Annotated in this window: 53 protein-coding genes and 1 tRNA gene (1 of these 54 running past the window's edge); 31 read left to right on the top strand and 23 right to left on the bottom strand. The window is 71.5% G+C overall.

All coding sequences use genetic code 11. The annotated features are described in order from the left end of the window. Positions 1–730 carry the 5' end (the start) of a DUF2126 domain-containing protein gene (locus tag MKK53_RS15430; protein ID WP_243929589.1) on the bottom strand. The gene continues 2,540 nt to the left of window position 1, outside the view, so the window shows 730 of its 3,270 coding nt (coding positions 1–730); it begins with the start codon at positions 728–730; the stop codon falls past the left edge of the window. A gap of 193 nt (positions 731–923) precedes the next feature. Between MKK53_RS15430 and MKK53_RS15425 the strand changes: the two genes are divergently transcribed. Then, positions 924–2,108, top strand: a complete 1,185-nt coding sequence (locus MKK53_RS15425; RefSeq protein ID WP_243929588.1) for a putative zinc-binding metallopeptidase — start codon at positions 924–926, stop codon at positions 2,106–2,108. A gap of 31 nt (positions 2,109–2,139) precedes the next feature. On the opposite strand, the gene mntR is transcribed toward MKK53_RS15425, so the two are convergent. Further along, positions 2,140–2,598: a manganese-binding transcriptional regulator MntR gene (mntR, locus tag MKK53_RS15420; RefSeq protein ID WP_243929587.1), complete on the bottom strand. Its 459-nt coding sequence runs from the start codon at positions 2,596–2,598 to the stop codon at positions 2,140–2,142. Positions 2,599–2,762: 164 nt separating this feature from the next. Here mntR and MKK53_RS15415 point away from each other — a divergent pair, with 164 nt between their 5' ends. Continuing rightward, positions 2,763–4,088, top strand: a complete 1,326-nt coding sequence (locus MKK53_RS15415; RefSeq protein ID WP_243929586.1) for an Nramp family divalent metal transporter — start codon at positions 2,763–2,765, stop codon at positions 4,086–4,088. Positions 4,089–4,169: 81 nt separating this feature from the next. Here the strand turns inward: MKK53_RS15415 and MKK53_RS15410 are convergent, their stop codons facing one another. Continuing rightward, on the bottom strand, positions 4,170–5,573 hold the full coding sequence (locus MKK53_RS15410; protein ID WP_243929585.1) for an AbfB domain-containing protein: 1,404 nt from the start codon (positions 5,571–5,573) through the stop codon (positions 4,170–4,172). Positions 5,574–5,788: 215 nt separating this feature from the next. Between MKK53_RS15410 and MKK53_RS15405 the strand changes: the two genes are divergently transcribed. The 3 genes from MKK53_RS15405 (at position 5,789) to MKK53_RS15395 (ending at position 6,883) form a co-directional block, all read left to right on the top strand. Further along, positions 5,789–6,208, top strand: a complete 420-nt coding sequence (locus MKK53_RS15405; RefSeq protein WP_243929584.1) for a hypothetical protein — start codon at positions 5,789–5,791, stop codon at positions 6,206–6,208. A 165-nt stretch (positions 6,209–6,373) separates the two neighbouring features. Continuing rightward, positions 6,374–6,610 carry a hypothetical protein gene (locus tag MKK53_RS15400; protein WP_243929583.1) on the top strand — a complete coding sequence of 79 codons (237 nt, stop codon included), beginning with the start codon at positions 6,374–6,376 and terminating at the stop codon, positions 6,608–6,610. A gap of 36 nt (positions 6,611–6,646) precedes the next feature. Then, a complete protein-coding gene (locus MKK53_RS15395; protein WP_243929582.1) occupies positions 6,647–6,883 on the top strand; it encodes a hypothetical protein in 237 nt (78 codons plus the stop codon). Positions 6,884–7,304: 421 nt separating this feature from the next. Here the strand turns inward: MKK53_RS15395 and MKK53_RS15390 are convergent, their stop codons facing one another. From MKK53_RS15390 to MKK53_RS15380, 3 genes are all read right to left on the bottom strand, one after another. Then, the gene (locus MKK53_RS15390; protein ID WP_243929581.1) at positions 7,305–8,993 is read right to left on the bottom strand and encodes a thiamine pyrophosphate-binding protein; all 1,689 of its coding nucleotides are present in this window, start codon (positions 8,991–8,993) and stop codon (positions 7,305–7,307) included. Positions 8,994–9,089: 96 nt separating this feature from the next. Beyond that, entirely contained in the window at positions 9,090–9,971 is an 882-nt protein-coding gene (locus MKK53_RS15385; protein ID WP_243929580.1) for a LysR substrate-binding domain-containing protein, read from the bottom strand. A gap of 14 nt (positions 9,972–9,985) precedes the next feature. Continuing rightward, positions 9,986–10,795 (bottom strand): transporter substrate-binding domain-containing protein, encoded by an 810-nt coding sequence (locus MKK53_RS15380; RefSeq protein ID WP_243929601.1) that lies wholly within the window; start codon positions 10,793–10,795, stop codon positions 9,986–9,988. 213 nt (positions 10,796–11,008) lie between these two features. On the opposite strand from MKK53_RS15380, the gene MKK53_RS15375 reads away from it, so the two are divergent. The 4 genes from MKK53_RS15375 (at position 11,009) to MKK53_RS25450 (ending at position 14,336) form a co-directional block, all read left to right on the top strand. After that, positions 11,009–12,841: a glycosyltransferase family 2 protein gene (locus MKK53_RS15375; protein WP_243929579.1), complete on the top strand. Its 1,833-nt coding sequence runs from the start codon at positions 11,009–11,011 to the stop codon at positions 12,839–12,841. A gap of 6 nt (positions 12,842–12,847) precedes the next feature. Then, positions 12,848–13,108, top strand: coding sequence for a hypothetical protein (locus MKK53_RS15370; protein WP_243929578.1), 261 nt, complete (start codon positions 12,848–12,850; stop codon positions 13,106–13,108). A gap of 80 nt (positions 13,109–13,188) precedes the next feature. Further along, positions 13,189–14,022 carry a nucleoside triphosphate pyrophosphohydrolase gene (gene mazG, locus MKK53_RS15365; RefSeq protein ID WP_313901556.1) on the top strand — a complete coding sequence of 278 codons (834 nt, stop codon included), beginning with the start codon at positions 13,189–13,191 and terminating at the stop codon, positions 14,020–14,022. Between the two features lie 179 nt (positions 14,023–14,201). After that, positions 14,202–14,336, top strand: a complete 135-nt coding sequence (locus MKK53_RS25450; RefSeq protein ID WP_279599063.1) for a hypothetical protein — start codon at positions 14,202–14,204, stop codon at positions 14,334–14,336. Positions 14,337–14,343: 7 nt separating this feature from the next. Here MKK53_RS25450 and MKK53_RS15360 read toward each other — a convergent pair whose 3' ends face one another. The 4 genes from MKK53_RS15360 to rimO all read right to left on the bottom strand — a co-directional run bounded on the left by MKK53_RS15360 (position 14,344) and on the right by rimO (position 18,117). Beyond that, positions 14,344–15,273 (bottom strand): AEC family transporter, encoded by a 930-nt coding sequence (locus tag MKK53_RS15360; RefSeq protein ID WP_243929577.1) that lies wholly within the window; start codon positions 15,271–15,273, stop codon positions 14,344–14,346. Positions 15,274–15,745: 472 nt separating this feature from the next. After that, positions 15,746–16,417: a Fic family protein gene (locus MKK53_RS15355; RefSeq protein ID WP_243929576.1), complete on the bottom strand. Its 672-nt coding sequence runs from the start codon at positions 16,415–16,417 to the stop codon at positions 15,746–15,748. Beyond that, positions 16,398–16,589: a hypothetical protein gene (locus MKK53_RS15350; protein WP_243929575.1), complete on the bottom strand. Its 192-nt coding sequence runs from the start codon at positions 16,587–16,589 to the stop codon at positions 16,398–16,400. The genes MKK53_RS15355 and MKK53_RS15350 overlap by 20 nt, the downstream gene beginning before the upstream one ends. Before the next feature lie 136 nt (positions 16,590–16,725). Further along, positions 16,726–18,117, bottom strand: a complete 1,392-nt coding sequence (gene rimO, locus MKK53_RS15345) for a 30S ribosomal protein S12 methylthiotransferase RimO (RefSeq protein WP_243929574.1) — start codon at positions 18,115–18,117, stop codon at positions 16,726–16,728. Between the two features lie 217 nt (positions 18,118–18,334). Between rimO and pabB the strand changes: the two genes are divergently transcribed. The 6 genes from pabB (at position 18,335) to MKK53_RS15315 (ending at position 23,252) form a co-directional block, all read left to right on the top strand. Continuing rightward, entirely contained in the window at positions 18,335–19,702 is a 1,368-nt protein-coding gene (gene pabB, locus MKK53_RS15340) for an aminodeoxychorismate synthase component I (protein WP_243929573.1), read from the top strand. A 115-nt stretch (positions 19,703–19,817) separates the two neighbouring features. After that, positions 19,818–20,423, top strand: coding sequence for an anthranilate synthase component II (locus MKK53_RS15335; RefSeq protein ID WP_243929572.1), 606 nt, complete (start codon positions 19,818–19,820; stop codon positions 20,421–20,423). After that, positions 20,410–21,264: an aminotransferase class IV gene (locus MKK53_RS15330; protein WP_243929571.1), complete on the top strand. Its 855-nt coding sequence runs from the start codon at positions 20,410–20,412 to the stop codon at positions 21,262–21,264. Before MKK53_RS15335 ends, MKK53_RS15330 begins: the two co-directional genes overlap by 14 nt. Then, on the top strand, positions 21,261–21,701 hold the full coding sequence (locus MKK53_RS15325) for a DoxX family protein (protein ID WP_243929570.1): 441 nt from the start codon (positions 21,261–21,263) through the stop codon (positions 21,699–21,701). The genes MKK53_RS15330 and MKK53_RS15325 overlap by 4 nt, the downstream gene beginning before the upstream one ends. Positions 21,702–21,795: 94 nt before the next feature. After that, positions 21,796–22,878, top strand: a complete 1,083-nt coding sequence (gene dinB, locus MKK53_RS15320; RefSeq protein ID WP_243929569.1) for a DNA polymerase IV — start codon at positions 21,796–21,798, stop codon at positions 22,876–22,878. A 143-nt stretch (positions 22,879–23,021) separates the two neighbouring features. After that, on the top strand, positions 23,022–23,252 hold the full coding sequence (locus tag MKK53_RS15315) for a hypothetical protein (RefSeq protein ID WP_243929568.1): 231 nt from the start codon (positions 23,022–23,024) through the stop codon (positions 23,250–23,252). Positions 23,253–23,295: 43 nt separating this feature from the next. On the opposite strand, the gene MKK53_RS15310 is transcribed toward MKK53_RS15315, so the two are convergent. From MKK53_RS15310 to argC, 4 genes are all read right to left on the bottom strand, one after another. After that, entirely contained in the window at positions 23,296–23,496 is a 201-nt protein-coding gene (locus tag MKK53_RS15310) for a hypothetical protein (protein ID WP_243929567.1), read from the bottom strand. Positions 23,497–23,563: 67 nt separating this feature from the next. Continuing rightward, positions 23,564–24,202, bottom strand: coding sequence for a bifunctional nicotinamidase/pyrazinamidase (gene pncA, locus MKK53_RS15305; RefSeq protein WP_243929566.1), 639 nt, complete (start codon positions 24,200–24,202; stop codon positions 23,564–23,566). After that, complete coding sequence (locus MKK53_RS15300; protein WP_243929565.1) at positions 24,199–25,176, bottom strand: quinone oxidoreductase family protein; 978 nt, start codon at positions 25,174–25,176, stop codon at positions 24,199–24,201. Before MKK53_RS15300 ends, pncA begins: the two co-directional genes overlap by 4 nt. A gap of 176 nt (positions 25,177–25,352) precedes the next feature. After that, positions 25,353–26,300: an N-acetyl-gamma-glutamyl-phosphate reductase gene (argC, locus tag MKK53_RS15295; protein WP_243929564.1), complete on the bottom strand. Its 948-nt coding sequence runs from the start codon at positions 26,298–26,300 to the stop codon at positions 25,353–25,355. Between the two features lie 163 nt (positions 26,301–26,463). Between argC and MKK53_RS15290 the strand changes: the two genes are divergently transcribed. After that, positions 26,464–26,979, top strand: a complete 516-nt coding sequence (locus tag MKK53_RS15290) for a hypothetical protein (protein ID WP_243929563.1) — start codon at positions 26,464–26,466, stop codon at positions 26,977–26,979. Between the two features lie 250 nt (positions 26,980–27,229). Here the strand turns inward: MKK53_RS15290 and rpsI are convergent, their stop codons facing one another. The 5 genes from rpsI to MKK53_RS15265 all read right to left on the bottom strand — a co-directional run bounded on the left by rpsI (position 27,230) and on the right by MKK53_RS15265 (position 30,597). Continuing rightward, positions 27,230–27,715, bottom strand: a complete 486-nt coding sequence (rpsI, locus tag MKK53_RS15285; RefSeq protein ID WP_243929562.1) for a 30S ribosomal protein S9 — start codon at positions 27,713–27,715, stop codon at positions 27,230–27,232. A 2-nt stretch (positions 27,716–27,717) separates the two neighbouring features. Beyond that, positions 27,718–28,179 carry a 50S ribosomal protein L13 gene (rplM, locus tag MKK53_RS15280; RefSeq protein ID WP_243929561.1) on the bottom strand — a complete coding sequence of 154 codons (462 nt, stop codon included), beginning with the start codon at positions 28,177–28,179 and terminating at the stop codon, positions 27,718–27,720. A gap of 174 nt (positions 28,180–28,353) precedes the next feature. Beyond that, entirely contained in the window at positions 28,354–28,920 is a 567-nt protein-coding gene (locus tag MKK53_RS15275; RefSeq protein ID WP_243929599.1) for a CoA-binding protein, read from the bottom strand. 20 nt (positions 28,921–28,940) lie between these two features. Then, complete coding sequence (locus MKK53_RS15270) at positions 28,941–29,417, bottom strand: cupin domain-containing protein (RefSeq protein WP_243929560.1); 477 nt, start codon at positions 29,415–29,417, stop codon at positions 28,941–28,943. Positions 29,418–29,499: 82 nt separating this feature from the next. After that, positions 29,500–30,597: a PAS domain-containing protein gene (locus MKK53_RS15265; RefSeq protein ID WP_243929559.1), complete on the bottom strand. Its 1,098-nt coding sequence runs from the start codon at positions 30,595–30,597 to the stop codon at positions 29,500–29,502. Between the two features lie 689 nt (positions 30,598–31,286). Between MKK53_RS15265 and MKK53_RS15260 the strand changes: the two genes are divergently transcribed. Beyond that, complete coding sequence (locus MKK53_RS15260; RefSeq protein WP_243929558.1) at positions 31,287–32,765, top strand: PAS domain-containing methyl-accepting chemotaxis protein; 1,479 nt, start codon at positions 31,287–31,289, stop codon at positions 32,763–32,765. An 81-nt stretch (positions 32,766–32,846) separates the two neighbouring features. Here MKK53_RS15260 and MKK53_RS15255 read toward each other — a convergent pair whose 3' ends face one another. Next, positions 32,847–33,755, bottom strand: a complete 909-nt coding sequence (locus MKK53_RS15255) for a LysR family transcriptional regulator (protein WP_243929557.1) — start codon at positions 33,753–33,755, stop codon at positions 32,847–32,849. Between the two features lie 114 nt (positions 33,756–33,869). On the opposite strand from MKK53_RS15255, the gene MKK53_RS15250 reads away from it, so the two are divergent. The 3 genes from MKK53_RS15250 (at position 33,870) to MKK53_RS15240 (ending at position 36,265) form a co-directional block, all read left to right on the top strand. After that, entirely contained in the window at positions 33,870–34,799 is a 930-nt protein-coding gene (locus tag MKK53_RS15250) for a VOC family protein (RefSeq protein ID WP_243929556.1), read from the top strand. 34 nt (positions 34,800–34,833) lie between these two features. Further along, the gene (locus MKK53_RS15245) at positions 34,834–35,454 is read left to right on the top strand and encodes an alpha/beta hydrolase (RefSeq protein WP_243929555.1); all 621 of its coding nucleotides are present in this window, start codon (positions 34,834–34,836) and stop codon (positions 35,452–35,454) included. 406 nt (positions 35,455–35,860) lie between these two features. Continuing rightward, entirely contained in the window at positions 35,861–36,265 is a 405-nt protein-coding gene (locus MKK53_RS15240; protein ID WP_243929554.1) for a hypothetical protein, read from the top strand. Between the two features lie 102 nt (positions 36,266–36,367). Here the strand turns inward: MKK53_RS15240 and MKK53_RS15235 are convergent. Beyond that, positions 36,368–36,442, bottom strand: a tRNA-Val gene (locus tag MKK53_RS15235). Between the two features lie 227 nt (positions 36,443–36,669). On the opposite strand from MKK53_RS15235, the gene MKK53_RS15230 reads away from it, so the two are divergent. Together MKK53_RS15230 and MKK53_RS15225 are read left to right on the top strand one after the other, a co-directional pair. After that, a complete protein-coding gene (locus MKK53_RS15230; RefSeq protein WP_243929553.1) occupies positions 36,670–37,716 on the top strand; it encodes a hypothetical protein in 1,047 nt (348 codons plus the stop codon). A 2-nt stretch (positions 37,717–37,718) separates the two neighbouring features. Further along, positions 37,719–39,839, top strand: a complete 2,121-nt coding sequence (locus MKK53_RS15225; protein WP_243929598.1) for a glycosyltransferase family 2 protein — start codon at positions 37,719–37,721, stop codon at positions 39,837–39,839. On the opposite strand, the gene MKK53_RS15220 is transcribed toward MKK53_RS15225, so the two are convergent. Both MKK53_RS15220 and MKK53_RS15215 read right to left on the bottom strand, forming a co-directional pair. Continuing rightward, on the bottom strand, positions 39,802–41,718 hold the full coding sequence (locus MKK53_RS15220; RefSeq protein WP_243929552.1) for an HAD family hydrolase: 1,917 nt from the start codon (positions 41,716–41,718) through the stop codon (positions 39,802–39,804). The two genes, MKK53_RS15225 and MKK53_RS15220, sit on opposite strands and share 38 nt — an antisense overlap. Before the next feature lie 44 nt (positions 41,719–41,762). Then, positions 41,763–43,985 carry a glycosyltransferase family 2 protein gene (locus MKK53_RS15215; RefSeq protein ID WP_243929551.1) on the bottom strand — a complete coding sequence of 741 codons (2,223 nt, stop codon included), beginning with the start codon at positions 43,983–43,985 and terminating at the stop codon, positions 41,763–41,765. Between the two features lie 442 nt (positions 43,986–44,427). Between MKK53_RS15215 and MKK53_RS15210 the strand changes: the two genes are divergently transcribed. The 9 genes from MKK53_RS15210 to MKK53_RS15170 all read left to right on the top strand — a co-directional run. Further along, positions 44,428–45,768 (top strand): MFS transporter, encoded by a 1,341-nt coding sequence (locus tag MKK53_RS15210; RefSeq protein ID WP_243929550.1) that lies wholly within the window; start codon positions 44,428–44,430, stop codon positions 45,766–45,768. Between the two features lie 243 nt (positions 45,769–46,011). Continuing rightward, positions 46,012–47,190, top strand: coding sequence for a ubiquinol oxidase subunit II (gene cyoA, locus MKK53_RS15205; RefSeq protein WP_243929549.1), 1,179 nt, complete (start codon positions 46,012–46,014; stop codon positions 47,188–47,190). A gap of 106 nt (positions 47,191–47,296) precedes the next feature. Continuing rightward, positions 47,297–49,297, top strand: coding sequence for a cytochrome o ubiquinol oxidase subunit I (cyoB, locus tag MKK53_RS15200; protein WP_243929548.1), 2,001 nt, complete (start codon positions 47,297–47,299; stop codon positions 49,295–49,297). A gap of 4 nt (positions 49,298–49,301) precedes the next feature. After that, positions 49,302–49,934: a cytochrome o ubiquinol oxidase subunit III gene (cyoC, locus tag MKK53_RS15195; protein WP_243929547.1), complete on the top strand. Its 633-nt coding sequence runs from the start codon at positions 49,302–49,304 to the stop codon at positions 49,932–49,934. Then, positions 49,931–50,329, top strand: a complete 399-nt coding sequence (gene cyoD / locus MKK53_RS15190) for a cytochrome o ubiquinol oxidase subunit IV (protein WP_243929546.1) — start codon at positions 49,931–49,933, stop codon at positions 50,327–50,329. The genes cyoC and cyoD overlap by 4 nt, the downstream gene beginning before the upstream one ends. Further along, positions 50,326–51,096: an SURF1 family protein gene (locus MKK53_RS15185; protein ID WP_243929545.1), complete on the top strand. Its 771-nt coding sequence runs from the start codon at positions 50,326–50,328 to the stop codon at positions 51,094–51,096. Before cyoD ends, MKK53_RS15185 begins: the two co-directional genes overlap by 4 nt. Positions 51,097–51,151: 55 nt before the next feature. After that, entirely contained in the window at positions 51,152–53,317 is a 2,166-nt protein-coding gene (gene scpA / locus MKK53_RS15180; protein ID WP_243929544.1) for a methylmalonyl-CoA mutase, read from the top strand. Positions 53,318–53,585: 268 nt separating this feature from the next. Next, entirely contained in the window at positions 53,586–55,217 is a 1,632-nt protein-coding gene (locus MKK53_RS15175) for an alpha-D-glucose phosphate-specific phosphoglucomutase (RefSeq protein ID WP_243929543.1), read from the top strand. Positions 55,218–55,347: 130 nt separating this feature from the next. Continuing rightward, on the top strand, positions 55,348–55,907 hold a 560-nt coding region (locus tag MKK53_RS15170), incomplete at its 3' end, for a hypothetical protein (RefSeq protein ID WP_243929542.1).

Raw genomic sequence — 55,907 nt, 5'->3', positions numbered from 1 at the left:
TGCCGACCCAGCCCGCGCCGGGCAGGTAGACCTCGGCCCAGGCGTGGAGGTCGGTGAAGTCCTTGGAGGCGCCGGTCGGGCCGTCCACGGCGGTGGTGTCGGGCACGAGCTGGATCAGGTAGCCGGAGACGAACCGGGCGGCGAGGCCGATCCGGCGCAGCACCTGCACCAGCAGCCACGCCGTATCGCGGCAGGAGCCGCTCTTGAGGGTCAGGGTCTCGGCCGGGCTCTGCACCCCCGGCTCCATGCGCACGCCGTAGGCGGTCTCCCGCGCGATCATCTCGTTCAGGGCCACGAGGAAGAGGACCGTGTTGGTCTCCTTCGGCAGCCGGGCCAGCAGGGCCTCGATCTCCGGCCCGTCGGCATCGACGGGGACGAGGTAGGGGGCGAGTTCCTCCCGCAGCTCCGGGTCGTAGGCGAAGTCGCGGGTCTGGGCGTAGTCCTCGACGAAGAAGTCGAACGGGTTGATCACCGCCATGTCGGCGGTGAGGTCGACCTCGACCTTCAACTCGTCGGTCTTCTCCGGGAAGACGAGCCGGGCGAGCCAGTTGCCGCTCGGGTCCTGCTGCCAGTTGATGAAGTGGTTCGCCGGGGTGACCTTCAGGGCGTAGGCCGGCACCTGCGTGCGGGCATGGGGCGCCGGGCGCAGCCGGATGACCTGCGGGCCGAGGCTGATCGGCCGGTCGTAGCGGTAATGCGTGACGTGGTGCAGGGCGACTTTGATCGACACGGGCGCTCCGTCTCAGGCACGCGGACAAGGCGTTCGGGCAGATCCTGTCCCGTGCCGTCCGTTATGTGAAAGGCTGCGCTACAAAGCAATTTCCGTGCGGAACCCGCCACCGGACGGGGGCGGCAGGAACTTTGCCTCACGCCTCCGCTTGAACGCGGAGGGGCCGGCGTGCCGGACCCTGGGACCGTTGCCGATGAAGATCTTCCAGTGCCAAGCCTGCGACCAGCCGGTCACCTTCGAGGCGACCGTCTGCGAAAGCTGCGAGCGCCGCCTCGGCTACGTCTGCGCCCGGCACGAGGTCTCGGCCCTGGAGCCCGCCGGCTTCTCGACCCATCCCCGGATGGGCGGCGCACAGATCTTCCACGCCTATGCCGATCCGGGCCCGCGCTACCGGTCCTGCCAGAACGCGGTCTGGCACGCCTGCAACTGGCTGGTGCCCGAGGGCAGCGCGGACATCTTCTGCACCTGCTGCCGGCACAACCGCGTCGTGCCCGACCTCACCGTGCCGTGGAACCTCGCCCGCTGGCGGCAGGTGGAGGCGGCCAAGCACCGGCTGTTCTACTCGCTCCTGCGCCTGGAGCTGCCCCTGGCCACCCGCGTCCAGTACACGGACGGGCTGGCCTTCGACTTCCTGGCCGACCCGTCGGACGGCAACGCCGCCGGGGCGCCGGTCCTGACGGGCCACATCAACGGCCTGATCACCATGAACATCGCGGAGGCCGACGACGTGGAGCGGGAGCGCCGCCGGATCCTGTTCGGCGAGCACTACCGCACCCTGCTCGGGCACTTCCGCCACGAGATCGGGCATTATTTCTGGTACCTGCTCGTGATGAACGGGCCCTTCGTGGACTCCTTCCGGGGACTGTTCGGCGACGAGAGCCGCAACTACGTCCAGGCCCTGCAGGGCCACTATGCCCGGGGGGCGCCCGCCGACTGGGAGGAGAGCTACGTCTCGGCCTACGCCACCGCCCACCCGTGGGAGGATTTCGCGGAGACCTTCGCCCACTACCTGCACATCGTCGACACGATCGAGACCGCCTCGAGCTTCGAGCTGCACGTGCGCCCGCGCCTGCGCAAGGGCCTGCAGCCGCCGACGGTGATCGACTTCGACCCCTACGACACCTCCGACATCGACCGCCTGATCGAGACGTGGCTGCCGCTGACCTACGCGGTGAACTCCCTCTCCTACAGCATGGGCCAGCCGGCCCTCTACCCGTTCAAGCTGACGCCCGCGGTGATCGCCAAGCTCGCCTTCGTGCACGAGCGCATCTACGCCGCCCGCATCGGGGTGGTACCGAACCCCGACGAGGCCAGCGCCGACATCCTGCGCGCGGTCATCACCGGCCTCCGGCAGAAGGTGGCGGCGCCGATGGTGTGAGGCGGGCGCCCTCCGGCGAGGCCCCCTGCCCTCACCCCCGCCGCGCTTCGGCGAAGGCGCGGAACGCCTCCAGGGTCTCGGCGCTGACATGGTGCTCGATGCCCTCCGCGTCGCGCCGGGCCGTCTCCGGGCTGACGCCGAGCGCGCAGAGGAACCGCTCCACCACCCGGTGGCGCTCCCGCGCCTCGCCGGCCAGGCGCTTGCCCGCCTCGGTGAGGAACACCCCGCGATAGGGCCGCTGCTGCACCAGCCCCTCGTCGCACAGGCGCCGCAGCATCTTGGCCACGGTCGGCTGCGCCACCCCGAGCCGGGCGGCGATGTCCACCTGGCGCGCCTCGCCCCCGTCGCCGATCAGGTCGTCGATCAGCTCGACGTAATCCTCCACCAGCTCCAGCCGGCGCGCCTCCCGGGCCTGCCGGAAGCTCTCGACGTGGCGCTCGGGGTCCACGAGGGCGGTGTCGCTCCGCTCCGGGCCGTCCGGTTCCTGCATCCGCGCTGCCTCCTCCGGGGCTCGGATCCAGTCTCTAGAGCCATGCCCGATCGCGTTGCAATCCGGCCCGCGCCCGGCCGCCCCGGACAGGCCCCCGGCGGCCCCTTGCCCCGAGCCTGGGCTTTTCTATATAGCACAAGCTATATTCATGGGGTGTGATCGGGATGGCAGGCGAATTCGCCGCGGCGGACAGGGAGGCCGGGGGCGGCCTCAGCCGGTCGACGCAGGCCGGCATCCGCGCGGTGCTCGACGGGCGGCCGGGCGGGCGGGCGCGGTTCCTGCTGTTCGCGGGGCCGGCGGTCACCGCCTCGATCGCCTACATGGACCCCGGCAACTTCGCCACGAACATCCAGGCCGGCGCCCGCTACGGGTATCGCCTGCTCTGGGTGGTGCTGGCGGCGAACCTGACGGCGATGCTGTTCCAGGCCCTCTCGGCCCGCCTCGGGATCGTCACGGGCAGGAACCTCGCGGAGCATTTTCGCGATGCGCTGCCGCGGCGCTGGCGCTTCGCCGCCTGGGGCATCAGCGAGGTGGCGGCCATGGCCACCGACCTCGCCGAGTTCCTGGGCGGCGCCATCGGCCTGTCCCTGCTGGCGGGCATCCCCCTGATGGCGGGCATGGCGATCACGGCGGTGGTCACCTACGCGATCCTGCTCCTGGAGAACCGGGGCTTCCGGCCCCTGGAGATCGCCATCGGCGCGATGGTGGGCACCATCGGCCTCTGCTACGCCGCCGAGCTGCTGATCGCCCCGGTGGCCTGGGGCGCGGTCGCGAGCGGGCTGGTGACGCCGGCGATCCCCGATGCCGAGGCCCTGACCATCGCGGTGGGGATCATCGGCGCGACGGTGATGCCCCACGCCCTGTTCCTGCATTCGGGCCTGACCCAGGGGCGCGGCGCCCCCCGGGACGAGGCCGACCGGCGGCTCCTGGTGCGGTTCTCCGACCGGGAGGTGGTGGTGGCCCTGGCGCTCGCGGGCCTCGTGAACATCGCGATGGTGATCATGGCCGCCTCGGCCTTCCACCCGGGCCACAGCGGGATCGCCGAGATCGGCGAGGCCTACCGCACCCTCACGCCCCTCCTCGGGCCCGCGGCGGGGGCGGCCTTCCTGGTCTCGCTCATCGCCTCCGGCCTGTCCTCCTCGGTGGTGGGGACGCTGGCCGGGCAGATGGTGATGCAGGGCTTCACCGGCTGGCACATCCCGCTGCTGGTCCGCCGCCTCGTGACCATGGCCCCGGCCTTCGCCGTGGTGGCGGCGGGGGTCGATCCGACCCGGGCGCTGGTGCTCAGCCAAGTGGTGCTGTCGCTCGCCCTGCCGGTGCCGATGATCGGCCTCGTGGTCTTCACCGGCCGCCGCAGCGTCATGGGCCCCTTCGCCAACGGCCCCTGGACCCGGGCCGCGGCGCTGGCCGGGGCGGCGGTGGTGCTGGCGCTCAACGTCGTGCTGCTGGCCCAGGCGCTCGGGGTGCCGGTGCCGGGCCTGGGGGAGTAGCGGCGCGCGGGCGTTCGCGCCACGAACGGCGAGGCCCGCCATCCGGGGATGGCGGGCCTCGGTCCTCGGACGGGTGGGGCCTCAGCGCGACAGGAAGGTCTGGTTGCCGCCCCCGTGGCAGTTCCACGCCGCCACCCCCGCACCGGCCTGGGTCGAGGCGCCCCACACGTCCACGCAGTAGTTCGCATAGGCCGAGACGAGGGCATTGCCCGAGCCCTGGGCCTTCGGCGTCCAGGACTGGTTCGTCCCCCCGTTGCAGGCCCACTGGAAGATCTGCGTCCCCGCGCCGACGGGGGGATTGCTCAGGTTGAGGTCGAGGCACCGGCCGGAGGCGACGTTGATGAAGGCCGTCCCGCCATTGGCCGGCTGGCGGCGCCATCTCTGCTCGGCCGCGCCGGTGCAGGTCTGCTGCGTCACCGAGGTGGCGTCACCGGTGCCGCCCGTCGGCCCCGAGAGGCACAGGTTGGAGTGGGACGCCCTCAGCACTTCGTCGGCCGCGGAGCCGTCCTGCGGCGGGGCCACGCAGAACGAGGCGTCCTGCTTGAACAGGTCGCTGCCGTCCGGCTGCGCCAGGCCGAGGGAGAAGTTGCGGTGGCGCAGGTACATCCCCGGATAGTTCACCGACTGGTACGAGACGCATTGGCCCGAGGTGCAGCTGCATGAGCCGGCGAGGGAATTCACCTGCGTGAACGTCGCGTCCTGCTTGAACCCGTCGCTGCCGTCGTTGCCCTGGACGTAGCCCTGGAAGTTCTGGTGGCGGAGATACTGGCCGGCCGTGGTCGACGAGGCGAAGGACACGCCCTGCCCGGTCAGGCCCGTCACCACGCGGAAGGTCGCCTGCTGCCTGTCGGCGGTGCTGCCGGGCACGGCGAGCTTCACGGTGCCCCCCGCATTCATCAGGTAGTAGGTCGGGAAGTTGCTCGCCTGCAGGCTCACGGGCGTGCCGGCCGCCGTGACGGCGCCGCCGGTCGTGCCGGTCCCGGTGCCCGTGCCGCCGGTGCCGGTCCCACCGGTCCCGGTGCCTCCCGTGCCGGTGCCTCCGGTGCCCGTACCGCCCGTGCCCGTGGCGGCCTGGGCGACGTAGCTCGTGGCCTGGGCCGGGGCGGCGACGCCGTCGCCGAGGGCGACGATGATCCCCGGCGAGGGCACGCCGTTCCGGTCGATGGCGACGAGCTGGTAGTAGCCGGGGGGCGCGACGTTGCCCGAGGCCGGGGCCTGGACCGTCACGGCGTTGCCCGATTGCGAGAAGCTCGCGCTGTAGCGGCGCTGGGTCGAGTTGAAGCTGTAGGTCACGAGGCTGGTGCCCACCAGCACCACCTGCGACAGGCCGTTCTGCGAGGCGAGCTCGAACTGCAGGGACTGGCCGTGGGACACCTGCAGGGCGCTGAGGCTGACCACCTGCGGCCGGGGCGCGAGGGCGGCGGCGCCGTTCCCGGCGGTGAACAGGTAGGGCGGGTAGTAGACCTCCGCGTTCTGGTTCGACACCGGGCCCGGCGCGCCGCCGCCGGCGCTGAGCAGGGCGCCGTTCTGCAGTCAGGATCACGGTGGAGTGGTAGCCGCGGTAGACCCCGGCGGCCGCGCCCAGGGACCAGCGCCCGGTCGCCGGGTTCCAGATCTCCGCCTGGGTGACGGCGTTGGCGTCCGCCTGGTCGTTGTACTTGCTGCCGCCGGTCACGGCGACCAGCCCGGTGGGCAGGACCGTGGCGGTGGCCCAGGCACGGCCGAAGTTCATCGGCGCCGTCTCGGTCGCGGCGGGCGTGCCGCCGTTGAGGTCGACCACCGTGGCGCGGCTCGACGACACGAACCCGTCGCCGTTGGTGAAGCTGTTGCCGCCGACCTGGAGGATCTTGCCGGTGTCGTACAGCACCGCCGTCGAGGCCGGGCCGGTGTTCGGGGCGTCGCCGGCCCCGCTCGCGTTCCGCGGCGGGTCCCGGAAGGCCATGGCCGTGATCGCGCCGTTACCGGTGGGATCGAGGTACCACATCTTGTCGGAGCTGATGCCGAACACCTTGCCGTTCGGGGCGACCCAGGCACGCGGGTACCAGAAGCGGCTGTTGTCCGGGCCGAAGGCGTCGCGGCTGTTGGCGCCGAACAGGCTGATCCACTTGGTGCCGTCGTAGAGTTCCGGCGTCATGCCGGTCATGGTGTTGTTGTTGATCGCGGTCTGCGGGTCGTTGAAGCCGGGCGCGTAGGGATAGGAGCCCCCGATGACGAGCTGCCTGCCCGTGGCCAGGGTCAGCATGCTCGCATAGTAGCGGTCGTTGGCGACCTTGGAGGCGAGGGCGTTGACGGCCGTCGCGGTGCTGTTGAGGACGACGCTGCCCTTGTCGTTGCCGTTGTCGAAGATGCCGCCGGTGGCCATCATCGTGCCGTCCGTGCGGAAGGCCTGGGCGCCGCAGAAGCTGTTGATGCCCACGACGCCCGGCAGGGTCACGTGGCCCCCGGCGAGCCCCTTGGTCGGGTCCCAGATGTCGAAGGTGCGGCCGTCCTGGACGGAGGGGCTGTTGGCCGCCGTGCCGTAGGACACGACCTTGCCGTTGGGCAGCAGGCCGAGGGTGATGGCGTTCATCGGCCAGTTGCTGACGCCGGACCACATGCCCGCGGTGGCCGCCGAGGCCGGGATCGACAGGCCCGACAGGAGCGGGTCCGTCACTTGGTTCACGACGACGTTGAACATCGCGGCCCCGGCCGGGCCGGGCAGGCCGCCGGCCAGCATCGTCGCCGACAGGAGGGCGACTCGGTGGGCCCTGAGGCGGGCCGTCCGGTGGGAGGGGGCGTGCGAAGACATCGTCTGATCCATCGTCGGAAGGGAAAAGCCCGGGAAGCGCGCAGGACGACGGGTCCGGCCGCGGGGGCAGGTGGAGGGAGGAGGTGGACGGGGGTGAGAGGGGGGAGGCGGCCCGCCGGGTCGTCCGTGACCCGGCGGGTGGATCGTGCGGCCGAGCCGGCTCGGCCGGTGCGGAAACGACTGAGTCGGTCTCTATTCGCGGCTAATATCTCGCTGGTTGATCTGACTTGTCGGCTCTAATAGCGACCGACATAGCCGCCGGAAATTGACGAAACGTGGATCTCGCTCAAATTTGCCGGCATATCGTAAATCGGCGTGATGAATGACCGCGCGATGACAGCATTCGCGCGGGAAGGGCCGACTTTCTTGGTAAATTTCCGCCGAAACCGGTCACGGCGGCGCCGAATCACCCGGCATCGCCGGGGCGCTCAGTTCGCCCGCACCACGACTTCCACGAGGTTCGCCGCGCCGGAGCCGATCCCGGCTTCGATGGCGGGCGCGATGTCGGCGGCCTTCGTCACCCGCCGGGCCGGCACGCCCATCGAGGCGGCCAGGGCCGGAAAATCGATGCGCGGGTCGGTGAGGTCCATGGCGATGAAGCGGTTGGCCCGGGCCGAGGCGTAGTGGGCCTGGCCCTTCATGAACATCTTGAGGATGTTGTACTCGGCGTTGTTGATCACCACGAAGGTGACCGGCAGCTTCTGGTGGGCGGCGGTCCACAGGGCCTGGGGCGAGTACATCGCCGCCCCGTCGCCCACGACGCAGACCACGGGGGCGCGGTCGATCCCCAGCGAGAACCCCACCGCCGCCGGCATCCCCCAGCCGAGCACGCCGCCGCGCATCGCCGCGTACTGGTGCGCCGAGGGGCTGTCGAGGAAGGTGCGCAGGCGGGTGAGGGTCGCGGGGGCCTCGTCGATGATCGGGGTCTGCGCGCCGACCGCGCGGGCGACCTCGCGGGCGGCCACCAGGGGGTCGATCACCGGGTCCTCGAAGGCGGCGTCCGCGGCGGCGTGGAGCTTGCTGCGGCGGGCGGCCTGGTCGGCCACCGCCGCCTCCCGCAGCCGGGCGAAGGCGTCGGCCCGGTCGGTGAGGCGCGGGGCCAGCAGCGGCAGCAGGGCGTCGAGGGAGGCGCGGATGTCGCCCACCGTGGAGAGGGCGGTGGCGTAGGTGCGGCCGAGGTCGCGCACGTCCGCCGAGAGCTGGAACACGGCCGTGCCCGGGGGCACCGCCGAGCCCTCCGAATAGAGCACGGTGATGAGCGACTTGCCGCCGAGCGCGAACACCGCGTCGTAGCGCCCGAGGATGCCGGCGATGGCGTCGGCCCGGGTCGGCAGGTTGCCGGCCCAGAGGGGATGGCTCGTGGGGAACGGGATGTGCGCCGGCCAGGACGAGCCGTAGACCGGGGCGGCCAGCAGGTCGGCGAGCGCCACGGTCTGCGCGGCGGCGTCGGAGGAATCGATCTCGTCCCCGGCGATTACCGCGAGCCGCCCCGGCGCGACGGCGGCGAGCTTCTCCGCCAGGAGGCCGAGGGAGCCCGCCACCGCCCGCTGGTCGATGGTGGAGGTCTCGCCCGCCGGCACGTCGGTGAGGGCGTCCATCACGTCCATCGGCAGGGACAGGAAGACCGGGCCGGAGGGGGCGGCGGCGCAATCGTGGAAGGCCCGGCGCAGGAGGACGGGGATCTGGTCCGGGCGCGTGACCTCGCGGGCCCACTTCACCACCGGGTCGGCGATGGCGACGAGGTCGCCCATCAGCAGCGGGTCGGTCAGCGCGTGGCGGGTGTCCTGCTGGCCGGCGGTGACGACGAGGGGCGTGCCCGAGACCTGGGAGTTGACGAGGCTGCCCATGCCGTGGCCGAGGCCCCCGGCGGTGTGGAGGTTGAGGAAGGCGGGCCGGCGGGCGCCCTGCGCGTAGCCGTCGGCCATCGCCACGGCGGTGGCCTCCTGCAGGGCCAGCACGTAGGCGACGTCGGGCGCCTCGGTGAGGGCGTCGATGAGGGGCAGTTCGGTGGTGCCGGGATTGCCGAAGATGTAGCGCACCCCCTCCGAGCGCAGCACCTCGACCAGAAGCTCCGCGCCCCGGCGCCGCCCCGCGGCCTCGACGGTGGTGATGGTCATCGTGAGTCCCCCCAAGCCGGCGCGAGGCTAGCCGGGGGATCCCAAAGGGCAAGCCCTTTGGTGAGGCGGGGGGCGAAGGCCGGCGGGTCCCCGTCCTCAGCGCAGCCTGTCGATCAGCGCCCGGGTGAAGGGCGGGAGCGCGTCCAGGGTCCGCAGGCACAGGGTCAGGTCGCGCCGGGCCCAGGGGTCGGAGAGGGGGACCACGGCGAGCGCCAGGGTGCGGGCCGCCCGCAGCGCCGTGCTCTCCGGCAGGATCGCCAGCCCGACCCGGGCCTCCACCAGCCGGCACACGGCGTCGAAGCCGCGCAGCTGCGCCCGCAGGCGCATCGGCCGCCCGGCCCTGGCCGCCTTCTCCACGAGGAAGCGGCTGATGGCGCTGCGCCGGTCGAGGCCGACGAGCTCGCGCTCCAGCACCTCGGCGAAGGCGACCTCCGGCCGTTCCGCCAGGGGATCGCCCCGGGCGGCCACGAGGACGAACCGGTCCTCCCGGAACGGGATGGTGGCGAGGCGGCCCGTGTCTACCGTGCCGGAGAGGATGCCGAAATCCGCCACCCCCTCGGCCACCAGCCCGACGATCTCGTCCGAGGTGCGCTCCTCGATCTCGACGGCGATGCCGGGATGGGAGGCGAGGAAGTCCGACAGGGGCGCGGGCAGGAATTCGATCAGCGCGTGGGTGTTGGCCACCACCCGGATCTGCCCCGCCGCCCCGCCGGAATAGGCCGCCATCTCCTCCCGCAGGCGCTCGGCGGCGGCGAGGATGGCGCGGGCATGGCCGAGGAGCGCCCGCCCCGCCGGGGTGGGGCTCACCCCCTGCCGCCCGCGGGTCAGCAGGGCCGCGCCCAGGCTCTCCTCCATCGCCCGGATCCGCGCCGAGGCGGCGGCCAGCGCCAGATGCGCCCGCTCCGCCCCGTGGGTGATCGAGCCCGCCTCCACCACGTGCCGGAACAGGCCGAGGTCCACGAGGTCGAAGCGGAGCATCGGCGGTTCGCCGGTCAGAACGGGCTGACGGGGAAGAAGCGCAGGTAGAGCTCGGTGTACTTCCCGTCGTCCCAGACCCGCTGCAGGGCGTCGTCCAGGGCGCGGGCCAGGGCGGCGTCGTCCTGGCGGGTGACGAGGCCGATCCCCTCGCCGAAATAGCGGTTCTCCAGATAGGCGCCGCCGATCAGGGCGCAGCAATTCTCCGCCTCCTGGCCGCCGACGTAGAGGGCGAGGTTCAGCCCGTCGGCGAACAGGTAGTCGATCTCCCCGCGCTTGAGGGCGCCCTCGGCGGCGGCGAGGTCGGTGAAGTCGTGGGCCTTCGCCTTCGGGAAGAAGGTGCCGAGATAGGCGGCGTGGGCGCTGCCGCCGATCACGCCCACGCCGCGCCCGGCCAGGGAGGCCGCGGAGGGGGAGGGCAGGCCCCGGTCGGTCCGGGCGGCGAAGCGGGCGGGCCAGCGGAAATACGGCCGCGTCGCCGTGAACGTCCGGCGCAGGCCGGGGGTCAGCGGGATCGCGGCGGCGACCACGTCGCCCTGCTTGGCCTCCAGGGAATCGAGCAGCGTGTCGAAGCGGCGGGCCTGCACCGTGCAGGTGATGGCGAGCTTCTCGCACACGGCCCGGGCCAGCTCCACGACGAAGCCGGTGGGGGCGCCGTCGGGGCCGGCGAAGTGGAGCGGGGGGAACTCGTCGTCCGTCAGGAAGCGCACGGCCCGGCCGGTCTGGGGCGCCTCGACCCGCTCGCCGCGGCTGCGCGGGTTCCAGAAATCCGGCACCGCCACCGAGGGGACCGCCGCCGACGGGACCGCCACCGGGGGGGGCGGCACGGCCGGGCCCGCCGCCGCGGCCGGGGCGGCGAGGCCGAGCCAGAGGGCGGCGCCCACAGCCCCGGCCCGGCACGCGCTTGACCGGGGGGGGCGGGCGGTGCTCCTGAGGGAGCGGGACGACGGGGGCGGGCTCACCCCGCTCCCCTAGCACGGCTCGGGCCCCCTGCGGGAGCAGAACCTGCGGTGTCGGTCCCCGCGCCCGGACCTGTCACGGTGCCGCGCCTCCCGCCGGAGATCGCCTTCCTCGCGGCCCAGGGCGCGGATCCGCGCCTCCTCGCCCAAGCGGTGTCCCTGGCGGAGGCGGCCGGGACCGACGCGGCGACGGCCCTGCTCCACACCGGCCTCATGGACGAGGAGACCTATTACCGGAGCCTCGCCCGGGCGCTCGGCGCCCGGTTCCTCGACGGCCCGGTGCCGTTCGGGGGGCGCCTCGCCTACCCCGACTGCCTCGTGGCCGGCCTCGCGCCCCTGGCGCCGGGCGCCGGCGCGGCCGCGGTGATCGCCCCCCGGGGCCCGGCCGTGGCGGACCTGCTCGGCGGCGCCGGCCGGGGCGGCGGGCCGGCCATCACCACCCCGACGCGGCTGCGCGAGGCGGTGTTCGCGGCCGTTCCGGAGGCCGTCGCCGGCCATGCGGCGGGGGCGCTGCGGCGGTGCGCGCCGGAGACGGCCGCCCGGCCGCCCGGCCCGGGGCTCCTGGTCCTCGCCCTGATCCTCGGCGCGGCCCTCTGCCTCCACGCCGCCGCGCCGGGCCCCGTGGCGCAGGCCGCGACGGTCGCGGGGCAGGCCACCCTCCTGGCGCTGACGGCCTTCCGCATCGCCGCCCTGGCCATCCCCCCGCCCCCGGCGGAGGCGCCGCCCCTGCCCGAGGCCGCCCTGCCGGTCTACACGGTCCTCGTCCCGCTCTACCGGGAGGGGCGGGTGGTGCCGCGGCTCCTGCGCGGGCTCGCCGCCCTCGACTATCCGGCGGCCAAGCTCGACATCAAGATCCTGCTCGAGGCCGACGACCGGGAGACGGCCGCCCTCCTGGCCGCGATCCCCCTCCCCGCCCGGTTCGAGGTCGTCACCGTCCCGCCGGGGCAGCCCCGGACCAAGCCCCGGGCGCTCAACGCCGCCCTGCCCCTGGCGCGCGGCAGCCTGCTCGTCGTCTACGACGCCGAGGACGTGCCCGAGCCCGACCAGCTCCGCAAGGCGGCGGCGATCTTCGCGGCCGAGCCGCCGGACACCGCCTGCCTCCAGGGCCGGCTGGTGATCGACGACCACGGGGACGGCCTCCTGCCGAAGCTGTTCGCCGCCGAATATGCCGGGCTGTTCGACGTGCTGAACCCGGCCCTCGCCGCCCTCGACCTGCCGCTGCCCCTCGGGGGCACGACGATGCACCTGCGCACCCGCGTCCTGCGGGAGCTCGGCGGGTGGGATGCCCACAACGTGGCGGAGGATGCCGACCTGGGGATCCGCCTCGCGCTGGCGGGTTACCATGTGGGCGACCTGCCGAGCGCCACCTACGAGGAGACGGCGAAGGGCTTGCGGCGCTGGCTCGCCCAGCGGACCCGCTGGCTGAAGGGCTTCCTGCAGACCAGCCTCGTCCACGGCCGCCGGCCGCTCGCCGGTGCCGCCCGGCTCGGCCCCCTCGGGAGCCTCTGCGCCGTGGCGCTCCTGCCCGGCACGGTCGCCTCGGCGCTGGCCTACCCCGTCTGTTTCGTCGCGGCGGTGGCGGCCTTCCTGTCCGGCGGGATCGGGGTCGCCCCGACCTTCTGCGGCAACCTCGGCCCGGGCCTCGCGCTGACCCTGTTCCTGGCCGGGCTCGTCGCCCTGATCGGCCCCGCCGCCCTCGGCTGCCGGCGGCGGGGCTGGCGCGACCTGTGGCCCCTGCTGCCGCTGATGCCGGCCTACTTCTTCCTCGTGAGCCTCGCCGCCCTGCAGGCCGTGGACGAGCTGATCCGCGCGCCCCACCGCTGGAACAAGACCGAGCACGGCCTCTCCCGCTCCTCGCGCAGCGGCAAGCTGACCGGGGGCGGGCCGCAACGGAACGGCGGGTCCGGCCGTTGACCGGCCATGAGCGAGACGTCCGCCACCATCGCCATCCTGATCGGCACCCCGGCCGGTGCCCGACTCCTCGCCTCGGGGACGGAGCGCGACGCCGCCCGGGCCGCGGAGCTGTTCCTGCTGCGCCTGCCCGCCCGGGCGCTCCCGGCCCCGCTCTGGGTCCAGTGCGGCGACCGGGTCGCGGGCGACCGCCTCACCGCCTACCTCGCCGACTTCCAGGCCGAGCGGGTGCGCGAGCGCGACGGGATGCCGGAGATGCCGAAGCCCTGACGGCGCGGCCCTGAATTTCCCGCGCCGTCCCGCCGGAAGGTGCTAAGGCGGGCCGCCACAACGAGCGGACCGCCCCACCCGTGACCTCCCCTGCGGACAGCCCGATCCAGACGCTGCTGCGCCTCATGGCGGAGCTACGCGACCCCGAGCGGGGCTGCGCCTGGGACGTCGCCCAGACCTCGGCGAGCATCGTCCCCTACACGATCGAGGAGGCCTACGAGGTCGCCGACGCCGTCACCCGGGGCGACCGCGACGACCTGCGCGACGAACTCGGCGACCTGCTCCTCCAGGTCGTGTTCCACGCCCGGATGGCCGAGGAGGAGGGCGCCTTCGCCTTCGACGACGTGGCCCGCGCCATCGCCGCCAAGCTGATCCGCCGCCACCCGCACGTCTTCGCCCCCGACGGCACCCTCCTGCCGGAGGGCTCGCCCCGGTGCGACCCGGCGGCGGTCGAGGCGCAGTGGGCGGCGATCAAGGCGCAGGAGCGGGCGGACAAGCCCGCCCCCGCCGCGGCCCCCGATCCCCTGGGGGGCGTCGCCCTCGCCCTGCCGGCCCTGATGCGGGCGGAAAAGGTCTCGCGCCGGGCGGCCTCCTACGGGTTCGACTGGGACGACGCGGCCCAGGTGATCGCCAAGGTCCGCGAGGAGACCGACGAGGTCGCGCAGGCCCTGGCGGAGGGAGAGGCCGGGGCGGTGGCCGAGGAGATCGGCGACCTGCTGTTCTCCGTCGCCAACCTCGCCCGCCACGCCGGGATCGACCCGGAGGCGGCCCTGCGCGACGGCACGGCGAAGTTCGAACGCCGCTTCCGGGCCATGGCCGAGGAGCTGCACGCCGAGGGCGGCGCGCTCGGCCGCTCGGACCTCGCCGCGATGGAGGCCGCCTGGGGCCGGGTGAAGCACAAGGAGAAGGGGTAAAGGCCGTTTGTAGGAAAAGCGGCGGCCATCGCTTTCTTCATCGGCGGGGGCGTCGGGCCGCTGATCGGCATCGGCGTGACGGGTTTCACCCTGCTTCAGGCCGTCATGGTCTTGGTTTGGTTCTTCGTCGGGTTGGTCTTACATTCCATGGCCCAGACCGTCCTCGGAGGGCTGCTTCCATGACGTTCGGTATCGTCTACCTGCTCTTCGTCGTTCCGGCCGTCGCGCTGGGCCTCGGCGCGCTCGCCGTCGTGACGACGAGACGGAGCGCGGAACGGGTCCGCGACATCGAACGTCGGCGGATCGCGAACTGATCCGCCCTCACGCGGCGATTCCCTCCAGCACGAGCAGCACCAGCGGCAGGGCCGCGCCGGCCAGCACCGTCTGGAGGGCGATGATACCGGCCATGAGGGGGGCGTCGCCCCCGAGCTGCCGGGCCATGATGTAGGAGGACGAGGCGGTCGGCAGGGCCTGGAACAGCAGCGCCGTGGCCGCCGCGGGGCCGTGCAGGCCGAGGGCGCGGCAGGCGAGCACCGTCGCCAGGGGCATCAGGCCGAACTTCACCGCCGCGGTCACGGCCAGGGGCCGGATCCAGGTCCGGGCCGTGCCGAAATCCAGCGCCGCCCCGACGCAGAGGAGGCCGAGGGGCAGGGAGGCCTGCCCCAGGGCCTTGAGCACCGGATCGACGCCGGGCGCCAGGGGCAGGCCCGTCGCCTGGAGGGCGATGCCGACGAAGCTCGCCACCACGAGGGGGTTCAGGGCGAGCTGCCGGACGACGGCCGCCGGGGCGAGCGGCCCGGCGGACCCGAACCGGGCGAAGACGAGGACGCACAGGACGTTGACGGTCGGCACGATGGCGGCGTTGGCCACCGCCGCCAGGGCGATGCCCTGTGCCCCGAACAGGCCGACCGCCGCCGAGACCCCGACATAGTTGTTGAAGCGGATGCCGCCCTGGAACACCGAGGTGAAGGCCGCCCCGTCGAGGGCGAGGCGCGGGCGCAGGGCCAGGAGCGCCAGGGCCACGGCCACCGTCGAGACGACGAGGACGGCGGCGAGGGCCAGGACCGGCACCCCGTCGAGCCGGGCGGTGGCGAGGCCGTGGACGAACAGGCTCGGCAGCAGCACGTAGTAGCCGAGCCGCTCCGCCTGCGGCCAGAAGGCCTCGGCCAGGAATCCGGCCCGGCGCAGGCCGGCCCCGAGGCCGATCAACAGGGCGATCGGCAGCAGGGCGAGGAGGAGCGCTCCGGTCACGCGGCCGCGTCCGGGGGGATGCTATGGGCGGAGGCAGGGGACATCGGCGGGGAGCCCGTTCGTGGCGCCCCCTTCCATAGGCCCGCCGGGCGGGGCTGCAAATGCGCGGGGCGATCCACGATGCCCGCGGGCCGATTCTATCCTCGCGCGTGTCCCGAGTGTCTGGCCGAACGCCCGTCTTATCCCTTCCACACCCTCATCCTGAGGTGCGGCGAGAGCCGCCGCGACGGAGGGCACCAGGGATCGCACGGCGGGCTGGATCCCTCCTTCGAGGCCCGCTGGCGCGGGCACCTCAGGATGAGGGTGAGGGGGGGACGACACTGACGTTCCGGCCGGACACCCGGAACGAGGCTGGGGGTGGGATCACGGTCGCAACGATCCCCGCACGACGGGGAGCGCCCCCTACGTCACGCTGCCGGAACGGGCGTTCGTCGCGCCAGGTCGATCCCGGCGCTCCCCATCCGGCTCAGCCTCAGCCGGTCTCCTGACCGCCGGCCTGTTGCCAGAAGCTGGCGAGCTGATGCGCCAGGAGCCGGCCGAGCAATTGCTCCATCTTGGACAGGTCGAGCCGACCCTCCGCCCAGGCGGCATCCGCGGCGTCGAGGGCTTCGAAATAAGGCTTCCGGTTGTCGACGATCTGATCCGGGATCGTCGGCGTCCCGGGCAGGAGAGTCCGGGCGGCGATCGACAGCACAACATACGATGCGATGCGCGAGGTTCGGCCGTTCCCGTCGGCGAACGGGTGGATCCAGTTGAGGCGCCACATCACGTAGGCGGCCAGATAGACCGGGGACGCCTCGTCCCAGCGGTCGTTTACCTCGTCGCACAGGTCCTCGACGAGTGCGGGGACGAGGTGCGCCCCCGGCGGCGCGTGCCTGCTCCCGCTGATCTCGACACCGCCGGGCCGGAAGTTTCCCGCATACATGCTGATGCCGCGCAGGGCTTCCCTGTGAAGGCTCAGGATCAGGGACGGCCGCAGCCTGTACCGGCCCTCCCGTTCGAGGGCGTCCTGAATCGCCGCGAGTCCGGCATCGTACTGCCGGAGGCCGTTGAGGGCTTCGGCCTCCGCCCGCGCCTGGGGATCCCTGATGAGCTCGGGCTCGAGGGCGCGGCTGTCGCGCTTCTCAGGCCCTCCCGTGCTCATCGCGCTCTTTCGCGAGCTTGTCCGCCTGCCGGTCCACCATCTCGCGCGTGATGAGCCGATTTTCGAAATGGGTGTTGCCGTAGGCGAAGCTCCGGCGCTGCTCCTCGCGCTGCTCGGGCGAGGGCTGGGCTTGCCGGGCCGCGCTCAACAGCTGCTTCAACGCATCCGTCATGGCCTGCCCTCGATCGCTCCGCGCCCCGGTCCCGCCCACACGCTACAACCCGGCGAGGGACGTTTCGTAGCCTATCGCCCCGACTTATGGACAGGCAATCCGCCGGTCGTGGCTCGGCCGGGCCGCCGGGCGCCCCCTACGTCACGCTGCCGTAGAGGTCGTATGCCTCGGCCCGGTCGATCTTGACGGTCACGATGTCCCCCACCCGCACCGGGCGGCGGAAGCTCGCGTGGACGGTGCCGTCGATCTCCGGGGCGTCGGCCTTGGAGCGGCCCCGGGCGACCCCGCCCTCCACCGCGTCGACGATGATCGGCATCCGCCGGCCGACCTTGGCGCGCTGCAGGCGGAGCGCGATGACGTTCTGCGTCTCCATGAACCGGCGCTTGCGCTCGGCCTTCACCTCCGGCGGCACCGGGGCGCCGAGGGCGTTGGCGGCGGCGCCCGCCACGGGCTCGAACTCGAAGCAGCCGACCCGGTCGAGCCTGGCTTCCTTCAGCCACTCCAGCAGTTCCTCGAACTCGGCCTCGGTCTCGCCGGGGAAGCCGACGATGAAGGTCGAGCGGATGGCGAGGTCCGGGCAGGCGGCCCGCCAGGACCGGATGCGCTCGAGCTGGCGCTCCTGGTTGCCCGGCCGGCGCATCCGCTTGAGCACGCTCGGGCTCGCGTGCTGGAGCGGCATGTCGAGGTAGGGGAGCACCTTCCCCTCCGCCATCAGCGGGATCACCTCGTCCACGTGCGGGTACGGGTAGACGTAGTGCAGCCGCACCCAGGCCCCGAGCTCGCCGAGTTCCCTGGTGAGGTCGTAGAACCGGGCGCGGACCTGCCGGTCCCGCCAGGGGCTCTCGGCGTAGCGGATGTCGAGCCCGTAGGCGCTGGTGTCCTGCGAGACGACCAGCAGCTCCTTCACCCCGGCCTTGACCAGCTTCTCGGCCTCCCGCAGCACGTCCGCCGCCGGCCGGCTCACGAGGTCCCCGCGCAAGGACGGGATGATGCAGAAGCTGCACCGGTTGTGGCAGCCCTCGGAGATCTTCAGGTAGGCGTAGTGCCGGGGCGTCAGCTTGATGCCCTGCGGCGGCACGAGGTCCACGAACGGGTCGTGGGCCGGGGGCGCCGCCTCGTGCACCGCCGCCAGCACCGATTCGTAGGCCTGGGGGCCGGTGACGGCCAGGAGCGCCGGGTACTTCTCGCGGATCTCCTCGGGCTGCGCGCCCATGCAGCCGGTGACGATGACCCGGCCGTTCTCGGCCATGGCCTCGCCGATGGCGGCGAGCGATTCCGCCTTGGCGGAATCGAGGAAGCCGCAGGTGTTCACGATGACGAGGTCCGCCCCGTCGTGCTTCCGGGCGAGCTCGTAGCCCTCGGCGCGCAGGTGCGTCAGGATCCGCTCCGAATCCACCAGCGCCTTCGGGCAGCCGAGGGAGACGAACGAGATCTTGGGGGCGGCCCCGGCGGCGGGGGCCGCCCGGGAGGCGGCGGCCTCCGCGTCGGCGGGGAACGCGCGGATCTGGGGCGAGGCGGTGCTGGTCATGGGCGGTGTCACGGGCGATATCGGATGCGGCGGCGCCTGCGCCGATGGGGACGCCGGAGAACGCTGGTCGTCTGCGGGATGACCCCCGATATAGCGGGTTCGGGCCGTCGGCGCGAGGCCGCTGCGCGCAGCGGCCTGCTTTCCTCGCGGCATCGCCTGTGCGAGGGCGTCCGGACGGCGCGGAACGACGCCGTGGTGTGAAGGCCGACGCCGGCTCATGTGGACCGCAGACCTGCCCCCGATCGATCCCGCCGCCGCCGCCCGCCGGCTGCGCGCCCTGCCGGGGCTCGCCTTCCTCGACAGCGCCATGCGGCACGATGCCCTGGGCCGCCTGTCGATCGTCGCCGCCGACCCCTTCGCCCGGTTCCGCTACCGGGACGGGGTCGCCACCCTCGACGGGCACCCGGTGCCCGGCGGCCCGTTCGCGGCCCTGCGGGACTGCCTCGCCCCCTACCGGCTCCCCGCCGACCCGGCTCATCCCTTCCCCGGCGGGGCGATCGGCTACTTCGCCTACGACCTCGGCGAGCGCCTGGAGCGGGTCGCCCGCCCCGCCCGCCGGGCCGGGCTGACCGACGACATCGCCGTGAACCTCTACGACACGGTGCTCGCCCTCGACCACGCCGCCGGCACCGCGACGCTGCACTCCACCGGCTTCCCCGAGACCGACCCGCAGGCCCGCGCCGCCCGGGCGCAGGGGCGCCTCGCCCGCTTCGCCGACCTGCTGGCGGGGGACGACCCGGCCCCCGGGCCGCCTCCGGAGCCCCTCGTGTGGCGCTCGAACTTCACCCGGCAAACCTATGAAGATGCGGTCGAAAAGGTCCGCGCCTATATCCGCGCCGGGGACATCTACCAGGCCAACATCGCCCAGCGTTTCACGGCGGACCTGCCGGCGGGGTTCGATCCCTTCGCCCTGTACCGGCGCCTGCGCGAGACCAACCCCGCCACCTTCGGCGCCTACCAGGAATTCGAGGGGCTGACGGTCGCCTCCTCCTCGCCGGAGCGGTTCGTGCGCCTCGACGGGCGCCACGTCGAGACCCGGCCGATCAAGGGCACCGCCAAGCGCCTGCCCGATCCGGCGCAGGACCGGGCGGCGGCGGCGGAGCTCGCCGCCTCGGTGAAGGACCGGGCCGAGAACGTGATGATCGTCGATCTCCTGCGCAACGACCTGTCGCGGGTCTGCGCGCCGGGGAGCGTGGCCGTGCCGGTGCTGTGCGGGCTGGAGACCTATGCCGGCGTCCACCACCTCGTCTCGGTGGTGACGGGCACGCTCCGCGACGGCCTCGACGGGTTCGACCTTCTGGAGAAGACCTTCCCCGGCGGCTCGATCACCGGGGCGCCGAAGATCCGGGCGATGGACATCATCAGCGAGATCGAGGGCGACGCCCGGGAGATCTATTGCGGCGCCATCGGCCGGATCGGCTTCGACGGCGACCTCGACACCTCCATCGCCATCCGCACCGTGTTCATGGACGGCGGGACCGCCGTGCTCCAGGCGGGGGGCGGCGTCACCCTGCTCTCCGAGCCGGGGCCGGAATACGACGAGACCCTGGCCAAGGCCGCGCGGGTGTTCGAGGCGTTCCGATGAGGCTGTGCCGTGCCGTCATCGCGAGCGCAGCGAAGCGATCCAGGGCGGCGGGACGCTTCCGGGCGTGGAGCGTCCCTGGATTGCTTCGCTTCGCTCGCAAGGACGATGGTGCCGCATGATCCTCGTCCTCGACAATTACGACTCGTTCGTCTTTAACGTCGTCCGCTACTTCGAGGAGCTGGGCCAGGAGGTCCGCGTCGTGCGCAACGACGCCCTCGACGTCGCCGGCATCCGGGCGCTGGCGCCGGAGGCCCTGGTCATCTCCCCCGGCCCCTGCACGCCGGCCGAGGCGGGGGTCTCGCTCCCGGCGATCCGCGACCTGTCGGGACACCTGCCGATCCTCGGCGTCTGCCTCGGCCACCAGGCCATCGGCGCGGCCTTCGGCGGAAAGGTCGAGCGGGCGCGGCGGCCCCTGCACGGACAGGCGACCCCCGTCGCCCATGACGGCCAACGCCTCTTCGCCGGCCTGCCCGCCCCGATGCCGGTGGGGCGCTACCACTCCCTCGTGGTCAGCCCGGAGCCCGGTATGGCGGACCACCTGACCGTCGATGCGCTCTCCGACGAGGGCGAGGTGATGGCCCTCTCCCACCGCCGGCACCCCACCTACGGGGTGCAGTTCCACCCGGAATCGGTGCTCACCGAGGGGGGCCACGCCATCTTCGGCAACTTCCTCGATCTCGCCCGCGCGTGGCGGGAGGGCCGGCGCGATGCTGTGGCGTGACGGGCAGGTCCTCGCGGGTACGGAGGCGCCCCTCGACCATGCCGACCGGGGCCTGACGCTGGGCGACGGGCTGTTCGACACCGCGCTCGCCCTGAACGGCCGTGTGGCCTTCGAGGCCGAGCATGTGGCACGGCTCGTCGCCTCCGCCGAGGTGCTGGGCATCCCCGCCGACGCGGAGGCGATCCGGTCGGCCATGCGTGCCCTCGCCGGCCAGGGCGAGCGGCTCGCCCTCCGCACCACGCTGACGCGGGGCGCCGGCCCGCGGGGCCTGAAGCCGCCGGAGGCACCCCGCCCGATCCTGTTCGCCACCGCCGCCCCGAGCGGCCGGGCCATCGCCTTCGCGCCCCTGCGGCTGCGGCCGACCGCCATCGCCCGCAACGACACCTCCCCCGCCGCGCGGCTGAAGACGCTGGGCTATCTCGACGCCGTGATCGCCGCCGGCGAGGCGGCGCGGGACGGGTTCGACGAGGCGCTGTTCCGCAACACGAAGGGGCTCGTCGCCTGTGCCGGAACGGGCAACGTGTTCTGCGTGGCGGACGAGGGCACCCTCCTCACCCCACCTCTCACGGATGGCGTGCTGCCCGGTATCGTTCGCGCCCAAGTGCTCGCGCTGGCCCCCGCCTGCGGGCTCGCCGTGGCGGAACGCTCCCTGACGCCGGACGATGTGCGCCGGGCAGAGGCCGTGTTCGTCACGAACTCCCTGCGCCTCCTCGCCCCGGTGACGGCCCTGGGCGAGACCGCCTACGACAGTGGCGGCCACGCCGCCTTCGCCCTGCTGCGGAAAGCGCTTTGCGCGGCGGTGGCGCAATCCTGTGATGTCGCCCCGGAGGAGGTCGCGTGAGCGAAGGTCGCGGTCGAACGATCCTGCGGTGGGTGCTCGCGGCGCTCTACGCCTTCATCGGCGTGGTCCACCTGCGGGCCACCGACGCGATGCTGCCGCTGATGCCGGACTGGGTGCCCGAGCCCCGCCTCGTCATCCAGGCCACCGGCCTGTGCGAGCTCGCCGGGGCGCTGGGGCTGCTGATCCCCGCCACCCGCCGGGCGGCGGCGATCGGGCTCGCCCTCTACGCGGTCTGCGTCTACCCGGCGAACCTGAAGCACGCCTTCGAACACATCCACATCGACGGCATCCCCGACAGCTGGTGGTACCACGGGCCGCGGCTCGCCTTTCAGCCGGTCTTCGTCTGGGCCGCCCTGTGGGCGGGAGGGCTGATCGACTGGCCGTTCCGGCGCCGCTCGGCGGCCCCGGACCACCCCGCCGGTCCGGGGCCGCGCTGAATCGCCTGTGGCCACCGGGGCGGCCCGGCTTGACCCGGCGTCCGTCCCGGGGTCACTCGAACGTATCGGGAACATCCAAGGGACGCGGCCGGCGATGCAGGCGGAGGGTGCCCTCCGGAAGATCATCCACATCGACATGGACGCGTTCTACGCCTCCGTGGAGCAGCGCGACGACCCGTCCCTGCGCGGCAAGCCCCTGGCGGTGGGCGGCTCGCGGGAGCGGGGCGTGGTGATGGCCGCGAGCTACGAGGCGCGGCCCTTCGGCGTGCGCTCGGCCATGCCCGCGGCGACCGCGAGGCGGCTCTGCCCGGACCTCGTCTTCGTGAAGCCGCGCTTCGAGGCCTACCGGGCGGTGTCGGAGGAGATCCGCGCGGTCTTCGCCCGGCACACGGAGATGATCGAGCCGGTTGCCCTCGACGAGGCCTATCTCGACGTCACCGAGAACGTCTTGGGATTGCCGACCGCGACGGCGGTGGCGAAGGCGATCCGGGCGGAGATCCTGGACAGGACCGGCCTCGTGGCCTCGGCGGGGGTGTCCTACAACAAGTTCCTGGCCAAGGTCGCCTCGGACCACCGCAAGCCGAACGCCCTGTTCGTGATCACCCCGGCGATGGGGGCGGATTTCGTGGCGGAGCTGCCGATCGGGCGCTTCCACGGGGTCGGGCCGGTCACGGAGGCCAAGATGAAGCGGCTCGGCATCGAGACCGGCGCAGACCTGCGCGCCTGGAGCCTCGACCGGCTGAAGGACACGTTCGGCTCGGCGGCGAGCTACTACTACGCCGTCGCGAGGGGCATCGACGAGCGGCCGGTGCGGGCGCACCGGATCCGCAAGTCCATCGGCGCCGAGACCACCTTCACCGACGACACCGCCGCCTACGACGTCCTGGCCGAGCGCCTCGCCCCCATGGTCGACAAGGTGTGGCGCAGCGCGGAGGCGAAGGCGATGCGCGGGCGCACCGTGACCCTGAAGCTCAAGTTCTCGGATTTCTCCCTCGTCACCCGCGCCCGCTCCCTGCCCGCCCCCGTCCCGGACCGGGAGAGCCTGGAGCGGATCGGCCGCGACCTGCTGCGGGGCCTGATCCCCCTGCGGCGCAGCGCCCGGCTGATCGGCATCGCCCTCTCGGGCTTCACGCCGGAGGAACCGGAGGGGCCGGAGCAGCTCGGCCTCGGCCTCTGACGCCGGTCGTCCCGGCGGGGACGGGGCATGGTGCGGCGCACATGCCATGTGCGGCAGTGCACAAGGCCTCGGCCGGGGGCGCCCCATATCCGGTGCAACACAGCGCGCCGACCCTCTGGGGGCGCCTCGCACCGGAGACCGTCATGATCCGCTTTCTCGCCGCCGCCAGCCTGACCCTCGCCACGGGGGCCGCCTTCGCCCAGGGCGTCCCGACCTCCCATGCCGGCACGGCCCCGGTGGCCGCCGCGAGCCGCGGCTTCGCCTCCGACCCCGCCCGCCCGGCCCTGCGCCGGGACGTCGAGACCACGGGGACCGTGGTTCCCCGGGCCGCCCCCCAGCGGGTGATGGGCCTGCCGGTCCCCGGCTCCTACTGAGCCCGTACTGGGGAGGGGCGGTCCGCCCCTCCCCGCCCCCGTCCTACTTGTTCTTGCGCGGCCTGTGGTTCGGATCGATCCCCCCCTCGGGGGTGGTCTCGTTCTCGACGTCGCCCTCGAAGGTCGAATCGGCCTCGAGCTCTTCCGGGTCCGCCCCGGCCATGCCCTTCGAGGTGCCGATCCCGGGATTGCCCTTGAGGTCGGCGTCGGTCGGCGTGGTGGTCTTGGGATGCTTGTCGGACATGCGGCCTCCTGATGAGCAGGGGCAACGCCGACGGGGCGGGCGGGTCCCACCCTGCGGCGGTTGGTCCTCAGCCGAAGGCCGCCGCCCCGATCCGCCCGACTCCCGCCGCCGCCATCCGCGCCCAGGCTTCGGCCAAAGATCCGCCGGGGACGGTGGGCGCGTCGATGCCCGCGACCGCATCCTCGACCACCACGACCTCGAACCCCGCCGCGCGGGCGTCGAGGGCGCTCCACAGCACGCAGAAATCCGTGGCGAGGCCGCACAGGACCACCCGGCGGATGCCGCGCTCGCCGAGCGCCGCCGCGAGGCCGGTGCGGGTGGTCCGGTTCGCGTCGAGGAAGGCGGAGTAGCTGTCCACCGCCGGATCGCTTCCCTTGCGGAGGATCAGGGCCGCGCGGTCGGTGGCGAGCCCCGGGGCGAAGGCCGCCCCCGGCGTGCCCTGCACGCAATGCACCGGCCAGAGGGTCTGGTCGCCGGAGGCGAGGCGCACCGTCTCGAAGGGCGCCCGGCCGGGATGGCTCGCCGCGAAGGAGACATGGCCCGGCGGGTGCCAGTCCTGCGTCAGGACGACGTGCCGGAACCTGTCCTGGAGGGCGTTAATCGGCCGGACGACGCGGTCGCCGTCCGGCACGGGGAGTGCTCCGCCCGGCAGAAAATCGACCTGCACGTCGATGACGAGGAGCAGGTCGGCCGGGCCGGGGATCACGGCACCATGACCGTGGAGCCGGTGGTCTCGCGGCCGGCGAGGTCGCGGTGGACCCCCTGCGCCTCGGCGAGCGGCCGCACCGCGTTGACGGCGATCTTCACCGCCCCCGAGCGCACGGCCCCGAACAGGTTGGCCGCCGCCTCCTCCAGCACCGGGCGCTGGCTGGAGAAGGTCGCCAGCGTCGGCCGGGTGACGAACAGGGAGCCCTTGGCGGCCAGAAGGCCGAGGTCGAGGCCGGTGATCGGCCCGGAGGCCGAGCCGAAGCTGGCGAGCAGGCCGGTGGGGGCGAGGCTGTCCAGCGAGCCCATCAGGGTCGCCTGGCCGACGCCGTCATAGACCACCGGCACGCCCTTGCCCCCGGTCAGCTCGCGCACGCGCTTGGCGACGTCCTCGCTGCGGTAGAGGATGACGTGGTCGCAGCCGTTGGCCCGGGCGAGCTCGGCCTTCTCCTCGCTCCCCGCGGTGCCGATCACCGTGGCGCCGAGGTGCTTGGCCCACTGGCAGGCGATGAGGCCGACGCCCCCCGCGGCCGCATGCCAGAGGATCGTGTCGCCGGGCTTCACCCGGTAGGTCCGGTGCAGGAGGTATTCGGCGGTCAGGCCCTTGAGCATCATCGCCGCGGCGGTCTGCGCGTCGATCCCTTCGGGCATCGCCACGGCGGCGGCGGCCGGGATCACCGGCTCCTCCGCGTAGCACCCATCCCCCACCGAGCCGTAGGCGACCCGGTCGCCCACTCTGAACTGCGCGACGCCCTCGCCCACGGCGGTGACGGTGCCCGCGCCCTCCTTGCCGGGGGTGTAGGGCAGGTGCGGCGACTTGTAGGCGCCGGTGCGGAAGTAGATGTCGATGAAGTTGACGCCGATCGCCTCCTGGCGGACGCGGATCTGCCCGGCGCCGGGCTCGGCCAGCGGCACGTCCTCCAGCTTCATCACCTCGGGGCCGCCGTACTCGTAGACCCGGATCGCCTTCGGCATCGTTCTCTCCCGTCGTGTCCGCCCCTCGGCGAGATAAGCGCCGCGGGGCGGGAGGCAATCTCGAAGTGTGGGGATCCCGAGGGACGGGGACCTCTGGCGGGGTCCAGGGGCGAGGCCCCTGGGATGCGCAGGGCTCCGCCCCGCCCCCGCCAAAGGACCCGTCCTTTGGAAACCCGTTACAGCCCCAGCATCAGCGACAGGTTCTGCACCGCCGCGCCGGACGCGCCCTTGCCGAGGTTGTCGAGGCGGGCGACCAGCACCGCCTGCCCGTGCTCGGCCGAGCCGAAGACCCGCAGTTCGAGCCGGTCGGTGTCGTTCAGGGCCTCGGGCTCGATCTTCTCCCTATGGGCGCCGGCTTCGGCGCCCTCCACCACCTGCACCAGGGGCTGGCCCCGGTACCAGGCGCGGAGGGCCGCCTCCAGGTCGGCCGCCTGCGGGCGGCCCGGCAGGGCATCGAGGTGGAGCGGCACGCTCACCAGCATCCCCTGGCGGAAGTTGCCCACGGAGGGCACGAAGATCGGCCGGCGGGTCAGCCCGCTGTAGCCCTGCAGCTCCGGCAGGTGCTTGTGGGCGAAGCCGAGGCCGTAGAGCAGGAAGGACGGGGCGCGGCCGGCCTCGTAATCCTCGATCATCCCTTTGCCGCCGCCGCTGTAGCCGCTCACCGCGTTGACGCTGACGGGATGGTCGGCGGGGATCAGCCCGCCGTCCACCAGCGGGCGCAGGAGCGCGATTCCGCCGGTCGGGTAGCAGCCGGGATTGGCGACCCGCCGGGCGGCGGCCACGGCCTCGCCCTGGCCCGGCGCCATCTCCGGGAAGCCGTAGGTCCAGCCGGGCGCGACCCGGTGGGCGGTGCTCGCGTCGAGGATCTTCGGGCCGCCCCCGGGCAGCCCGTCGGCGAGCGCCACCGTCTCGACGGCGGCGGCATCCGGCAGGCACAGGACCACGAGGTCGACCTGGGCCAGCAGGTCGCGCTTGGCGGCGGGGTCCTTGCGGTGCTCGGGGGCGATGCTCACGAGGCGGACGCGCCCTTCGCGCTCCAGGCGCGCGCGGATGCCGAGGCCGGTGGTGCCCGCCTCGCCATCGATGAACACCGTCGGCTGCGCCGTCTCGTCCTTGCTCGCCATGCTCGCCTCACGGGCCGGAATCGCGTCCGGCCGCCGCCGGGGCAGGTGGGGGGTCGGCGGGGCCCCTGTCAACGCCCTCCCCGTCCACAGGCCGCCGATCGGTCGCGGGAACACCGGCCCGGCGACGGATTTGACGGCCAAATCCCGTGAGGAGACCGAGACGATGGCCGCCACCGCGAAGAAGACCGACCCCAAGCTGTGGGAGAAGGTGAAGAAGGACGTCACGCAGTCCGACAAGGGCGGCAAGCCCGGCCAGTGGTCGGCCCGCAAGGCGCAGATGGCGAGCGCCGCCTACAAGAAGGAGGGCGGCGGCTACGAGGGCAAGAAGTCCAAGGACAACCACCTGGAGCAGTGGACCGAGGAGGAGTGGGGCACCAAGTCCGGCAAGGAGAGCGGCAAGACCGGCGAGCGCTACCTGCCCAAGAAGGCCCGCGAGGCGCTCTCGGACAAGGACTACGCCGAGTCGACCGCCAAGAAGCGGGCCGACACGAAGAAGGGCAAGCAGTTCTCCAAGCAGCCGAAGGCGGCGGCCGAGACGTCGGCCAAGGCCCGCAAGGCGAACAAGTCCGACAAGGCGGAGCCGACCAAGGCCGAGCTGATGAAGAAGGCCCGCGCCCAGGACATCGCCGGCCGCTCGAAGATGTCGAAGGCCGAGCTGGAGAAGGCGGTCCACGCCTGAGGAGCCCCCTTTTCCGCCTCCGCGCGGCAGGCGGAGCAGGCCGGGGGGTGGGTGCCCTCCCCCCGGCCTTGCGAGCGGCAGCGAAGCAATCCAGGGCGGCACCGAACGATCCGAGCGCGCGCCGCCCCGGGGTCGCGTCGCTCCGCCGGCGTTGACGGCGGAGGCGGCCGGTCGTCGGCCACAGGCTCCGAAACGAGAAAGGGCGGCGCCCTGCGGCACCGCCCTCCCCCTCCGAGCCTGATGTGACGGCTTAGCGCTTCGAGAACTGGAAGCTGCGGCGGGCCTTGGCGCGGCCGTACTTCTTGCGCTCGACCACGCGGGCGTCGCGGGTGAGGAAGCCTTCGCGCTTCAGGGGCGCGCGCAGCTCCGGCTCGAAGTAGGTGAGGGCCTTGGACAGGCCGTGGCGCACGGCGCCCGCCTGGCCGGAGAGGCCGCCGCCCGCCACCGTGACGGTGATGTCGTACTGATCGACGCGGCCGGCGATCTCCAGCGGCTGGCGCAGGATCATGCGCAGCACCGGACGGGCGAAGTAGGTCTCCACCGGGCGCTTGTTGACGACGACCTTGCCGGTGCCCGGCTTGATCCAGACGCGGGCGACCGCGTCCTTGCGCTTGCCGGTGGCGTAGGCCCGGCCCTGCGCGTCCAGCTTCTGGACGTGCACGGGGGCTTCGTTGGCCGGATCGACCGCGCCGGTGTTGGCCCGGTTCAGGTCTGCGAGGGACTGAAGGGTCGCCATGATCACGCGCTCACGTTCTTGCGGTTGAGGGCGCCGACGTCGAGCGCCTGCGGCTGCTGGGCGACGTGCGGATGCTCGGTGCCCTTGTAGACACGGAGGTTGCCGAGGATCTGGCGGAACAGCGGCCCGCGCGGCAGCATGCGCTCCACGGCCTTCTCCACGATGCGCTCGGGGAAGCGCCCTTCGAGGATGAACTTGGCCGTGCGCTCCTTGATGCCACCCGGATAGCCGGTGTGGTAGAAGTAGCTCTTCTGGTTGTACTTGCGGCCGGTGAACTTCACCTTCTCCGCGTTGATCACGATCACGTGGTCGCCGCAGTCGACGTGGGGCGTGTAGGCGGCCTTGTGCTTGCCGCGCAGGCGCATCGCCACGATCGAGGCGAGGCGGCCGACCACGAGGCCCTCCGCGTCGATCACGATCCACTTCTTGTCGACCTCGGCGGGCTTCAGCGAGGTAGTCTTCATGCCCAAATCCCGTCAGGTGCCGGAAATGCGAGCCGCCGCGTGCGGACACGCGGCGGCAATGCCGGCTCAATAGACCCGGCCACCCCGCAGGTCAACCGCAAATCACGCGGGCCGGAGCCGAAAAAGCGTGTTCCGAGAGCGGGTTCGCCGTTGCGGTAACATGATACCGCGCCGTCAGGACCGGGGCGAGCGGCGGTCGGCGATGGTGAGCTTCTGCACGCCGCCCTTGGCGAGCACCGGCTTCCGGGAGGTGAGGATGCGGGAATTCACCCCCGTCCAGCCGATCTCCCCGGAGAGGCGGCCGTACTCGATCTTCGGGCAGCGGTTCATGATGACGGTGACGCCCCGGGCCTCGGCCCGGGCGGCGGCGGCGTCGTCGCGCACGCCGAGCTGCATCCAGATCACCTTCGGCAGGGGATCGAGGGCCAGCGCCTCGTCGACGACGGCCCCCGCCGCCGCCGCGTTGCGGAACACCTCCACCATGTCGATCGGCCCCTCGACCTCCCGGAGGCTGCAGGCCACCCTGCGGCCGAGGAGGTCCTGCCCGGCGAGCCCCGGATTGACCGGCGTGACGGCGTAGCCCCGGTCGAGGAGGTACTTCATCACGATCCAGCTCGGCCGGGCCGGGTTCGCCGAGGCGCCGACCAGGGCGATGCTGCGCGTGCCGTCGAGGATCGTGCGGATCGCCGAATCCGCGTAGCGGGCGTGCCGCGCGGCGATGTCGTCCGGATCGTGGGTCATGGTCCTGCCGCCGGCTGTGCTCACGGGTGCGTGTGAATCGGGTCGATCCAGTGGACCGTCTCCGGCCGCTCGACGGGCTCCACGTCGGGGATGTTGACCACCACCGCCTCGTTGTCGGAGCGCACCAGCACGCAGTGCAGGGGCTCGTCGGTGGAGGCGTTGATCTCCTGGTGCGGCACGTAGGGCGGCACGAAGATGAAGTCGCCGGGGCCCGCCTCGGCGACGTATTCGAGCGCGTCGCCCCAGCGCATCCGGGCCCGGCCGGAGATGACGTAGATCACGCTCTCCAGTGCGCCGTGGTGGTGCACGCCGGTCTTGGCGTCGGGCTGGATCGCCACCGTGCCGGCCCAGATCTTCTGCGCGCCGACCCGGGCGGCGTTGACGGCGGCCTGCCGGAACATGCCCGGCGTCTGGGCGGTGTTGGCGTCCAGGCTGTCGCCGGGGATCACCCGCACGCCCCCGTGCTTCCAGCGGTCTCGCCCGTGATCCTCGCCCATCCGCCCCTCCCCGGGCGCACCGCCGGGGGCGCGTCCCGGCACCGTGGCTACGCCCTCCCCCGCGGCGGCGTCAACGCGGGGCTCACGCCTCGCGCACGCCCGGCTTGGCGTGGGCGTCGAAGGTGAAGGCGACCCCGGCCTGCTCCAGGGCCCGCCGCACGGCCATCACCGTGTCGAGCCGCGGGCGCACGGGCGAGTTCGCATCCTCCAGCCGCACGATGGTCGAGATCGACACGCCCGCCATCTTGGCGAGCTCCTCCTTCGAGAGGCCGACCATGCCGCGGGCGGCGCGCACCTGGGCGGCGGTCAGGGGGCGGTCGGAGGAATCCGTCTCCCCCTGCACCTCCGGCGTGGCCAGGCCCTGGTTGCCGTAGCGGGCCTGGCCCGGCACGTTGAGGCAGATCCCCACCCATTCCCGCACGGTGCCGTCCCTGTTCAGGACCGGCGCGCCGCGGGCGTTAAACCAGCGGTAGATCCCGTCGGCGCAGTGGATCCGGTACTCGGTGTTGTAGGCGGAGGCGTGCTGCACGGCGGTCATCCACGCCGCCTGGGTGCGCGGCCGGTCCTCCGGGTGGACGCAATCGAGCCAGCCGAGGCTCCGGGTCTGGGCGAAGCTCTGCCCCGTCAGGGCCATCCACTGCCCGGCCTCGTTGAGTTCGCCGTAGGGGGTCGTCGTCCAGAAGGCGGCGGCCGTGACGGTCACGAGGGCGTTGAGCCGGTCGTGGCGCTGCATCACCGCCAGCATCGAATCGTGCCGCGAGGTCACGTCGAACACCACGCCCATGGCGTAGCTCGGCCGCTCGTCGGCACCCAGCGCCACCTCGCCCCGGTGCTGGAGCCAGCGCTGGGTCCGGTCCGGCCGGATGATGCGGAACTCGCGGTTCACCGACTGGCCGGTGTTGAGCATGGCGAACTGGTCGCCGTGGACCGCCCGGTCCTCCGGGTGGATCATGTCGTTGAAGAGGCCGACCGGCAGCTCGGAGGCCGGTTCGAGGCCCAGGATCCGGTAGAGGCCCGGCGTCGCGTCCAGCATCCCCGTGCGCAGGTCGGCCGACCAGAACCCGACCTCCCCGGTATCCTCGATGATCTTGAGGAAGTTGCGCGAGGAGAAGAAGCGCGAGGCCCCGCCCCGCGGCGGGGCCGGGTCCGACTGGAGGCGCATGAGCGAACGGGTGGGCATGGTGTGCAGCCTGGGCCGGCGATCCCGGCGATTCGCGGAAGGTGGCGTGCCGCGCGAGCGGCGACGGTCGGTGCCAAAGACAGGTCCCCCGTCAGGGCGACCCGCGCCGGGCATTCCCACGCATCATGCCGGCACCCTTTCCGAAGCGCGGCATACGTCCATTCATGCGGAGGAATGTTCACAATGTGCAAGCCGGACAGGCCAGTTTTACGGTGACCTTTTGTCGCAGATGGGAGTGATATAAAGTCATGGTTGTGCGGCGCACATCAATCGGCCGCGCTAATGCTCGATACAAAATGACGCTTTGTTTGTCAAATCCAGTGGATCCGATGTATCGTCGGGCGGATCGGCGCCGTAAAACGATCCATCACCGAGAATTTGCGAGACTTGATCGCTAAACACGGGGAAGGTTGTCCCCTCGCCATGGGTGGGACGGGCCGTCGAACCCGGTCAAGCTCCCCGGAGGCCCCGTGCACCACTGCGATGCGGGGTCTGACCGCGCGAATGACCTTTGCGCGATCATTATCACAATCATTCGGTTCGGAATGGAAGAAATAGACGATTTTTTCTGTGTTTCGGCCGTCGCTGCAGCGGGGTGCGGCGCCTCCGTATTGACGCTTGCGAAAGGCGTGTCGGCCAGATTTCAAGACCTGAAAATATGAGCTGATGTGTTCCGATCGAGGTTTCCGATGTTGTTCCGGATCGAAGGTCTATCGTTGAAGTTGCGTGCTCTGCAGGAGTGCGTACCTGTCATTGAATTCGGCCTGGACGGGACGGTGGTGGCGGCCAATGCACGGGCGCTGGCGCTGCTCGACGCCCGGGCGGAGGACCTGATCGGCCGGAACCACTCCCTCCTCGTCGACCCCGCCGAGCGCGACACGGCCGCCTACCGGGAGTTCTGGCAGGATCTCCGCCGGGGCGAGCTCCGCCTGCAGGAGGCCCGGCGCCAGACCGCCACCGGGCGCGTGCTGTGGCTGCGCGAGGAGTACCTGCCCCTGCGCGGGCGCAACGGGAAGGTCACCGGGATCATGGCCCTCGTCTCCGACGTGACGGAGAGGGCCCTGCGCAACGCCGATTTCGAGGGCAAGCTGCGGGCGCTGGACCGCTCGCAGGGGATCATCGAGTTCGATCTGGACGGGAAGGTGCTCGACTCCAACGCCAACTTCCTGGCGGTGGTGGGCTACGGGCTGGAGGAGGTGCGCGGCCTGCACCATTCCCTGTTCGTGGACCCGGCCGAGGTGAAGACCGACGCCTATGCCCGCTTCTGGGAGGCCCTGCGCCGGGGCGAGTTCCAGGCGGCGGAGTACAAGCGCATCGCCAAGGGCGGCCGCGAGGTCTGGATCCAGGCCACCTACAACCCGGTGGCGGATGCCTCCGGGCGCGTCGTGAAGGTCGTGAAGCTCGCCACCGACGTCACCCCCGCCGTGGCCGAGCGCCTGGAACGCAACCGGCTGCAGAAGGTGATCGACGGGGACCTCGACGCGGTGGCCATCGCCATCACCCGCTCCTCCGAGCAGGCGGTGGGGGCGGCCAGCGCCTCGGAGGAGGCGTCCGGCAACGTCCAGAGCGTGGCCGCGGGCGCGGAGGAGCTGGCCGCCTCGGTGGGGGAGATCAGCCAGCAGGTGCAGCGGGCGGTGCAGATCACCAACCGGGCGGTGGAGCAGGCCAACGCCACCTCGGCGGTGGTGGGCGGCCTCGCCGCGGAGGCCCAGCGCATCGGCGCCGTCGTGGAGATGATCGACAACATCGCCGCCCAGACGAACCTGCTGGCCCTCAACGCCACCATCGAGGCGGCCCGGGCGGGCGAGGCCGGCAAGGGCTTCGCCGTGGTGGCGGCGGAGGTGAAGAACCTCGCCGCCCAGACCGCCAAGGCGACCGAGAGCATCAGCGCACAGATCGCGCAGACGCAGAAGGCCGCGGGCGAGGCCGCCTCGGCCATCGCCGGCATCGGCCACACCGTCGGCGAGGTGAACGAGATCTCCTCGGCGATCTCGGCGGCCGTGGACCAGCAGGCCGCCGTCGCCCGGGAGATGTCGTCCAACATGCAGGCCATGACCTCGGCGGTGGGCGAGATCAGCCGCAACGTCAGCCTGATCGCCAGCTCCAGCCAGGAGCTCGACGCCTCGACCCGGCAGGTCCGCGAGGCGTCCCGGAAGATGGCGGGCTGAACGCCCGTCCGGGGCGCCGTATCGGGGAGTCCAGGATCGGCGCACCCGGGATCAGCGCGCCCAAGATCAGCGCGCCCAAGATCAGCGTACCCAGGCGGCGGCGGCGAGCGTCCGGGCCAAGTGCTCGATCAGCGCGGTCACCCGCGCGGGCCGGGGCTCGCCCGGCGGCGTGACGAGGTGGAGCGAGACCGGCGGGGCCGACCAGTCCGGCAGGACCCGCTCCAGGCGCCCGGCCGCCAGATCCCCGTGGATCATGAAATCCGGCTGGAGGGCGAGGCCGAGCCCGGCCCGGAGCGCCGGGGACAGGGCCTCGGCGTTGTTGGCCCGGATCGGGCCGCCCGGCACCACCACCGCCTCCCGCCCGTCCGCGTGGTGGAAGCGCCAGCGGTCCGGCGTGGGCAGGTAGGCGTAGCCCAGGCAGGCATGGCCGGCGAGGTCGTCCGGGTGGTCCGGTCGCCCGTGCCGGTCGAGGTAGCCCGGCGTGGCCACGAGGGAGCGGTGGACCGGGCAGAGCCGCCGCGCCCGCAGGGACGAATCGGGCAGGGCCGCGATCCGCAGGCCGATGTCGAACCCGCCGCCCACGAGGTCGATCACCGCATCGGCCAAGTGCAAGTCCACCGACACCGCCGGGTGCCGGGCCAGGAAGTCCGGCAGCAGCGGCGCGACGTGCATCACCCCGAAGGTCATCGGCGCGGCGAGGCGCACGAGGCCCCGGGGCTGGGTGGCCGCCGCCGTGGCCCTGGCCTCCGCGGCCTCGCCCTCGGCCAGGATCCGCGCGGCGTCGTCCCGGGCGGCGAGCCCCGCCTCCGTGAGCGCGAGCCGCCGGGAGGTCCGGTGGAACAGGCGGGCGCCGATCCGCCCCTCCAGCCGCCCCACGGCCTTCGAGACGGTGCCCTTCGACAGGCCGAGATCCGCCGCCGCCGCCCCGAAGGAGCCGGTCTCGACCACCTTCGCGAAGATGGCCCAGGCCTCGAAGTCCGGCAGGCGCATGGGGTCGATTCCAGAAACGATGAGTTTCCATCGTTTCTGTTTTCGCGGAGGGGAGCAAGGGCCAGATTGGCGTCACCGAAGCCGCCCCGCCGGGCGCACCCAGGAGACGCCGCAATGTCCGAGACCGGCCTGCACCACGTGACCGCCTTCTCCGGCCCCGCCGGGCGCAACCTCGACTTCTACACCCGGGTGCTCGGCCTGCGCCTCGTGAAGAAGACGGTGAACTTCGACGATCCGGGCACCTACCACCTCTATTACGGCGACGCGGCCGGGCGGCCGGGCTCGATCCTGACCTTCTTCCCCATCGCCCATGCCGGCCCGGGCCGGGCCGGGATCGGCGAGACGCAGGAGACCGCCCTGCGCGTGCCCCGCGCCTCCATCGGCTGGTGGGCCCACCGCCTGGTGGAGTCGGGCGTCCGCCACGAGGCGCCGGTGCATGTCTTCGGCGAGCCGACCCTGCGCTTTCGCGACCCCGACGGGACGATGCTGGCCCTGGTCGGGGTCGCGGAGGGCGGGGCCGCCCCGGCCTGGGCCGGCGGCGGCGTGCCCGCCGGTCACGCGATCCGCGGCCTGCACGGGGTGACCCTGCTGCTGGCCGAGGGCGAGGCCACGGCGGCGATCCTGACCGGCGTGTTCGGCTTCCGCGAGGATGGCCGGGAGGGCACGGCGACCCGCTATTCCGGCGGCGCCACCCCCGGGGGGCATGTCACCCTGCGGGCGGTGGGGCCGTTCCTGCCGGGCCGGCAGGGGGCGGGCTCGGTCCACCACATCGCCTTCCGGGCCGCCGACGACGCGGCCCAGGCGGCGATGGCCGAGGCCCTGCGCGACCGGCACGGCCTCGCCGTCACCGAGCAGCGGGACCGGCAGTACTTCCGCTCGGTCTACTTCCGCGAGTCCGGCGGGGTGCTGTTCGAGATCGCCACCGACGCGCCGGGCTTCGCCGTGGACGAGCCGGAGGCCGCCCTCGGCGAGGCGCTCATGCTGCCCCCCGGCCTGGAGCGCCACCGGGCCGAGATCGAGGCGGCGCTCCCCGCCCTCGCCTGACCGCGCAAGACCCGCCCGCCCGAAGGAGGCCGACATGTCCGCACAGCCCCTCGCCTTCACCCACCGGTTCGAGCCCGGCGCCCCCGCCGGGACTCCCCTGCTGCTGCTGCACGGGACCGGCGGGGACGAGGCCGACCTGCTGCCCCTGGGCCGGGCGGTGGCGCCGGGCGCCGCCCTGCTCTCCCCCCGCGGGCCGGTGAGCGAGCACGGCGCGCTGCGCTTCTTCCGCCGCCTCGCCGAGGGCGTGTTCGACGAGGACGACCTGCGCCGCCGCACGGACGACCTCGCCGACTTCGTCGCGGCGGCGAGGCGGCGCTACGGCCTCGCGGCGCCCCTGGCGCTCGGCGTCTCCAACGGCGCCAACATCGCCGCGGCGACCCTGCTCCGGCGGCCGGAGACCCTGGCGGGGGCGGTGCTGATCCGCCCGATGGTGCCCTTCGCGGCCCCGCCCCGGGCCGACCTCGCCGGCCGGCCGGTGCTGATCCTCTCCGGGGCCATGGATCCCATCGTCCCGGTGGAGAACGCGCGCCGGCTCGCCGCCCAGCTTGTGGCGGCGGGGGCGGCGGTCACGCACCGGATGCTGCCCGCCGGCCACGGCCTGTCGCAGGCCGAGATCGGCCTCGCCGCCGGGTGGATCGCCGGCCTCGCCCCCTGAGCCGCCGCCGCCCTCGCCCCGGCGGGCCTTCGCCCGCGATCGGAGGAGCAAAGCTATCATGGATTGAGAATGAACCGAGGCGGATTTTCGGGATTTGCTTGTCATGGAGGTTACCATGACAGTATGTCTCCGAATGGTCGCCGTGGCCGGACTTTGCTGTATTGCGTCCGTCCCAGTACAGTCGCAGGATTATCGACCTAGGGTCGAGGGAGATCCGCCGGCGACCGAGACGGCGCCGAACACGACCGCGGTCGGCCGGACCAAGCCGCCGGGCCGCGGGGCGGACCCGGCCTCCGTCCCGGCGACCCCGCGGCCGAGGCCCCGGGCGGCGGCCGACGGCGCGGTCACCGCGCGGGTCTGTGTCGGATGCCAGCCATCCCCCGCCACCACGGGCTCCCTGCCCGCGGTGACGGCGCCCGAGGGCCCGGCGGAGAAGCGCGACGTGCGGCTCGACGAGCTCCGCGCCCGGGCGGCCCCGCCGATGCAATCGGACCTGAACACGGTCGAGCTGGCCTCGGCCCACCGGGAGCAGGCCCGGTCGATGGAGGAGAAGACCGACGGCCTGTGGCAATCATGGTTGGTCTCGGTCTGCGACGGCTGCGGCGACCGGAAGCCCGCGAAGGCCCTCCGGTTCGAGGACTGGCCCGCCCACGACGCATCCCGGCCGACCGGCACCCTTGAGGCGAAGGCGCCCTCGGGCACGCCCGCTACGGCCCCGCCGGGGAAGCCCGACCTCCCCGCCCGAAGCAGCCTGGAGGCGGACCTGTCGCCGGAGAACATCGGCGCGATCCGGCGCATGCCGCCGCGGTGATCCGGCGGCGGCCGCTCGATCGGCCGTGGGGGGAAACGGATCTCGATCAGGTTCGCTGAACCTGGGGCCATAACTTCCAAGGCCCCGCGGCCGCTGAAGTTATGGTGGGCGCGACAGGGATCGAACCTGTGACCCCTACCATGTCAAGGTAGTGCTCTCCCGCTGAGCTACGCGCCCGGGCCGGCATCCGTTCGGTGCCGGTGGGCGGGGGCTATAGCTGCTGCCGCCGGGGGGCGCAAGCCGCATCTCCCGGATCGTGGCGATTGCGCCGCCTGCGCGGCGGATCGGCTCATATTGTGGAGACCGGCTCGCTCCTGTAAGTCCCCGCCTCGGCCGCCGCCCCGCCATCCGGCACCGGAGGGCGAGGCGCCGATCCGGTTCCGGCGGGCTGTAAGAATCGGAGCATGCGCTTCTACATCGACCGCGACTCGGGCGACGCGATCCAGGGCTGGATCGTGCCGGACAATCCCCTCGCCATCAGCCGGGTCGTCGTCTCGGCCGGCGGGCGGCGCATCGCCGACGTGCCCGCCTCCCTGATCGATGAGAACTTCAAGCAGTTCGGCTGGCACTCGACGGGCCAGTGCACCTTCTTCCTCACCGAGGCGGAGGTGCCCGGCCTCGCCGGCCTGGGCGACCTCGAACTCTACGACGCCGACACGAACGTCCGCATCTACCGCCGCCGGCCCGACGAGGGCCTGGTGCAGCAGCGCGTGCTCCTGATCAACACGGGCATCGAGCCCGAGACCGCCCTGCAGACGGCGCTCTACCCGCATTTCCGGCACGCCTATTTCGGCCTGCACCGGTTGACCGACGAGATCCTGACGAGCGTGCTGGGCAGCCAGGTGATGCCCTCGCTGCTCCTCTCGGGGGCGCTGATCGTGCCCCGCTACGAGAACTACATGATGCCGGACATGATGCTCACCAGCATCATCGTCCAGGACCCCTATGACGAGATGGCGACCCGGATGCTCTGGCTCCGGGACCGGGCCGCCGAGGCCGCCGACCCGGCCCGGCGCTGGCGCCTGGGGGCGCTGGCCGAGGCCGCCGCCTTCGCCGCGGATTACGACCTGACCGACCTGCGCAGCCTGAAGCGCTACTTCCGCATGCTGCCGGAGGCCGCCTACCGGCTGCTCTACAACCCGCTGATCCGCCAGCTCGCCACCCGGATGCCGGAGGACCGGCTGTTCCCCGGCCACTCGATCGCCGCCATCGAGGTGATCGCCCGGGTCGGCATCGTCGGCCACCGGGAGCGGTTCGACGCCTTCGCGTCGAGCCTCATCGACCGGCTCGGCCTCGACATCCCCGTGCCCGCCGCGACCGCCCTGCCCGCGGAGACCGCCGCCCTCGCCGAGCGCCTGCGCACGGTCAAGGCCGTGCAGGAGATGCTGATCTACGACGTCGCCCTCACCGATGCGGTGAAGGACACGGTCGACAAGATCTGGAAGGCGTGAGTATGGCGCCCGCCGGCCCCGACCTGCCCCTCGCGGTGGGGCCCGACGGCCTGCGCCTCCCCGTCTCGGCGCTGCAGGGCCGGTGGGTCGATCTGCGCCTCGCGGACGATCCCGCCGCCGGGGCGACGGGCTTCGCCCTCGCCTTCATCGGCCCGGACGGGCGCCCCGGCACGCTCCTGCACGAGGAGGCCCTGGGCGGCGGCGCCTATGCCTGGACCGGGCGCGTGCCCCCCGGGGCGGTCGAGCTGCGGATCGCCACCCGCCTCGGCAAGGTGCCCGCGGCCCTGCGCACGGTGCGCCTCCGCCGCCTCGTCCGGCCCCTCCTCGTGCTCCGCGCCCTGCGGCGCGCGCCGGACCTCGCCCTCACGGCCGTCCGCTGGCGCCTGCGCGGCAAGAAGGTCCGCGCCCGCGGCTTCCTGGAGCGCGCCCTGAACGGGCGCCGGGAGACCGGCTATCCGCAATGGATCCGCGCCCACCGCCGCAAGCCGCCGGAGCGGGCGGCCATCGCCGCCGAGATCGCCGCCTGGGCGGACCCGCCCCTCGTCTCCGTGCTGATGCCGGTCCACGACCCCGCACCGAAGGTCCTGCGGGCCGCCCTCGCCTCCCTGACGGCGCAGATCTACCCCCATTGGGAGCTCTGCGCCGTGGACGACGCCTCCACCGACCCGGCGGTGGGGCGCCTCCTGGCCCGCGCCGCCGCGGCGGACCCGCGGATCCGGGTGCTCCGCCGGGCGGAGAACGGCCACATCGCCCGCGCCACCAACGACGCCCTGGCCATGGCCCGCGGCCCGTGGTGCGCCTTCCTCGACCACGACGACGTCCTGGCCGGGGACGCCCTCTACGAGGTGGCCCGGGCGGGCCGGGAGGATCCCGCCCTGGTCCTCGTCTACAGCGACGAGGACAAGATCGACGGCCGGGGCCGCCGGTTCGAGCCGCATTTCAAGGCGGATTTCGACCGGGAGCTCCTCTACGGCCAGAACTACATCAACCACCTCACCGCCCTGCGCACCGACGTGCTGCGGGCGGCGGGGGGCCTGCGCCCCGGCTTCGAGGGCAGCCAGGACCACGACCTGCTCCTGCGGGTGACGGCGGGGCTCGATCCGGCGCGCATCCGGCACGTGCCGCGCGTGCTCTACCATTGGCGCGCGGCCGGGGGCTCCGGCACCTTCTCCGACCGGGCGCTGGCGCGCGCCGAGGCGGCGCGCCTGCGCGCCCTGGAGGAGGCCGCGGTCCCCCTGGGCGCCCGGGCCGAGCGCGGCCCCGAGGGTTTCAACCGCCTCGTCCACCCCCTGCCCGCGCCGCCGCCCACCGTCTCGGTGATCGTGCCGACCCGCGACCGGGCCGAGTTGCTGGAGGTGACCCTCGACGGGCTCCTCCACCGCACCGACTACCCCGCCATCGAGGTGCTGATCGTCGACAACGACAGCCGCGAGCCCGCCACGGCGGCGCTGTTCGCCCGGCACCGGGACGACCCCCGGGTGCGGGTGGTGCCCGTGCCCGGCCCGTTCAACTTCTCCGACCTGTCGAACCGCGGCGCAGCGGCGGCGGCGGGGCCGGTGCTGCTGTTCCTCAACAACGACATCGAGGTCATCGAGCCGGGCTGGCTCACCGAGATGGTCCGGCAGGCCGTGCGGCCGGAGATCGGGGCGGTGGGCGCCAAGCTGCTCTACCCGGACCGGACGATCCAGCACGGCGGGATCGTGCTCGGCATCGACGGCGTCGCCGGCCACAGCCATCTCGGCATGCCCGAGGCCGACCCCGGCTACTTCGCCCGCATGGTCCTCGCCCACGAGGTCTCGGCGGTGACCGGCGCCTGCCTCGCCCTGCGGGCGGAGGTCTTCGCGCGGGTCGGCGGCTTCGACGCGGAGGCGCTGAAGGTCGCCTTCAACGACGTCGACCTGTGCCTGAAGATCCGCGCCGCCGGCCACCGCATCGTCTGGACGCCCTTCGCCACCCTCATCCACCACGAATCGAAGAGCCGTGGCCCCGAGGACACCCCCGAGAAGAAGGCGCGGTTCGAGGCCGAAACGCGGGTCATGCTCGGCCGCTGGGGCGCTGAGTTGCGCGCCGACCCGTACTACAACGTCAACCTGTCCCGGCACTCGGCCCACTACCGGGTCTGACGGTGTCCATCATCCGGGCCCGGTTCAGGGCTGCGACCCCTGCCGACCAGTTGTCACCCCGGATGGACTCGGTCTGATCGCCGATCATGGCCATGTAGCTGCGAAACCCAGCGCTGCTGCCCCAGGCATCGAAGTTGCGGATTCCCCCGAGAGCTTGCGCGTCTTCCAGCTCCGGATCGGTTGCGAGGCGCACGAGCGGTCCGAGCAGGGCGGCCAGCCCGGGTTCGAAAGGCAGGGCCTCGAAGAACGGTTCGGCTCGCGCGACGAAGGCTCTCGCCCCGCGGTCGATCTCGGCTGCGATCTCCTTCGCCAGCGGATCGGAGCCGCGACCCGGATCCTCGACGAAGTCGACCGATCCGTCCGGGCGCAGGCGGTAACCGATCACCGAATCATGGGGGGCCGAGAAAAAGAGCTCCACCGCGACGCGTTGCTCGAACACACGCTCGCATAAACCTTCATCGAAACGCTCGTCGAACAGAGCGTTCATGGTCAGATGAGGCCGGCCGGCATGTGCTCCCGGGCGCAGGCACAGGTAGTAGCCGCGCAGATCGAGATCGAACAACGTGCCGACGCTCGCGGCAAAGCCTTCCTGGGTGCTGCCGCCCCAGCCGACATCCACGATCCCGACCCGCTCGCCGCTCCGAAGGCCGGCGGCGTGGCAGACCGCGTGCAAACCGCGGCGGCATTCGCGGCAGACCTTGAGGATCTGCCAGCGCCACGTGCTGACGGCTGTCGCGAAGGCTGCCTTCGTCTCCGGGCCGCAGGGTGTCTCCGGCTCGAGGCCGAGCGGATCCAACAAATCCGGGCCGGGGGGCTCGACGCCGATTCGCGCGAAGACATCGCGCAGGGACAAACCGTCCGATCCCGACAGAAGGAATGGTAGATGGTCGTCGAAGTTCGTCTCGTGGATTGATGCGAGGGTCAGCGCGACGCGGGAGCAGTGGAAGTAGGAGGCGGGGACTGAGCCCGGTTTCCAGAGGGCCTGCAGGGTAAAGCCGTCTCGCGAGAGGAAGAGCAGACGGTCGAGGCGGTCTTGCTCTGCCCGTTTCTGCAACCAGCGTACGAAGGCCAGCATCGCCGGCCCCGCGAAGGAGTAGCCGTAGCGCCACCATGTCGAGCGTTGGGGCTCCACGATATGAGCCCTGGCGATACCTGCCACTGCGGCCGCCTGCACGTCGCGCCCGACAACTCCCGGATCGAAGGCCGCGGGCACGGGACAAGTCGGCTGGTAGAGGTAGGTCTTCAGGCCCTGCTCGCTGCCGCGCTGCACATCCGAGAACGCGTTGTCCCCGACATGGCAGATGTCACCCGGCGCAACACCGGTTTCCGAGGCGACGTGGCGGAAGAGGGCGCCGTCGTCGCGCTTCGTCTTTTGTGCGTCGGCCGAGACGAAGACCCCATCCAGGACAATCCCGTGGCGGGCGAACAGCTCGTCGAAGAAGGACCTCGGCAAGTACATGTCCGACGTGGCGACACAGACCTGACCGCGAGCCCGGCAGAGATCCAGGGCGGCCGTCACCTCGGGATTTGGGCGCAGAACGAGGAGCTCGTACTCCCACTCAGCCCTCTTCAACGTGTCAGCAGGTGTTCCGAGATCGGGCAGGCACGCGTAGATTCCGTCGAGGGTCACTTCGCGCTCGCCGCGCCGGTGCATGGCCGCAAAGGCCGCAACCTGCGCAGCCGCTCGGTGACCGCGGAAGTCGAAGATCCCGAACCGCTCGCCGACGAAGTCGAACACCGATTCCGGTTCCGGGACCAGACGATAGAAGAGGGTGTCGAATACGTCGAAGGAGACAACCCGTGTTCCGGCGCAGGCTGCCGCGATGCGGGAACCGATCGCATCCGCGGCGGCACCCGACTGGTCTTGGACGACCGTCATGCTTTCTCCAGAAATTATTTTGGGGCTTGCGGCGGCCGAAGCCCTCAATTGGGATTGGGCACGAAGTAGACGCTGTTGGGATGGAGGTTCGGGCTGAAGAAAGGATCGTGCCCGAGGAAGCGGGGATGGCGGGCGTAAAGCCGCCGCGCCTCATCCCGCAATCGTGCCCGGCGGGCGGGGCTATCGTCATTCCCGCGCGTGGCCGACTCATGATGGATCATCTCCACCGATTGGCAGACCACGTTGTACAATCCGGCCTCCACAAGCCGGAAGCAAAGATCGACGTCGTTATAGGCGATCGGCAGATCGACGTCGAAGCCACCGATAGCCTCGAACTTGCTGCGCTCGATCGCGAGGCAGGCGCCGGTGACGGCGATCCAATCGTATTCGAGCGTATCCCGTCCGTAATAGCGTGGGGGCCCGGCTTCCAAACCATAGAAGGCGTGCCCCGGCCCGTGGTCGAGGTTCACGAGGCCGCAATGCTGGATCTGGCCGCTGGGATAGTGGAGGCGCGCACCGACTGCGCCGACATGCGGCACCTGCGCGTAGCCGACGAGACGTTCCAGCCAGTCCGGCGTGACGACCTCGATATCGTCGTTCATGAACACCAGCATGTCGCCCCGCGCCGCCGCAGCACCGCTGTTGTTCAGGGCGGAATAATTGAAAGGTCGCGAATCGGTTCGCACGGTGACGCCTTCTCCCGCGAGGCGGGCGAGCGTCGCCAACGTTTGAGGGTCGGTGCTCCCGTTGTCGATGAAGAGCATCTCGACCTCGGGATAGGTCGTCCGTTCCCGGACCGAGGCAACGAGGGCTTCGACGAGCTGACCGTTGTTGCGGGTTGGGACGATCAACGAGACGAGTGTCCCTGACCGCGGGTGGTAATTGACTCGGTACTGTCCCGGCATCGTCGCCACCGGCTCGACCGTGCCGGCGAGGCCCCGGCGGCGCAACGCGTCCTCCTTGAGGCGCCGTGCCGCGTCGTGAGCATAAGGTTTGGCCTCCGCGCTTGCCGCCAGGGACGAGGGCAGGATGCGCCAATGGTACAGCACCTTCGGCACATGCACGACGCGGTTGGCCCTTTCAGTGAGTCGCAGGACGAGGTCGTAGTCCTGCGCCCCGTCGTAGCCCGAGCGCAGACCGCCGCAGGCCGCGATCAGCGAGCGGCGCGCGCAGGAGACGTGACAGGTGTACATGATGCTCATCATGGCGTCGGGCGACCATGAGGGCTTGAAGAACGGGGAGGTCGACGCGCCTTCGACGTCGATCTTGTCTTCGTCGCTGTAGATGTAGTCCGCGTCAGTCTCGGCGATGGCGCGGGCGAGTTCGTAGAGGCAGTCCGGCGTCAGCACGTCGTCGTTGTCGAGGAAAACGACATAGTCGCCCTCGGCAAGATCGAGCGCGGCGTTGGTGGCGGCTGCAATACCGCCGTTCCGCGCCTGGCGCCGGACCTTCATCTTCGGATCGTCGAACCGATCGAGGCACGCGCAGGTGTCTGGATCGGTACTGGCATCGTCGACCAGCACGAGTTCCCAGTTTGGGTACCATTGCGACTGTACCGAGGCGACGGCAGCCTCGAGGTAGCGAGGTGCCACGTTGTAGACGGGGGTCACCACTGAGAAGAGTGGGCGCCGCGCAAGCCGGGAGATCCGCGCTTCGAGGTCCGCAGGCTTCAAGGGCGCGATATAGCGGTAGGGTTCAGGGGCCGTGTCCGGCCGCTGCGGCGTCTCCTGCATCTTCTCCAGAATTTGCCGGCCGACCGGCCCCTGATTGCCGCCATGCCTGAGGTAGTGGGCGAAGGCATCGACGGGCGAGATCTCGAGATGCGGGTTTGCATCGAGATAAGCGCGTGGATCGAAAGAGGGCATCGGCTTCGCTCCCGCGACCCGGCCCTTTTCGAGATAGTGACGCAGCGCGCCTGCCCTGGAGGGAAGGCCATTTCGTTCGGCATACCAAGTCGGGCTGAACAAGGCATTCGGCTGACGGCCTTCGGCCTCGCCGTGCTCGATGTAGTGAGCCAGCGAATTGCGGCCAGTCGCCCGCACGTCCGGATACCGCTTCAGGTACCAAGCCGGGTCGAACAGCGAGTTGGGCCAGAAGGGCTCGTCATTGCCGAACTGAACGAAATGCCGAAGGGCCGGTCGCGGCCCGAGGTGGGGGCCCTGCTCGCGGTAGAAGGGCTCGTCGAAAAGGCCGGACTGCGCCAGGCTGGCGGCATCCCGTTTGCTGCGTCCCGCCTTCTTCCCGAACATGGCTTTGATGATCCGCACCAAGTCTCTCGCCTCAACGGTGGGAAGGGGACCGACAGTGCCGGTCCATATTCTTTGCCGCAACCAGATAGGATAGACGACTAAAATACTCGACCGAAAGCATCGCGAGCTTCAAGTTGCCCACTAGGAGCGTAGAAACTCTCGAAAGAAGAGGCAACCTCTGTGCCGCTGTCGGAAGTGCTGATTTTTGGAAGTCTGCTAGTCGTTCACTCTCCGGCTGTCAAAGGACGCCAGACTGGATGAGCTCCCTTCCCTATGCCCCCCTGTGGCCACCGTGTCGCAGCCATGAGGAACACATTGTCGCGCGCGGACCCCTGCGCTCAGGGGTGTGGGCCGGGAGAGGGGCCGCCATGCTCGTATTGAAGGTTGCAGTGCGGCCGGACATGCCGCAAGAGGCAAGCCCGGTCGGAATCGCAACGGCCGACGGGGCGGCAGCCGGCGAATGAGCGCGAACACATCCATCCCCTCTACCAGCAGCGGCCTTGAGCGCGACGCACAGCGCGCGATGGGCGACCACAAGGTGGCGCCCAGCGAAATCGCGATGGGCGTCGTGATCGGACGCGCGTCGGAGTATTTCGACTTCTTCGTGTTCGGCATCGCCTGCGTGCTGGTGTTCCCGAAGGTGTTCTTCCCCTTCGTGGACGCCCGCACGGGCACCCTCTACGCCTTCGGCATCTTCGCCCTCGCCTTCATCGCCCGGCCGTTCGGCACGGCCCTGTTCATGGCGATCGACCGGCGGCACGGGCGCGGCGTCAAGCTGACCACCGCCCTGTTCCTCCTGGGCGGCTCCACCGCCGCCATCAGCTTCCTGCCGCGCTACGACTCGATCGGCATCTCCTCGGTCTACCTCCTGGCCGCGCTCCGGGTGATGCAGGGCCTCGCCCTCGGCGGCGCCTGGGACGGCCTCGCCTCTCTGCTCGCCCTGAACGCCCCGAAGGAGCGGCGCGGCTGGTACGCCATGGTGCCCCAGCTCGGCGCGCCGATCGGCTTCATGGTGGCCAGCGCCCTGTTCTCGTTCTTCCTGGTGAACCTGTCCGCCGAGGACTTCATCGACTGGGGCTGGCGCTTTCCCTTCTACTGCGCCTTCACCATCAACGTGGTGGCCCTCTTCGCCCGCCTGCGCCTCGTGGCGACGGACGAGTTCATGCGGATGATGGATTCCGACCGGCTGCAGCCCGTGCCGGTGCTGGACCTGTTCCGCCACCACCTGAAGGAAGTGCTCCTCGGCGCCTTCGTGCCCCTGGCCGCCTTCGCCCTGTTCCACCTCGTCACGATCTTCCCGATCGCGTGGCTCACCCTCAACAACACCGACCGCTCGCCGGGCGAGTTCCTGATGGTGCAGTTCTCGGGGGCGATCATCTGCGCCGGCGCCGTCGCCGCCTCGGGGCTGATCGCCGACCAGATCGGCCGGCGCTCCGCCCTGATCATGAGCTCCGGCCTGATCGCGCTGTTCGCCTTCGGCTCGATCCTCGCCCCGCTGCTGTTCGGCGAGAGCGCCATCGGCCAGACCATCTACGTGACCACCGGGTTCATGCTCCTCGGCCTCGCCTACGGGCAGTCCTCCGGCGCCGTCACCGCCCGGCTCGGCAAGCGCTACCGCTACACCGGCGCCGCGCTGACCTCGGACTTCGCGTGGCTGTTCGGCGCGGGCTTCGCGCCCCTGGTGGCCCTCTATCTCGCCGACCGGTTCGGTCTCGCGGTCGTCGGGGTCTACCTGCTCTCGGGGGCGCTCTGCTCCCTGGGCGCCCTGTTCATCGACCGGTCCGAGATGCGACAGATGTGAGCGCCGGGCGCGGGCACGGGACACTTCCTCCGGGGCGGATGCCGGTTCGGAGGGGGGGGTCCGGGCCCGTGGCCGCGCCGCCGACTTGAAGGGCCGGACCACCCGGCTGGCGATGCCGCGCCCGCGGCACGGGATGACGAGACGAGAGCAGTGAGTTCTTCGCCCCTTCGAACGGATCAGACGTCGGCCCAAGGCGTAGGCCGGGCCGCAGGCTCCCGCCGGCACCGCGGCCTCCTGCGCCGCATGGCGCCGCTGGCCGCGCTGTCGCCCCTCCTGACCCTGATGGGCGGCTGCAACCTCGTGGTGCTGCAGCCCGCCGGCTTCATCGCCGAGCAGCAGCGCAACCTCGTGCTGGCCTCCACCGGCCTGATGCTGCTGATCATCGTGCCGGTGATCGCCTGCACGCTGTTCTTCGCGTGGCACTTCCGGGCCACCAACGAGAAGGCGGTCTACGACCCGGACTGGCACCACTCGACCCAGCTCGAGGTGCTGATCTGGACCGCGCCGCTGCTGATCATCATCGCCCTCGGCGCGCTGACCTGGATCGGCACCCACACCCTCGACCCGTTCCGGCCCCTGACGCGACTCGATGCCAAGCGCGAGCTGCCGGCCAATGTCGAGCCGCTGCAGGTCGAGGCGATCGCCATGGACTGGAAGTGGCTGTTCCTCTACCCGCAATACGGGATCGCCACGGTCAACGAACTCGCCGTGCCGGTGGACCGGCCGGTGACCTTCAAGATCACCGCCACGGACGTGATGAACACGTTCTACGTGCCGACCCTTGCGGGCATGATCTACGCCATGCCGGGCATGGAGACGAAGCTCCACGCGGTGGTCAACCGGTCGGTGGAGGCCGAGGGGCGCTCCGCCCATTACAGCGGCGGCGGCTTCTCCAACATGTTCTTCAAGTTCCGCGGCGTCGCGGACAAGGACTTCGACGCCTGGGTGGCCAAGGCCAAGGCCGACGGTGCGGACCTGAACCAGGACGCCTACCTAAAGCTCAGCGAGCCCACCGAGTCCGAGCCGGCGCGCTTCTACAAGTCCTATGCCGAGGGGCTCTACGGCAAGATCATCGGCCTGTGCACCCGGCCCGGCCAGATGTGCGTGTCGGAGATGATGGCGATCGACGCCCGCGGCGGCCAGTCCGGCCCCGAGGGCGAGGAGAACTACAAGCGCCTCCAGTACGACAACCACTTCGCCCGGAGCGGCGACGAGGCGCCCGGCGCCACGGGGCCCGCCTCGGGCACCGGTGCGCACAGCCAGACGCAGCCCCAGGGGATGCGGCCCCGGCCGGACATGGGCAACCCCGACTCCCGCGAGCGGAAGCCGGACACCACCCCGCCCGGCCCCGGCTCCCAGCCCGACGTGGGCGGCGGCAAGCCGGGGGGCAATGAAGTCGCACCCAAGCAGATCAGTCAGTGACGGCACTCAACCAGTGACGAAGTGAGCCAGTGAGGCGGGCCGGCGCGAGGATTACATCTCGGTAGCCGCGACGGTCGCCTTCGAACCTTCTCAACGGTCCGATCCAATGTTCGACAACGTCAATCTTCAGCAACTGATCTTCGGTCGTTTCACGATCGACCAGATTCCCTATCACGAACCGATCCTGATCGGGACCTTCGCCGGCGTGGCGGTGGTGGGCCTCGCCGTGCTCGCCACCATCACCTACTTCCGGTTCTGGGGCCCGCTCTGGCGGGACTGGGTGACGTCGATCGACCACAAGAAGATCGGCATCATGTACTGCATCTTCGCGATGGTCATGCTGCTGCGCGGCTTCGCCGACGCGCTGATGATGCGCGCCCAGCAATCGGTCGCCTTCGGTGACGAGCAGGGCTTCCTGCCGCCACACCACTACGACCAGATCTTCACCGCCCACGGCATGATCATGATCTTCTTCGTGGCGATGCCGTTCGTCACGGGGCTCATGAACTTCGCGGTGCCGCTGCAGATCGGCGCCCGCGACGTGGCCTTCCCGTTCCTGAACAACTTCAGCTTCTGGATGACCGTGTCCGGCGGCATGCTGGTGATGGCGTCCCTCTTCGTCGGCGAGTTCTCGCGGGCCACGTGGCTCGCCTACCCGCCGCTGTCGGGGGCGGCCATGAGCCCCGGCGTCGGGGTGGACTACTACATCTGGGCGCTGCAGATCGCCGGCGTCGGCACCACCCTCTCGGGCATCAACCTGATCGCGACCATCGTGAAGATGCGCGCGCCGGGCCTGACCATGATGAAGCTGCCGATCTTCGTCTGGTCGTCGCTCTGCACCAACATCCTGATCGTGGCCGCCTTCCCGATCCTCACCGCCGTTCTCGTGCTCCTGTCCCTCGACCGCTACCTCGGGATGCACTTCTTCACGAACGACCTCGGCGGCAACTCGATGTTGTACTTCAACCTCATCTGGATTTGGGGTCACCCGGAAGTCTACATCCTGATCCTGCCGGCCTTCGGCGTGTTCTCGGAGATCACCTCGACCTTCTGCGGCAAGCGGCTGTTCGGCTACACGTCGATGGTCTACGCGCTGGTGGTCATCACCATCCTCGCCTACCTCGTGTGGCTGCACCACTTCTTCACCATGGGCTCGGGCGCCGACGTGAACTCGTTCTTCGGGATCACGACGATGATCATCTCGATCCCGACGGGGGCGAAGATCTTCAACTGGATGTTCACGATGTACCGTGGCCGCATCCGGTTCGAGGTGCCGATGATGTGGGTGGTGGCGTTCATCGTCACCTTCGTCATCGGCGGCATGACCGGCGTGCTGCTGGCCGTGCCCCCGGCCGACTTCGTGCTGCACAACTCGCTGTTCCTGATCGCGCACTTCCACAACGTGATCATCGGCGGCGTGCTGTTCGGGATGTTCGCGGGCGTCACCTTCTGGTTCCCGAAGGCGTTCGGCTTCAAGCTGGACGAGTTCTGGGGGAAGATGGCCCTCTACCTCTGGGTGTCGGGCTTCTACCTCGCCTTCATGCCGCTCTACGTGCTCGGCCTGATGGGCGTGACCCGCCGGATGCAGCATTTCGACGACCCGTCGCTGCAGCCGTGGTTCATCGCCGCCGCCATGGGCGCCCTGCTCATCGCGGGGGGCATCGGCTGCCAGATCATCATGTTCGTGGTCTCCATCCGTCGCCGCGAGGCGCTGCGCGACCACACCGGCGACCCGTGGGGCGGCCGGACCCTCGAATGGTCGACCTCGTCGCCGCCGCCGGACTACAACTTCGCCTTCACGCCGATGGTCCACGATTCGGACGCGTGGTGGGACATGAAGGCCCGCGGCTTCAGCCCGCCGCGGAGCGGCTACCGGCCGATCCACATGCCGAAGAACACGGCCACGGGGGCGATCCTCGCCGGCCTGAGCTTCGCCTGCGGCTTCGCGATGGTCTGGTACGTCTGGTGGCTCGCCGCCCTGTCGTTCGTGGCGATCATCGGCGTCTCGATCTTCCACACCTTCAACTACGACCGCGAGTACTACATCCCCGCCGAGACGGTCGCGCGGGAAGAGGCCAAGCGGATGCGCGAACTGGAGCTGGCGTAATCCGATGATGCACACCGACACCGCACCGCCCGGTTCGGCCGCGCCGGCCTTCTTCGTCACCGACGAGGAAGGCCACCACAGCGAAGGCTCGACGATGCTCGGGTTCTGGCTGTACCTGATGAGCGACTGCCTCATCTTCGCGACGCTGTTCGCAACGTACGGCGTGCTCGGGCGCAACTACGCGGCGGGGCCGTCGCAGAAGGACCTGTTCGACCTCTCGGGCATCGCGGTGAACACCGCGATGCTGCTGTTCTCCTCCATCACCTACGGCTTCGCCATGCTGGAGATGGACAAGGACAACCAGCGCCGGACGCAGATGTGGCTGGCCGTCACCGGCCTGTTCGGCATCGCCTTCGTCACCCTGGAGATCCGGGAGTTCGTCCACCTGTTCCACGAGGGCGCGCCCCCGTGGCGCAGCGGCTTCCTGTCCTCGTTCTACACCCTGGTCGGCACCCACGGGCTGCACGTCTCGTTCGGCATCCTCTGGCTCGTCACCCTGATGGTCCAGGTCCGGAAATACGGTCTCGTGGCGGCCAACAAGCGCCGCCTGATGTGCCTGTCGATGTTCTGGCACTTCCTCGACCTGATCTGGATCGGGGTGTTCACCGTCGTCTATCTGATAGGAGTGCTCGAATGAGCGCCGATGCCGGCCACGCGGCCCACGGTCCCGCATCCCACGGCCACGGGGACACCGAAGGCGGCCACGGCAGCGTGAAGTCCTACGCGACGGGCTTCGTCCTGTCCGTGATCCTGACGGTGATCCCGTTCTGGCTGGTCATGGGCAACACCCTCGACAACAGCCTCGTCACGACCCTCGTGGTCCTGGTGCTCGGCGGCGTGCAGATGGTGGTGCACATCGTCTACTTCCTGCACATGAGCACCAAGTCCGAGGGGGGCTGGACCTTCATGGCGCTGATCTTCACGATCACGCTGGTGGCCATCATGCTCGCGGGCTCGGTGTGGGTGATGTACCACATGAACCGGAACATGATGCCGATGTCCGGCCACGAGATGCAGACCAAGATGCGGTGACGGCGCCTGCGCCGTCACCGGGGGGCGGCGAGGCCGCCCCCTCCCCGTCGCCGCTCCGCCGGGCCGTTTTCGGCCTCGGGGCGGCGTTCGTGTGTCTCACCCTCCTCGGCCTCGGGACGTGGCAGGTCCAGCGCCGGGCCTGGAAGCTCGACCTGATCGCCCGGACGGAGGCGCGGGTCCACGCCCCCGCCTCGCCGGCCCCCGGCCCGGCCGAGTGGGGGCGGATCGGCCCTGGCGACGCCTACCGCCACGTCCGCCTCGGGGGCCGCTTCCTCCACGACCGGGAAACCCTGGTCCAGGCGGTGACCGAGGACGGCGCCGGCTTCTGGGTGCTCACGCCGCTGCGCCGGGAGGACGGCAGCCTCGTCCTCGTCAACCGGGGCTTCGTGCCGGGCGACCGGAAGAACCCCGCGACCCGGGAGGCGGGGCAGGTCCCCGGCCCGGTCGAGGTCACGGGCCTCCTGCGGTTGACCGAGCCCGGCGGCGCCTTCCTGCGGACGAACGATCCGGCCGGGGGCCGTTGGTACTCGCGCGACGTCGCCGCCATCGCCGCGGCCCGGGGCCTGTCGGACGTGGCGCCCTATTTCGTGGATGCCGACGCGGCGCCCAACCCCGGCGGGCTGCCGACGGGCGGGCTGACGGTGGTGGCGTTTCCCAACAGCCACCTCGTCTACGCGCTCACGTGGTACGGCCTCGCGCTGATGCTGGCGGGCTTCGGGCTCCACCGGACCTTCCGCCGGCGCGGAACCCGTCCTTCCGGGGAGTAGCCCGCGCCCCCGCCCCGGCTATAATGGCATGACAAGAACGGACACGAGTCACGCCATGACCACCCGCATCCCGGATTTCGCCGCCCTGCCGCTCGCCGCCGAGCCGCTGGCCGTCGCCGCCCCCGCCACCGGCGAGCCGTGGATGACGCCTGAGGGCATCCCCGTGAAGGGCCATTACGGCCCGCAGGACCGCGAGGGCATCGAGTTCCTGAACACGTGGCCGGGCCTCGCCCCGTTCCTGCGCGGCCCCTACCCCACCATGTACGTCACCCAGCCCTGGACGATCCGGCAATATGCCGGCTTCTCCACCGCCGAGGATTCGAACGCCTTCTACCGGCGCAACCTCGCCGCCGGGCAGAAGGGCCTGTCGGTCGCCTTCGACCTCGCCACCCACCGGGGCTACGATTCGGACCACCCCCGCGTCTCGGGGGATGTCGGCATGGCCGGCGTCGCGATCGATTCGATCTACGACATGCGCACGCTGTTCTCCGGCATCCCCCTCGACGAGATGACCGTGTCGATGACGATGAACGGCGCGGTGCTGCCGATCCTCGCCCTCTACATCGTCGCCGCCGAGGAGCAGGGCGTGCCCCCGAGCAAGCTGGCGGGCACGATCCAGAACGACATCCTCAAGGAGTTCATGGTCCGCAACACCTACATCTATCCCCCCAAGGGATCGATGCGGATCATCTCGGACATCTTCGCCTACACGTCGAAGAACATGCCGAAGTTCAACTCGATCTCGATTTCCGGCTACCACATGCAGGAGGCCGGGGCGACGAACGACCTCGAGCTCGCCTACACGCTGGCCGACGGCGTCGAGTACATCAAGGCGGGCTTGGCCGCCGGGCTGACCATCGACCAGTTCGCCCCGCGCCTGTCGTTCTTCTGGGCGATCTCCACCAACTTCTTCATGGAGGTCGCCAAGATGCGGGCGGCGCGCCTGATCTGGGCGAAGCTCGTGAAGGCGTTCGATCCGAAGTCCGACAAGTCCCTGGCGCTGCGCACCCACTCGCAGACCAGCGGCTGGTCGCTCACCGCGCAGGACGTGTTCACCAACGTCACCCGCACCAACATCGAGGCGATGGCGGCCACCCAGGGGGGCACCCAGTCGCTGCACACCAACGCGCTCGATGAGGCGCTGGCGCTCCCCACCGACTTCTCGGCGCGGATCGCCCGGAACACGCAGCTGTTCCTGCAGCAGGAGAGCGGCACCACCCGGATCGTGGACCCGTGGGGCGGCTCCTACTACGTCGAGAAGCTGACCGCCGACATGGTGGCGCGCGCCTGGGAGCACATCCGCGAGGTCGACGGGCTCGGCGGCATGGCCAAGGCGATCGAGGCCGGCATCCCGAAGCTGCGCATCGAGGAGGCCGCCGCCCGGGCCCAGGCACGGATCGATTCGGGCCGCCAGACCATCGTCGGCGTCAACAAGTTCCGGGCCGACGGCGACATGGCGATCGACCTGCTGCGGGTCGACAACGGCAATGTCCGCCGCCTGCAGATCGACAAGCTGAAGCGCCTGCGGGCCGAGCGCGACGAGGCCGAGGTCTCCGCCCGGCTCGACGCCCTCACCCGGGCGGCGGACGGCGCCGGCAACCTGCTCGAGCTCGCCGTGGACGCGGCCCGGGCCAAGGCGACGGTGGGCGAGATCTCCGAGGCCCTGGAGAAGGCCTGGGGCCGTCACCGGGCGGAGATCCGCTCGATCTCGGGGGTCTACAAGCGCGAGGTGGGACACATGTCACCGGTGGTCGAGGAAGTGCGCGCCCTGGTCGAGGCCTTCGAGGAGGCGGACGGGCGCCGCCCCCGCATCCTCGTCGCCAAGATGGGCCAGGACGGGCATGACCGCGGCCAGAAGGTGATCGCCTCGGCCTTCGCCGACCTGGGCTTCGACGTGGATATCGGGCCGCTCTTCGCCACCCCGGCCGAGGCGGCGCGGCAGGCGGTGGAGAACGACGTGCACATCGTCGGCGTCTCCTCGCTCGCCGCCGGCCACCTGACGCTGGTGCCCGAATTGAAGGCGGCGCTCACCGAGCAGGGCCGCGGCGACGTGATGATCGCGGTGGGCGGCGTCATCCCGCCGGGGGACTACGACGCCCTGCGGGCGGCCGGCGCCTCGGCGATCTTCCCGCCGGGCACGGTGATCGCCGAGGCGGCGGTGCACCTGATCCGCGAGCTGAACGGGCGCCTCGGCTACGAGACGCGGGAAGCGGCGGAGTAAGCCTCCCCCTCGCCCCCCTCTGCGGAGGGGGGCGAGGGTGCAGGGCGAAGCGCCGCCCCCCACCCCACCCCCCAGCCGACTCCGAAAGCCGGGTTCCCCTCCCCCGACCCCGGCCGATGCCGGGCCCACCCTCCCCCGCGGGTGGGGGCGGCGCGACGATCGTGGCCGGGCGCTGGCGCTCGGGGATCGTTCAGGTCACATCCGCCATGACGGGGCCCGAGCGACGCAGCCCATCCCCTCAGGCCGAACGCCCCGGAGGCCCGCACCCATGACGCCGACGACGATCCCGACGACGCCGTTCCCCGACCAGAAGCCCGGCACCTCCGGCCTGCGCAAGAAGGTGCCGGTGTTCCGGCAGCCGCATTACGTCGAGAACTTCGTCCAGGCGATCTTCGACTCGATCCCCGGCAAGGACGGCGAGACCCTGGTGCTGGGGGGCGACGGGCGCTTCCTCAACCGGGAGGTGGTGCAGACCATCCTGCGGCTCGCCGCCGGCAACGGGTTCGGGCGGGTGCTGGTGGGGCGCGGCGGCCTGCTCTCGACGCCGGCCGCCTCCTGCGTGATCCGCAAGCACGGGGCGATCGGAGGCATCATCCTCTCCGCGAGCCACAATCCCGGCGGGCCGGAGGGGGATTTCGGCATCAAGTTCAACGGCGCCAACGGCGGCCCCGCCCCCGAGCCACTGACCGACGCCATCTTCGCCCGGGCGAAGGCGATCACCCGCTTCACCCTGGTGGAGGCCCCCGACCTCGACCTCGACGCGCCGGGCGAGACCCGCCTCGGCGCCATGGCGGTGGAGGTGATCGACCCCGTCGCCGACTACGCCGCGCTGATGCGCGAGCTGATCGACTTCGAGGCGGTCTCGGCGCTGTTCGCGTCCGGCTTCCGGATGCGCTTCGACGCCATGAGCGCCGTGACCGGGCCCTACGCGGTCACCATCCTGGAGGGGATGCTCGGTGCGCCGCGGGGTACCGTGGTCAACGCCACCCCGCGGGAGGATTTCGGCGGCCACCACCCGGACCCGAACCCGGTCCACTGCCACGACCTCTACGACCTGATGCAGGGGCCGGACGCCCCGGATTTCGGCGCGGCCTCGGACGGGGACGGCGACCGCAACATGATCGTGGCGCCGGGCCTGTTCGTCACCCCGAGCGACAGCCTCGCGCTGCTGACCGCCCACGCCCACCGGGCGCCGGGCTATGCCGGGGGGCTCAAGGGCGTCGCCCGCTCGATGCCCACGAGCCGGGCCGCCGACCGGGTGGCGGCGTCGCTGGGCATCCGCGCCTACGAGACGCCGACCGGCTGGAAGTTCTTCGGGAATCTCCTGGATGCCGGGCTGATCACCCTCTGCGGCGAGGAGAGCGCGGGCACCGGCTCGAGCCACGTCCGCGAGAAGGACGGGCTCTGGGCGGTGCTGCTCTGGCTCAACATCCTCGCCGCCACGGGGGAGCGGGCGGATGCCCTGGTGCGCGCCCACTGGGCGACCTACGGCCGGGACTACTACGCCCGCCACGACTACGAGGAGGTCGATGCGGACGCCGCCGCCGGCCTGATGGACGCCCTGCGCGAAAAGCTCCCGGGCCTGCCCGGCACGCGGATCGCCGGGCTGACCGTCTCGGCCGCCGACGAGTTCGCCTACCGCGACCCCGTGGACGGCTCGCTCACCGAGCGGCAGGGCCTGCGCATCGCCTTCGCGGAGGATGCCCGGGCGGTGCTGCGCCTCTCCGGCACGGGCACCGCCGGGGCGACCCTGCGGGTCTACCTGGAGCGCTACGAGAACGACCCCGCCCGCCTCGCCCTGCCGGTGGCCGAGGTGCTCGCCCCGGTGGTGGAGGCCATCCGCGCCCTGGCCGAGATCGCCCCCCGCACCGGCCGGGCCGAACCGAGCGTGGTGACGTAGGGGGCTCGCGGGGGCGTCCTGCCCCCTCCCCGCCCCCCGCCCTCGCCGTCATCGCGAACGCAGTGAAGCGATCCAGGGCAGCGGGCCGTCTCCGAACGTAGCGCGGCTGGATTGCGTCGCTCCGCTCGCAATGACGATGGTGGCTTGCGACCACCCCCGTCGTCATCGCGAACTCAGTGAAGCGAACCAGGGCACCGGGCCGGTCCCGAACGTGGCGATACTGGATTGCTTCGCTCCGCTCGCAATGACGGGTGTGGCTCGCGACCACCCTCATCGTCATTGCGAACGCAGTGAAGCGATCCAGGGCAGCGGGCCGTCTCCGAACGTGGCGCTACTGGATTGCTTCGCTCCGCTCGCAATGACGGATGTGGCTTGCGACCACCCCCATCGTCATCGCGAACGCAGTGAAGCGATCCAGGGCAGCGGGCCGTCTCCGAACGTGGCGCTACTGGATTGCGTCGCTCCGCCCGCAATGACGGGTGAGGCTTGCGACCACCCTCATCGTCATCGCGAATGCAGTGAAGCGATCCAGGGCAGCGGGCCGCTTCCTAATGTGGCGCTACTGGATTGCGTCGCTCCGCCCGCAATGCCGGATGAGGCTTGCGCCCACCACCATCGTCATCCGGAACGCAGTGAAGGGATCCAGGGCCGCGGGCCGGCCCCGAAGGTGGCGCCGCTGGATCGCATGGC

The sequence above is a fragment of the Methylobacterium sp. J-076 genome, assembly GCF_022829405.1.
Lineage (GTDB): Bacteria > Pseudomonadota > Alphaproteobacteria > Rhizobiales > Beijerinckiaceae > Methylobacterium.
This window is presented reverse-complemented; position numbering and strand designations above follow the sequence as displayed.

Excerpts from the sequence above, each read along its gene's own strand:
- MKK53_RS15265 (WP_243929559.1), bottom strand. The coding sequence starts at position 30,597 with ATGCCCACCCGTTCGCTCATGCGCCTCCAGTCGGACCCGGCCCCGCCG.
- MKK53_RS15310 (WP_243929567.1), bottom strand. The coding sequence starts at position 23,496 with ATGTCCGACAAGCATCCCAAGACCACCACGCCGACCGACGCCGACCTC.
- MKK53_RS15220 (WP_243929552.1), bottom strand. The coding sequence starts at position 41,718 with ATGACGGTCGTCCAAGACCAGTCGGGTGCCGCCGCGGATGCGATCGGT.
- MKK53_RS15210 (WP_243929550.1), top strand. The coding sequence starts at position 44,428 with ATGAGCGCGAACACATCCATCCCCTCTACCAGCAGCGGCCTTGAGCGC.
- MKK53_RS15335 (WP_243929572.1), top strand. The coding sequence starts at position 19,818 with ATGATCCTCGTCCTCGACAATTACGACTCGTTCGTCTTTAACGTCGTC.
- MKK53_RS15270 (WP_243929560.1), bottom strand. The coding sequence starts at position 29,417 with ATGGGCGAGGATCACGGGCGAGACCGCTGGAAGCACGGGGGCGTGCGG.
- MKK53_RS15225 (WP_243929598.1), top strand. The coding sequence starts at position 37,719 with ATGGCGCCCGCCGGCCCCGACCTGCCCCTCGCGGTGGGGCCCGACGGC.
- MKK53_RS15230 (WP_243929553.1), top strand. The coding sequence starts at position 36,670 with ATGCGCTTCTACATCGACCGCGACTCGGGCGACGCGATCCAGGGCTGG.
- MKK53_RS25450 (WP_279599063.1), top strand. The coding sequence starts at position 14,202 with ATGACGTTCGGTATCGTCTACCTGCTCTTCGTCGTTCCGGCCGTCGCG.
- argC (WP_243929564.1), bottom strand. The coding sequence starts at position 26,300 with ATGGCGAGCAAGGACGAGACGGCGCAGCCGACGGTGTTCATCGATGGC.
- mntR (WP_243929587.1), bottom strand. The coding sequence starts at position 2,598 with ATGCAGGAACCGGACGGCCCGGAGCGGAGCGACACCGCCCTCGTGGAC.
- MKK53_RS15300 (WP_243929565.1), bottom strand. The coding sequence starts at position 25,176 with ATGCCGAAGGCGATCCGGGTCTACGAGTACGGCGGCCCCGAGGTGATG.
- rimO (WP_243929574.1), bottom strand. The coding sequence starts at position 18,117 with ATGACCAGCACCGCCTCGCCCCAGATCCGCGCGTTCCCCGCCGACGCG.
- MKK53_RS15390 (WP_243929581.1), bottom strand. The coding sequence starts at position 8,993 with ATGACCATCACCACCGTCGAGGCCGCGGGGCGGCGCCGGGGCGCGGAG.
- cyoA (WP_243929549.1), top strand. The coding sequence starts at position 46,012 with ATGGCGCCGCTGGCCGCGCTGTCGCCCCTCCTGACCCTGATGGGCGGC.
- MKK53_RS15245 (WP_243929555.1), top strand. The coding sequence starts at position 34,834 with ATGTCCGCACAGCCCCTCGCCTTCACCCACCGGTTCGAGCCCGGCGCC.
- MKK53_RS15355 (WP_243929576.1), bottom strand. The coding sequence starts at position 16,417 with ATGAGCACGGGAGGGCCTGAGAAGCGCGACAGCCGCGCCCTCGAGCCC.
- MKK53_RS15395 (WP_243929582.1), top strand. The coding sequence starts at position 6,647 with ATGGCGTTCATCGGCCAGTTGCTGACGCCGGACCACATGCCCGCGGTG.
- MKK53_RS15415 (WP_243929586.1), top strand. The coding sequence starts at position 2,763 with ATGGCAGGCGAATTCGCCGCGGCGGACAGGGAGGCCGGGGGCGGCCTC.
- MKK53_RS15175 (WP_243929543.1), top strand. The coding sequence starts at position 53,586 with ATGACGCCGACGACGATCCCGACGACGCCGTTCCCCGACCAGAAGCCC.
- MKK53_RS15275 (WP_243929599.1), bottom strand. The coding sequence starts at position 28,920 with ATGACCCACGATCCGGACGACATCGCCGCGCGGCACGCCCGCTACGCG.
- pabB (WP_243929573.1), top strand. The coding sequence starts at position 18,335 with ATGTGGACCGCAGACCTGCCCCCGATCGATCCCGCCGCCGCCGCCCGC.
- MKK53_RS15330 (WP_243929571.1), top strand. The coding sequence starts at position 20,410 with ATGCTGTGGCGTGACGGGCAGGTCCTCGCGGGTACGGAGGCGCCCCTC.
- MKK53_RS15260 (WP_243929558.1), top strand. The coding sequence starts at position 31,287 with ATGTTGTTCCGGATCGAAGGTCTATCGTTGAAGTTGCGTGCTCTGCAG.
- MKK53_RS15315 (WP_243929568.1), top strand. The coding sequence starts at position 23,022 with ATGATCCGCTTTCTCGCCGCCGCCAGCCTGACCCTCGCCACGGGGGCC.
- MKK53_RS15290 (WP_243929563.1), top strand. The coding sequence starts at position 26,464 with ATGGCCGCCACCGCGAAGAAGACCGACCCCAAGCTGTGGGAGAAGGTG.
- MKK53_RS15425 (WP_243929588.1), top strand. The coding sequence starts at position 924 with ATGAAGATCTTCCAGTGCCAAGCCTGCGACCAGCCGGTCACCTTCGAG.
- rpsI (WP_243929562.1), bottom strand. The coding sequence starts at position 27,715 with ATGGCGACCCTTCAGTCCCTCGCAGACCTGAACCGGGCCAACACCGGC.
- scpA (WP_243929544.1), top strand. The coding sequence starts at position 51,152 with ATGACCACCCGCATCCCGGATTTCGCCGCCCTGCCGCTCGCCGCCGAG.
- MKK53_RS15255 (WP_243929557.1), bottom strand. The coding sequence starts at position 33,755 with ATGCGCCTGCCGGACTTCGAGGCCTGGGCCATCTTCGCGAAGGTGGTC.
- MKK53_RS15385 (WP_243929580.1), bottom strand. The coding sequence starts at position 9,971 with ATGCTCCGCTTCGACCTCGTGGACCTCGGCCTGTTCCGGCACGTGGTG.
- MKK53_RS15370 (WP_243929578.1), top strand. The coding sequence starts at position 12,848 with ATGAGCGAGACGTCCGCCACCATCGCCATCCTGATCGGCACCCCGGCC.
- cyoB (WP_243929548.1), top strand. The coding sequence starts at position 47,297 with ATGTTCGACAACGTCAATCTTCAGCAACTGATCTTCGGTCGTTTCACG.
- MKK53_RS15350 (WP_243929575.1), bottom strand. The coding sequence starts at position 16,589 with ATGACGGATGCGTTGAAGCAGCTGTTGAGCGCGGCCCGGCAAGCCCAG.
- rplM (WP_243929561.1), bottom strand. The coding sequence starts at position 28,179 with ATGAAGACTACCTCGCTGAAGCCCGCCGAGGTCGACAAGAAGTGGATC.
- MKK53_RS15250 (WP_243929556.1), top strand. The coding sequence starts at position 33,870 with ATGTCCGAGACCGGCCTGCACCACGTGACCGCCTTCTCCGGCCCCGCC.
- cyoC (WP_243929547.1), top strand. The coding sequence starts at position 49,302 with ATGATGCACACCGACACCGCACCGCCCGGTTCGGCCGCGCCGGCCTTC.
- dinB (WP_243929569.1), top strand. The coding sequence starts at position 21,796 with ATGCAGGCGGAGGGTGCCCTCCGGAAGATCATCCACATCGACATGGAC.
- cyoD (WP_243929546.1), top strand. The coding sequence starts at position 49,931 with ATGAGCGCCGATGCCGGCCACGCGGCCCACGGTCCCGCATCCCACGGC.